General features: G+C 61.4%; 46 protein-coding genes and 1 tRNA gene (1 of these 47 running past the window's edge). 17 read left to right on the top strand and 30 right to left on the bottom strand.

Annotated features, from left to right (window positions below):
- Window positions 1-117: 117 nt before the first annotated feature.
- From M0H32_RS13890 to M0H32_RS13905, 4 genes are all read right to left on the bottom strand, one after another.
- Complete coding sequence (locus M0H32_RS13890) at window positions 118-1,641, bottom strand: serine/threonine-protein kinase (protein ID WP_248154955.1); 1,524 nt, start codon at window positions 1,639-1,641, stop codon at window positions 118-120.
- Between the two features lie 53 nt (window positions 1,642-1,694).
- On the bottom strand, window positions 1,695-3,320 hold the full coding sequence (locus M0H32_RS13895; RefSeq protein WP_248154957.1) for a sigma-54-dependent Fis family transcriptional regulator: 1,626 nt from the start codon (window positions 3,318-3,320) through the stop codon (window positions 1,695-1,697).
- A gap of 85 nt (window positions 3,321-3,405) precedes the next feature.
- Window positions 3,406-6,114 carry a type VI secretion system ATPase TssH gene (gene tssH / locus M0H32_RS13900; protein WP_248154959.1) on the bottom strand — a complete coding sequence of 903 codons (2,709 nt, stop codon included), beginning with the start codon at window positions 6,112-6,114 and terminating at the stop codon, window positions 3,406-3,408.
- 172 nt (window positions 6,115-6,286) lie between these two features.
- Window positions 6,287-6,799: an Hcp family type VI secretion system effector gene (locus M0H32_RS13905; RefSeq protein ID WP_248154961.1), complete on the bottom strand. Its 513-nt coding sequence runs from the start codon at window positions 6,797-6,799 to the stop codon at window positions 6,287-6,289.
- A gap of 489 nt (window positions 6,800-7,288) precedes the next feature.
- Between M0H32_RS13905 and M0H32_RS13910 the strand changes: the two genes are divergently transcribed.
- From M0H32_RS13910 to M0H32_RS13920, 3 genes are all read left to right on the top strand, one after another.
- Entirely contained in the window at window positions 7,289-8,818 is a 1,530-nt protein-coding gene (locus M0H32_RS13910) for a type VI secretion system Vgr family protein (protein WP_248154963.1), read from the top strand.
- Window positions 8,819-8,920: 102 nt separating this feature from the next.
- Window positions 8,921-9,271 carry a hypothetical protein gene (locus tag M0H32_RS13915; protein WP_248154965.1) on the top strand — a complete coding sequence of 117 codons (351 nt, stop codon included), beginning with the start codon at window positions 8,921-8,923 and terminating at the stop codon, window positions 9,269-9,271.
- A gap of 5 nt (window positions 9,272-9,276) precedes the next feature.
- Window positions 9,277-11,040 (top strand): hypothetical protein, encoded by a 1,764-nt coding sequence (locus tag M0H32_RS13920; protein WP_248154967.1) that lies wholly within the window; start codon window positions 9,277-9,279, stop codon window positions 11,038-11,040.
- Here M0H32_RS13920 and M0H32_RS13925 read toward each other — a convergent pair.
- The 14 genes from M0H32_RS13925 to tssA all read right to left on the bottom strand — a co-directional run bounded on the left by M0H32_RS13925 (window position 11,016) and on the right by tssA (window position 29,511).
- Window positions 11,016-12,089 (bottom strand): serine/threonine-protein kinase, encoded by a 1,074-nt coding sequence (locus M0H32_RS13925; RefSeq protein WP_248154969.1) that lies wholly within the window; start codon window positions 12,087-12,089, stop codon window positions 11,016-11,018. The genes M0H32_RS13920 and M0H32_RS13925 overlap by 25 nt on opposite strands.
- Window positions 12,073-12,780: a PP2C family protein-serine/threonine phosphatase gene (locus M0H32_RS13930; RefSeq protein WP_248154971.1), complete on the bottom strand. Its 708-nt coding sequence runs from the start codon at window positions 12,778-12,780 to the stop codon at window positions 12,073-12,075. Before M0H32_RS13930 ends, M0H32_RS13925 begins: the two co-directional genes overlap by 17 nt.
- A 108-nt stretch (window positions 12,781-12,888) precedes the next feature.
- Window positions 12,889-13,641 carry a type VI secretion system-associated protein TagF gene (tagF, locus tag M0H32_RS13935; RefSeq protein WP_248154973.1) on the bottom strand — a complete coding sequence of 251 codons (753 nt, stop codon included), beginning with the start codon at window positions 13,639-13,641 and terminating at the stop codon, window positions 12,889-12,891.
- 9 nt (window positions 13,642-13,650) lie between these two features.
- Complete coding sequence (tssM, locus tag M0H32_RS13940) at window positions 13,651-17,268, bottom strand: type VI secretion system membrane subunit TssM (RefSeq protein WP_248154975.1); 3,618 nt, start codon at window positions 17,266-17,268, stop codon at window positions 13,651-13,653.
- 9 nt (window positions 17,269-17,277) lie between these two features.
- On the bottom strand, window positions 17,278-18,120 hold the full coding sequence (gene icmH / locus M0H32_RS13945) for a type IVB secretion system protein IcmH/DotU (protein WP_248154978.1): 843 nt from the start codon (window positions 18,118-18,120) through the stop codon (window positions 17,278-17,280).
- A 74-nt stretch (window positions 18,121-18,194) separates the two neighbouring features.
- Window positions 18,195-19,529 (bottom strand): type VI secretion system baseplate subunit TssK, encoded by a 1,335-nt coding sequence (gene tssK, locus M0H32_RS13950; protein ID WP_248154980.1) that lies wholly within the window; start codon window positions 19,527-19,529, stop codon window positions 18,195-18,197.
- Window positions 19,530-19,647: 118 nt separating this feature from the next.
- The gene (tssJ, locus tag M0H32_RS13955; protein WP_248154982.1) at window positions 19,648-20,139 is read right to left on the bottom strand and encodes a type VI secretion system lipoprotein TssJ; all 492 of its coding nucleotides are present in this window, start codon (window positions 20,137-20,139) and stop codon (window positions 19,648-19,650) included.
- On the bottom strand, window positions 20,136-22,166 hold the full coding sequence (locus M0H32_RS13960) for a type VI secretion system-associated FHA domain protein (RefSeq protein WP_248154984.1): 2,031 nt from the start codon (window positions 22,164-22,166) through the stop codon (window positions 20,136-20,138). The genes tssJ and M0H32_RS13960 overlap by 4 nt, the downstream gene beginning before the upstream one ends.
- Entirely contained in the window at window positions 22,163-23,317 is a 1,155-nt protein-coding gene (tssG, locus tag M0H32_RS13965; protein WP_248154986.1) for a type VI secretion system baseplate subunit TssG, read from the bottom strand. Before tssG ends, M0H32_RS13960 begins: the two co-directional genes overlap by 4 nt.
- Window positions 23,314-25,062: a type VI secretion system baseplate subunit TssF gene (gene tssF, locus M0H32_RS13970; RefSeq protein ID WP_248154989.1), complete on the bottom strand. Its 1,749-nt coding sequence runs from the start codon at window positions 25,060-25,062 to the stop codon at window positions 23,314-23,316. Before tssF ends, tssG begins: the two co-directional genes overlap by 4 nt.
- Before the next feature lie 30 nt (window positions 25,063-25,092).
- On the bottom strand, window positions 25,093-25,506 hold the full coding sequence (gene tssE / locus M0H32_RS13975; protein ID WP_248154991.1) for a type VI secretion system baseplate subunit TssE: 414 nt from the start codon (window positions 25,504-25,506) through the stop codon (window positions 25,093-25,095).
- 97 nt (window positions 25,507-25,603) lie between these two features.
- A complete protein-coding gene (gene tssC, locus M0H32_RS13980) occupies window positions 25,604-27,082 on the bottom strand; it encodes a type VI secretion system contractile sheath large subunit (protein WP_248154993.1) in 1,479 nt (492 codons plus the stop codon).
- A gap of 55 nt (window positions 27,083-27,137) precedes the next feature.
- Entirely contained in the window at window positions 27,138-27,656 is a 519-nt protein-coding gene (tssB, locus tag M0H32_RS13985) for a type VI secretion system contractile sheath small subunit (protein ID WP_248154995.1), read from the bottom strand.
- 163 nt (window positions 27,657-27,819) lie between these two features.
- A complete protein-coding gene (gene tssA / locus M0H32_RS13990) occupies window positions 27,820-29,511 on the bottom strand; it encodes a type VI secretion system protein TssA (RefSeq protein WP_248154997.1) in 1,692 nt (563 codons plus the stop codon).
- Between the two features lie 475 nt (window positions 29,512-29,986).
- On the opposite strand from tssA, the gene M0H32_RS13995 reads away from it, so the two are divergent.
- Both M0H32_RS13995 and M0H32_RS14000 read left to right on the top strand, forming a co-directional pair.
- Window positions 29,987-30,352 carry an STAS domain-containing protein gene (locus tag M0H32_RS13995; protein ID WP_248154999.1) on the top strand — a complete coding sequence of 122 codons (366 nt, stop codon included), beginning with the start codon at window positions 29,987-29,989 and terminating at the stop codon, window positions 30,350-30,352.
- A 46-nt stretch (window positions 30,353-30,398) separates the two neighbouring features.
- Window positions 30,399-30,839 (top strand): ATP-binding protein, encoded by a 441-nt coding sequence (locus tag M0H32_RS14000; RefSeq protein ID WP_248155001.1) that lies wholly within the window; start codon window positions 30,399-30,401, stop codon window positions 30,837-30,839.
- 21 nt (window positions 30,840-30,860) lie between these two features.
- On the opposite strand, the gene M0H32_RS14005 is transcribed toward M0H32_RS14000, so the two are convergent.
- Window positions 30,861-31,787: a PP2C family protein-serine/threonine phosphatase gene (locus M0H32_RS14005; RefSeq protein ID WP_248155003.1), complete on the bottom strand. Its 927-nt coding sequence runs from the start codon at window positions 31,785-31,787 to the stop codon at window positions 30,861-30,863.
- Window positions 31,788-32,049: 262 nt separating this feature from the next.
- Between M0H32_RS14005 and M0H32_RS14010 the strand changes: the two genes are divergently transcribed.
- From M0H32_RS14010 to M0H32_RS14035, 6 genes are read left to right on the top strand one after another with little or no spacing between them, the layout of a single operon-like run.
- Window positions 32,050-32,571 (top strand): ubiquinone biosynthesis methyltransferase UbiE, encoded by a 522-nt coding sequence (locus M0H32_RS14010; protein ID WP_248155005.1) that lies wholly within the window; start codon window positions 32,050-32,052, stop codon window positions 32,569-32,571.
- The gene (locus tag M0H32_RS14015) at window positions 32,568-33,746 is read left to right on the top strand and encodes a class I SAM-dependent methyltransferase (RefSeq protein WP_248155007.1); all 1,179 of its coding nucleotides are present in this window, start codon (window positions 32,568-32,570) and stop codon (window positions 33,744-33,746) included. Before M0H32_RS14010 ends, M0H32_RS14015 begins: the two co-directional genes overlap by 4 nt.
- Entirely contained in the window at window positions 33,743-36,130 is a 2,388-nt protein-coding gene (locus tag M0H32_RS14020) for a SpoIIE family protein phosphatase (protein WP_248155009.1), read from the top strand. The genes M0H32_RS14015 and M0H32_RS14020 overlap by 4 nt, the downstream gene beginning before the upstream one ends.
- A 3-nt stretch (window positions 36,131-36,133) precedes the next feature.
- Window positions 36,134-36,679 carry a slr1658 superfamily regulator gene (locus tag M0H32_RS14025; protein ID WP_248155011.1) on the top strand — a complete coding sequence of 182 codons (546 nt, stop codon included), beginning with the start codon at window positions 36,134-36,136 and terminating at the stop codon, window positions 36,677-36,679.
- A gap of 32 nt (window positions 36,680-36,711) precedes the next feature.
- Complete coding sequence (locus M0H32_RS14030) at window positions 36,712-37,050, top strand: slr1659 superfamily regulator (RefSeq protein ID WP_248155013.1); 339 nt, start codon at window positions 36,712-36,714, stop codon at window positions 37,048-37,050.
- 32 nt (window positions 37,051-37,082) lie between these two features.
- Window positions 37,083-37,532: a hypothetical protein gene (locus M0H32_RS14035; RefSeq protein WP_248155015.1), complete on the top strand. Its 450-nt coding sequence runs from the start codon at window positions 37,083-37,085 to the stop codon at window positions 37,530-37,532.
- Between the two features lie 104 nt (window positions 37,533-37,636).
- On the opposite strand, the gene M0H32_RS14040 is transcribed toward M0H32_RS14035, so the two are convergent.
- A tRNA-Arg gene (locus M0H32_RS14040) sits at window positions 37,637-37,713 on the bottom strand.
- Between the two features lie 206 nt (window positions 37,714-37,919).
- Between M0H32_RS14040 and M0H32_RS14045 the strand changes: the two genes are divergently transcribed.
- Window positions 37,920-39,476: a cryptochrome/photolyase family protein gene (locus M0H32_RS14045; RefSeq protein WP_248155017.1), complete on the top strand. Its 1,557-nt coding sequence runs from the start codon at window positions 37,920-37,922 to the stop codon at window positions 39,474-39,476.
- Between the two features lie 362 nt (window positions 39,477-39,838).
- Here the strand turns inward: M0H32_RS14045 and M0H32_RS14050 are convergent, their stop codons facing one another.
- On the bottom strand, window positions 39,839-40,255 hold the full coding sequence (locus M0H32_RS14050; RefSeq protein ID WP_248155019.1) for a septal ring lytic transglycosylase RlpA family protein: 417 nt from the start codon (window positions 40,253-40,255) through the stop codon (window positions 39,839-39,841).
- 440 nt (window positions 40,256-40,695) lie between these two features.
- Between M0H32_RS14050 and M0H32_RS14055 the strand changes: the two genes are divergently transcribed.
- The gene (locus M0H32_RS14055; RefSeq protein WP_248155368.1) at window positions 40,696-42,693 is read left to right on the top strand and encodes an EAL domain-containing protein; all 1,998 of its coding nucleotides are present in this window, start codon (window positions 40,696-40,698) and stop codon (window positions 42,691-42,693) included.
- 349 nt (window positions 42,694-43,042) lie between these two features.
- Window positions 43,043-43,567 (top strand): flavodoxin domain-containing protein, encoded by a 525-nt coding sequence (locus tag M0H32_RS14060; protein ID WP_248155021.1) that lies wholly within the window; start codon window positions 43,043-43,045, stop codon window positions 43,565-43,567.
- 230 nt (window positions 43,568-43,797) lie between these two features.
- Here the strand turns inward: M0H32_RS14060 and gyrB are convergent, their stop codons facing one another.
- From gyrB to mutM, 8 genes are all read right to left on the bottom strand, one after another.
- Window positions 43,798-46,251 (bottom strand): DNA topoisomerase (ATP-hydrolyzing) subunit B, encoded by a 2,454-nt coding sequence (gene gyrB / locus M0H32_RS14065; RefSeq protein ID WP_248155023.1) that lies wholly within the window; start codon window positions 46,249-46,251, stop codon window positions 43,798-43,800.
- Between the two features lie 132 nt (window positions 46,252-46,383).
- A complete protein-coding gene (recF, locus tag M0H32_RS14070; protein ID WP_248155025.1) occupies window positions 46,384-47,532 on the bottom strand; it encodes a DNA replication/repair protein RecF in 1,149 nt (382 codons plus the stop codon).
- Between the two features lie 38 nt (window positions 47,533-47,570).
- Complete coding sequence (dnaN, locus tag M0H32_RS14075; protein WP_248155027.1) at window positions 47,571-48,689, bottom strand: DNA polymerase III subunit beta; 1,119 nt, start codon at window positions 48,687-48,689, stop codon at window positions 47,571-47,573.
- 170 nt (window positions 48,690-48,859) lie between these two features.
- Window positions 48,860-50,341 carry a chromosomal replication initiator protein DnaA gene (gene dnaA / locus M0H32_RS14080; protein WP_248155029.1) on the bottom strand — a complete coding sequence of 494 codons (1,482 nt, stop codon included), beginning with the start codon at window positions 50,339-50,341 and terminating at the stop codon, window positions 48,860-48,862.
- A 155-nt stretch (window positions 50,342-50,496) separates the two neighbouring features.
- Entirely contained in the window at window positions 50,497-50,907 is a 411-nt protein-coding gene (locus tag M0H32_RS14085) for a rhodanese-like domain-containing protein (RefSeq protein WP_248155031.1), read from the bottom strand.
- Window positions 50,908-51,583: 676 nt separating this feature from the next.
- Window positions 51,584-51,850, bottom strand: coding sequence for a 30S ribosomal protein S20 (gene rpsT / locus M0H32_RS14090; protein WP_248155033.1), 267 nt, complete (start codon window positions 51,848-51,850; stop codon window positions 51,584-51,586).
- Between the two features lie 162 nt (window positions 51,851-52,012).
- Window positions 52,013-52,786, bottom strand: a complete 774-nt coding sequence (locus M0H32_RS14095) for an enoyl-CoA hydratase (RefSeq protein ID WP_248155035.1) — start codon at window positions 52,784-52,786, stop codon at window positions 52,013-52,015.
- 143 nt (window positions 52,787-52,929) lie between these two features.
- On the bottom strand, window positions 52,930-53,823 hold the full coding sequence (mutM, locus tag M0H32_RS14100; protein ID WP_248155037.1) for a bifunctional DNA-formamidopyrimidine glycosylase/DNA-(apurinic or apyrimidinic site) lyase: 894 nt from the start codon (window positions 53,821-53,823) through the stop codon (window positions 52,930-52,932).
- Window positions 53,824-54,054: 231 nt separating this feature from the next.
- On the opposite strand from mutM, the gene ubiE reads away from it, so the two are divergent.
- From ubiE to M0H32_RS14115, 3 genes are all read left to right on the top strand, one after another.
- Window positions 54,055-54,804 (top strand): bifunctional demethylmenaquinone methyltransferase/2-methoxy-6-polyprenyl-1,4-benzoquinol methylase UbiE, encoded by a 750-nt coding sequence (ubiE, locus tag M0H32_RS14105; protein WP_248155370.1) that lies wholly within the window; start codon window positions 54,055-54,057, stop codon window positions 54,802-54,804.
- Between the two features lie 3 nt (window positions 54,805-54,807).
- Entirely contained in the window at window positions 54,808-56,388 is a 1,581-nt protein-coding gene (ubiB, locus tag M0H32_RS14110; protein ID WP_248155039.1) for a 2-polyprenylphenol 6-hydroxylase, read from the top strand.
- A 199-nt stretch (window positions 56,389-56,587) separates the two neighbouring features.
- Entirely contained in the window at window positions 56,588-57,550 is a 963-nt protein-coding gene (locus M0H32_RS14115; protein WP_248155041.1) for a substrate-binding domain-containing protein, read from the top strand.
- Window positions 57,551-57,569: 19 nt separating this feature from the next.
- Here the strand turns inward: M0H32_RS14115 and M0H32_RS14120 are convergent, their stop codons facing one another.
- Window positions 57,570-57,671: the end of a GntR family transcriptional regulator gene (locus M0H32_RS14120; RefSeq protein WP_248155043.1), read on the bottom strand. 531 nt of this gene lie beyond the right edge of the window; 102 of the gene's 633 nt are visible here — the last part of the coding sequence; its start codon lies off the right edge, out of view; it ends in the stop codon at window positions 57,570-57,572.

Here is a 57,671-nt window from a genome sequence, read left to right on the forward strand (position 1 = left end):
AACCGACCGCCGCAAAACGCGGCGGCGGCACCGCTCGGCCTGAAACCGGTAACCCGACACAATCAGAAAACTGCCCGACGGAAACCCATCAAGCGACAACACTGTGAGAAATGCGGGCTAGCCCTGTTCCTCGAACAAGCCGGCCAGGAAGGCATTGACGTCACCGAGGCGCTGGGCGCGGTCGAAGTCGAGTGCCTTTCTGATCGTGTCCCAGGCCTGCGGATCGAGCCCCTCGATCGGTTCCGGCTTGAGGCCGTCGCGGGCGGCCTGGTCGATCGGCTGCGACTGGAACGGATGCCGGCCGGTGAGGACCTGATAGGCGATTAGGCCGAGGGCGAAGACATCGTCACGCGGGTCGCGTTCGGCGCGCTGGAACTGCTCCGGGCTGGCATAAGCCGCCGTCAGGCTGTCCTGGATCGGGTGATTGGCGCTGGCGCTGGCCGCCGCGGCCAGGCCGAAATCCAGGAGCTTGATGGTGCCGTCGGACAGGAGATAGATGTTGCCCGGCTTCAGGTCCGAATGCACCACGCCGCGGCTATGGGCATAGGCCAGACCGGCGCAGGTGCCTTTCAAAACGCGCGCGCATTCTCCGGGCGACAGGGGCTGGCCCATGGACATACCCAGTTTCCGGTCGAGGCCGACGCCCCTGAGCAGTTCCATGACGATGAACACATCCGCCTTGTCCCGGTCGAAATCATAGACGGTGGTGATGTTCGGATGGGCGAGCGTCTGCGACTTGCGCGCCTCGGCCTCGAGCAGACGCAGGGCTTCCGAATCGTTCTGGAAGCTTTCGTTCAGCAGCTTGACCGCCACATAGGGCTGGTCGTGACCGGCTTCGAGGCGCCGCCGGTCGACGGCGGAGTAAACATAGCCCATGCCGCCCCGGCCGATCTCCGTATCCAGAATGAACCGGTCGCGCAGGATCGAGCCGACCCCGGCGCGTTTGTGCTGGGGCGTTGCCAGCTTGTTGAGATCGAACCCGTCCCGTTGACCGCCGCCGGCCACCTTGCGCGCATCGGAGCGGAAGCGGGCGCTTTTGAAATCGGTCAGGAACTTGTCCAGCTTGCCGCTGTCCGCGTCGCTCGGCGGGGCCTCCTCGGAGGCCGTCCGGCGGCTGCGGTAGTCAGTATAGCCGGAGACCAGCGACGACAGGATGGCATCGTCGACCTTGCCCTGGGTCTCGTCACTGGCGTCAATTGCAGGAGGGTCGAAAAAAGGCAAGGGTGGCAAATGAGGCGCTGCCGGCGGCGGCGTTGCGGCCGTAGCGGCAACCGCCTCGGCGCTGTCTCCTCCCCAGCTGGGTTCGAGGGCATGAGGTAGCGTTGGTTCGTCGAGGTCGTCCGCGTCCGTGTCGGCAGGACCGGAAGCCGACAACCGGCCAGGCTCGGTCGGGTCCGGGTCGGTCATGTCGTCTTCGCCAGCAGCGGCGGCCGGCAACTGACCCAGCAGGATCTGGCCCAGATCCGGCGGCAGGCGGCCTTCTTCGACGATGGCCCGAATGGTCCGCCGCGCCGCCCTGGCCGCCTCCGCGGACTGCTGGGCCGACGCGCGCAGTTCCTTGGACAGCTTGTCGTAGGACAGCCGTCCGGACACGAAGTCGGCGATCAGCGCATGCGCGGGAGAGGACGTGTCGATCGACAAATCTGCGGGGCCCCGTATTCCTCAGCCAACGGCCTTGTCAGCCCCGGACACGTTCAGGAGCGTTCCAGACCATCGGGCCGTGTAATGTTGTACCGGTTGAGTTTATCTATAATGGTCCGGCGACTAACATTCAGTATGCGCGCTGCGTTTGTTTTGTTCCAGTTCGTCTCGCGCATTTTTGCCTCGATGACCATCGCCTCATACTGACCGACAATGGTCTTCAGATCGCCTTCGGGGATCAGGGCGGGCATGCGGTTGCCCGCATCGTGCTGCGCGCCGGCCAGTTCGGGCGGCAGGTGCGACAGTTCGATCGGATAACCGTCCTCGGCCATCAGGCGGGCGCGGTCGAGAATGTTCTTCAGCTCCCGGACATTGCCCGGGTAGCCCCAGCACATCAGCGCATCAAGCGCGTCGGACGACAGCACCGGGACCTGCTGGCCGGACTTTTCCGCCGCCGCCCGCAGAAAGAAGTCGATCAGCAGGGGAATGTCCGACGGCCGTTCGCGCAGCGGCGGCAGATTGATCGGAAAAACATTCAGCCGGTAAAACAGGTCCTGGCGGAACTCGCCGGCGGCGATCTTTTCTTCCAGGTTGATATTGGTGGCACCGACGATGCGCACATCGACCTTCTCGGTCTTGGTCGAGCCGACCCGGCGGACCTCGCCTTCCTGCAGAAGGCGCAGCACCTTGGCCTGCAAGGCCAGCGGCATGTCGCCGATCTCGTCGAGAAACAGTGTGCCGCCATTGGCCTCATGGGCCAGGCCGAGCTTGGTGGTGCTGGCGCCGGTGAAGGCGCCTTTCACATGACCGAACAGCTCGCTCTCCAGAAGCGCTTCCGGCAGGGCGGCGCAGTTCTGGACGACAAAGGGTTTGTTGACCCGGTCGCTCGACATGTGGACGAACGCGGCCATCATTTCCTTGCCGGTTCCGGTCTCGCCCCGCACAAGGATGGGCACGGTCGACCAGGCGGCCTTGCCGACCAGCTTGATGGCATGTTCGATCGGCGGGCTTTCGCCGATCAGGCCCTTCGGCCTCTGCGGCTCAGCGACCTTTTTCGGTGGCGCCTTGTGGGTCTGCTTGGGCAATTCCGCCAGGTGCCGGTCGAACTGGCGCTTCAATCTGGTGTTGTCTTCCAGCAGGCGCGCGTTCCACATGTAAAGCGCGGCCAGTCCGGCCAGGCTCTGCAACTCCTTCAGCGACTGCTCGCTCAAGGCGGCGACCGCTTTCTGGGACGCGCCGGGATTGATCACCTGCAGGATGCCGATCGTGCGGTTGGACTGGATGGTCAACGGCAGGATGATCAGTGCCCTGGTGGTCAGGCCGCCGAGCTTGTCCTCCTCCCGGATCCGGTCGAAATCGTACCCGATGACCTTGTCGATATCGTCCAGGTTCAGCGTTGTGCCCGTGGATACGACAAAGGCCGCCGGCTCTTTCAGGTTCGGCATCATGTCGGCGCCGTAAAGCACCACCTGCTTGCCGGTCGGCATGGCCTTGATATAGCCGCGGTGGCGGGAGCAGGCGCGGTGCAGCGTTTGCCCGAACGTATCCAGCATGAATATGGAGGCTTCTTCGGCGCCGGTCAGGTTGAGGGCGGCCTCGACCACCTGGTCCATGACCGTTTCAACCTTGACCCCGGCCGTGATGGCACTCGTCAGTTCAATCAAGTCGCCCAAAATCATAGCGTTCGCCACCGTCTTTTGTGGGCATTACCCGGAAGACGGCCGGATCGCCGGCCTGTCCTCTTCCGATCGCGCCTGGGTCTGGTCAGGACAGAGCGTAGCTGAAAGCGCCGCCTTCTCCCATCCCGATTTCCACCTTTGTGAAGTCGGCTTCTTCCGCGCCCATCCGTGTCAAGAGTTCCGTCGAGAGCTCCGGCAGAACCGTGCGGTTGATGATGTGATCGATGTTGCGCGCGCCGGTCTCCACCTCGGTGCAGCGCGCGGCAATCGATGTGACCACGTCGTCGGTATAGACCAGCTCCAGTTTCTGGTTTTCGCGCAGGCGTTTGCCGATCTTGTTCAGCTTCAGCCGGACGATCTTCTCCAGCGGCGATCCGATCAGCGGATAGAACGGCACGATCTCCATGCGGGCCAGCAGCGCCGGTTTGAAATGCGCGCTCAGGATCGGCCGGCAGCCCGCGATCATCTCGTTCGTTCTGGGCTGTTCCGGCAGGCTGCCCATTTCGGTGAGGACGTCGGTGGCCAGGTTGCTGGTCAGGACAACGATGGTGTTCTTGAAATCGATCTGGCGGCCTTCGCCGTCAGACAATACGCCCTTGTCGAACACCTGGTAGAACAGGTTCATGACCTCCAGATCGGCCTTTTCCACCTCGTCCAGCAGCACGACCGAATAGGGGCGCTGGCGCACGGCTTCCGTCAGAACGCCGCCTTCGCCGTAGCCGACATAACCGGGAGGCGAGCCGACGAGCTTGGAGACCGTGTGCTTTTCCTGGAACTCGGACATGTTGATCGAGATCAGGAAACGTTCGCCGCCGAACAGCTGGTCGGCGATTGCCGTTGCCAGTTCGGTCTTGCCGACGCCGGATGGGCCGACAAACAGGAACACGCCCATCGGCGCGTCCGGGTTCTGGACACCGGCCTTGGCGGTGCGCAGCGCCTGGTCGACAGCATCGATGGCATGATCCTGGCCGATCACCCGGGCTTTCAGTTTGCTGCCGAGCGACAGAATGCTGTCCGCGTCGTCCTGCACCATCCGGCCAAGCGGCACGCCGGTCCAGTCGGAGATGACCTGACCGATGGCCTCTTCGGTAACCTCGAAGGAGATCAGCGGATCGCCGTTCTGAACCGCCTTCAGGTCGGCCGCGATCTTGGCATAGTCTTCCGGGCTGATCGGTGCGGCGTCTTCCGCCGCCTCGGCTTCACCGTTTTCCGCAGTGGCTTTGCCGTCTTCGGGTGGGGTGTCGCTTTCCAGGCTCAGGCCGAGTTCGTGGCGGATCTGCAGAAGCTGGTCGACCAGCGCCTTTTCCCGGGTCCAGCGGTCGGTGAGCTCGGCAATGGCGGCTTCCTCACTCGCGACTTCCTGCTCGATTTCGGAGACTTCAAGGTCCCTGGACGAGAAGTCCGCCTTGTGGTCCCGCTGGAGCGAGTCGAGCGCGCGCTGGAGTTCGCCAAGGCGCTTTTCCTTCAGCTCGATCACGAAAGGCTTGGAGGACAGGGACAGCTTGACCCGGGCACAGGCGGTGTCGAGCACGTCGACCGCCTTGTCCGGCAGCTGGCGGCCGGAAATATAGCGCGCCGACAGCTTGGCGGCCGCCACGACGGCGTTGTCGCGGATATAGACGCCGTGGTTCTTCTCATAGGCGCCGCGCAGGCCGCGCATGATGGTGATCGCCTGCTCCGGACTCGGTTCGTCAAGCTTGATCAGCTGGAAGCGGCGCTCCAGGGCAGGGTCCTTCTCGATGTATTTCTTGTATTCGCTCCAGGTGGTCGCCGCGATGGTGCGCAGTTCGCCCCGGGCGAGCGCGGGCTTCAGGAGGTTGGCCGCGTCTCCGCCGCCGGCGGAGCCTCCGGCGCCGATCAGCATGTGCGCTTCGTCGATGAACAGGATGATCGGCTTGGCCGAGCCCTTGACCTCGTCGATGATGCCTTTCAGCCGGTTTTCAAATTCGCCCTTTACCCCGGCGCCTGCCTGCAGCATGCCGAGATCGAGCCCGATCAGCTCGACATTCTTCAAGAGGTCCGGAACGTCGTTTTCGGCGATCTTGCGGGCGAGGCCCTCGACGACGGCGGTCTTGCCGACCCCCGCCTCGCCGACGCAGATCGGGTTGTTCTTGCGGCGGCGTCCGAGCACGTCGATCATCTGCTGGATCTCGCGGTCCCGGCAGAACACCTGGTCGATCTTGCCGTCGCGGGCAAGCTGGGTGAAGTTGGTGCAAAAGCGCGCCAGCGCGCTGTCCGGGTCCATGCCGGGGGCGACCGAGCGGCCTTCCGCCGGGGTCTCTCCGGCAGCGGTCGCGCGGGTGGTATGACCCGCCGTTGTTTCCTCGGACTGGGCGATGATGTCCTTGAAGTTCTTTTTCAATTCGACAAAGGACATGGCGTCGAGAAGGCTGAGCCAGCGGTCGTCGCCGAAGCGGTTGGGCTTGGCGAAAATGGTCGCCAGCAGGCTGCCGGAGCGAACCTGGTCGAGGTCCAGCTCGATGGAGCTCACCAGCCAGGCATCCGAAATCCATTCGATCAGCAGCGGCGAAAAGGCGGGCCGGCCCTGGTTGCCGCGCTTGAGGCTTTCCAGCGTTGAATCGAGCGCTTTCTTGAGGGGGGCCGGATCGATCTCGAATTGACGGCAGGCGCTCTGGAGGTCGTGCTGGCTGTCTTCGGCAAAGACATGCAGCAGATGTTCGATCGTGACCTCGAAATGTCCCCTTGTGACCGCCAGCCCCGCGGCGCCCTCCAATGACCTGCGCGAGTAAGTGTTCAGTCTGCCGATCAAACGGCGGAGATCGAGGTCAATCAAGAGGCCACCCCATGGCTTGAATTATGTGCCCGGCATGCCGGCCTTAAACCGGTTTCATGGCAGGTTTGCTGTTTTGTCCCGGACTTTCATTTGCCCGAAAAACATTGATAAAACAAAAACGAACCGCCCCGGGGAGCCCGGAACGGTTCGCGTTTCAACAGCCTTGCAACGATCAGGTGACCGGCTTGCGGTAGTCGTCGGAAGCGTTGGTGCCGGCGACTTCGTGGGTCCAGATGGCCTTACGGAAGGTGAAGGACCATCTGTCGGTGTCGCCGCGGGAGGCGTTGGCTTCGTCATTCACATCCGGCAGGATCGTCTTGCCTTCGACCAGGACGGCGTCTTCGAACTTGATCGTGAAATAATGTTCCTGAACGCCGGTGGTGGAGGTGCGCCAGAACTGGACTTCGATTTCCAGGGCTTCACCGGTGGCGAGCGCCTGCCACAGCAGCGGGGTGGCCTTGTCGACCGGTTTCATGAAGGTGGTCGGCATGTGGCGGCGGGTGGCGATGATGGAACCGGACTGCGGATCGCGCGGCACAACGGCGTTCTGTTCGAAGTGATAGACCAGGGACTCGCCCTCATGGCCTTCCTGCCACAGGTTGCCGATGCTGTCGGCGGTGGTGGCGTCGGACGTGATCTCGCCCTGGGTCGAACCTTTGATGGTGACATATGCAATGTTGGACATGAGAGCCTCACTCAAAACGTTTCTGATTTCTGTCCCGCCGGCGGGGTCGTTGCCGACTGCAGGTAAATCAGCAAACACCGTGCCAAACCAGGTGTTGTCTTGAATCGTCAATATGTGCAGGCAGTTGCTTGGTTAATTCATAATTTGTTTATTTATGACACTGTGCAGAAAGCTGCACGGTTTCTTGGAGACTGTGAGAAAACCTCCACGCGGAACGTGTGATATGCGTCACAAAATCTGCGGCTGTCCTGGGCGTGTTCGGTCGATTCGGGCCTATTTGGCTGGTTTTTGCGATAAATTCGCTTCGACAACGGCCGAAAAAAAGCGCGATGTGAAGAACTTGGAGAATTGACCGGGCGGCTCTCCTCACCCAGTTTTTTGATATCAGGAAGTCCGGAGGCTTCTTTTGCCATGACGTCACACAAGTCAGGCAAGACTTGTTAGACTGTCCGCAGCAGTCCGGTCCGTCCAGCCCAGGAGGAATTCTCAATGAGCGCTGAATCATCTTACGGCCACATGTCGATCAAGCTGCCGGGCGATCCCGGTGAAGAGATCTATGTGGAAAGCCTGGCCGGCCGGGAGGCCTTGGGCGAGACTTATCGCTTCGATGTGTCCTTGCTGTCCAAGAAGCCGATCGATCTTGAAAAACTGCTCGGCAAAACCGCGCGCCTGACTTTGGAACGGGCTGGCGAGAAGATGGCCATTGCCGGTGTGGTTGGTGCCGCGCGCACCAATGATCCGACGCCCAACAGGGAATTCAGCTATTCCGTGGTGCTCGAGCCGGAACTGGCCATGTTGCGCCACAGCGCGCAGAACCAGGTGTACGGGACCGACAAGGACGTCACGGTCGTCGACATCATTCAGAACGAGCTGTCGGACGCCAACAAGTCCGGATCCAGCACCGGGTCGAGCAGGGTCGCCCGCCAGATCCAGTCCGACCTGCTGGTCTCGGCCTCCGACTATCCGACACTCGACTTTGTGTTCCAGTACCGCGAAACCGATCTGAATTTCATCTGCCGCATGTGCGAGCGCTTCGGCATCTATTTCGCCTTCGATCATTCAGGCGATCGTGAAAAGGTCATTTTTGGCGACCGCAAGGAACATTTCACCAAGCTGAGCGGCAGCCAGATCACCGACGAACTGCCTTATCGCAGCAAGAACCAGGTGATGGGCACGGATTCCTTCGGTGTCTGGTCTTTCAATGCGGTCTACGAGACCCAGAGCGGCACCATCGACCTGCGCGAATACAATGAAGAGACACCCAAAGTGTCGCTGTCGGTTTCGGAAAACGCCTCGTTCACCGGTCAGGGCGTGACGACGCTCTACGGGGAAAACTATCCGACGGTGTCGGACGGGCAGTTCATTGCCAAGCGCCGGGTCGACCAGGTCGAAGGCCAGCGTGTGCAATTTGTCGGCGAATGCAACATCCCCAATCTGCGCCCGGGTCTGTTCTTCCGTCTCAAGGACCACCCGATCTCCGATCTGGACGGGCTTTACATCGTCATCTCTGTTGAACATGTCTGCACCGTCTCGACGCCGATCGGCTTCAGTTCCTCCAACATGGAACCGGTTCCCTACACCAACCGCTTTGTCTGCGTGCCTTTCGAGAAGGGCTACCGTCCTCCGGTGGTGACGCCAAAGCCGGTGATCGCCGGTTACATGACCGCCTTTATCGACGGGGAATCGGATGGCAGCCGCGCCGAACTTGACGATTACGGCCGTTACAAGGTCCGGTTCCTGGACGAGGAAAGCGGGCTCCTGAACGGCAAGGCCAGCCACGAAGTGCGCAAGATGGAGCCCTATGGCGGTGGCGACGGCTACGGGTCCCATTCCACGCTGCTCAAGGGTACGGAAGTTGTGATCGGTTTCCTTCAGGGCGATCCGGATCGTCCGGTGGTTCTCGGGGCCGTGTCCAACGGCGAACAGATGAACCCGGTGACCTCCAGCAACCAGAACATCGCCCACCGGACAAAAACCGCTTCCGGGATCGTGTTCCAGATCAGCGACGGGTCCGCGTAAGCCGCACAAATAACAAGCCGGACGGATGGGCGAGGCGCCTGTCCGTCCGTGAGGGGCAAAGACCGGCAATCCTGACGCCAGTCGTTTGAATGTGAGGAATGAATGGCAACCTGGAAACCCGCTCAACGGGAACCTGATGCTCTGCGCAGCTGCGTCTATGACTATCTCAGAACGCGGTCGCCGCAGGTCTATGCCGAAGGCAACACCTCCGCGACCCATTTGGGCCGGTCTCAGGAGACCATGTGCACGGGCGAGCCGCTGACCATCGACCTGACGCTTACGCCGGTCGGGATCGCGACGGTCAATACGCGCAGCGCCCTGGTCTTCGGTGTGGCGGGGCACGCAGCCGACCGGAAGACCGGCTATGAAGTGGATGGCAAGATCGTCATCGACAGGGCCACCTTGGCGTTCCTGTCGATCGAGGCAAACCTCACCGTAATCAACCGGGGGTAACCGACATGAGCGGGCAGGACGACCACAAGGGCGGAATCGCGAGTTTCTCCATTGGCCTTGGCAAGGACGGCCCGCAGGCCACGCCTGTCTCGCCGCCCCCACCCTTCAGGGTCCTGATCGCCGGCGACTTCGGCCTATCCGGTTCAAACGGTGCGCTCAACATCTCAGGGTTGGACACAGCCGAAATTCTTCAGCCGAATGCCCCCACCTTCAGTGTCACAGCCGACAATCTGCTCGGGTCTCATCCCGCGCAGCTTGAAGAACGGATCTCCTTTTCCAGCCTGAAGGATCTGCGGCCGGCAAACATCCTGAGCCGCTTCAAATTCGTCCAGGACCTGGAGGCTGCCGGAGACACTCCGGACAGCCTTGCAGCGCATGGCCAGCTTTATGACAAGGCGATTGAGGCCTTGCGCAAGGGGGCAGCGTCAGGTCCGGATCTGAGCGCCGAATTGGGCGGTTCACAGTCCTCGGAGCCGCTGCCGGACTATGACACCGATGGGCCGAAACCCGGTGCAGGCGGCGCCGACGGACTGGACTCGCTGTTTTCCATGATCGACATGTCCGGGGACAAATCCGAACCGTCGGACAGCAGCAGCAAGGCAAAGGCCGCCGTAAATGCGTTCATCCAGAACACGTTGCGCGAGGAAAAAGCCACCTACTCGAAGCCGGAACCGTCCACCGCTTCGTCTCCGCTGGCTGAACTGAAAGCGGCCCAGTCGGCCCTCTTCTTCGAAGAGGGCAAGCTGCACACGGTGCTGCAGAACTGGCACAGCCTGAAACTGCTGCTGAGCGAGCTGGAAAACGGCCTGCCGCTGGAGCTGCATCTGTTGCAACTCGATAGCGACCTGGACCCGGATGGCCTCTCCGCCGTGCTCGGCGGGCCGGCCGGCGCGCTGCAGGCCGAACTCTATGACATCGTCCTCTTCGCCAACCCGACCGGGGTCAGCTCGGCCGGAGCGGAGCGGGTCAAGAGGCTGGCTGGCGATTGCGAGGAGTCCGATACGGTCGGTTTGCTCAATCTCAAACCGGATTTTGCCAGCGTCTCCGGCGAACAGCTCGGAGGCATGGAAGCGGCGCACCAGCTGCTCGACCAGCCCGGTTTCGAGACCTTCCAGGGCCTGCGTGAAAGCGATCAGGCCTCTCATGTTGCCCTGTTCTGGAACGAAGCGCGGCTGACGGCGCCGGGGGAGGGTTATCCCGCCCTGTTCGCGCCCGGAGCCTGGATCGCGCTTGCCCAGATCCTTCATCAGCTTGGCGCCGAAGTGTTTCCGCGCCTGCCGGTGGGCACGCCGGTCGATTTCGACGCCCTGGAAGTGGCCGAGGCGAAATCCATGGGACGGGTCGTGGCAACCGCGACACGTTATTTGGCGGGCCACGGCCTGGCGCCGGCATTGGCGCAATGCGGTATCAACGTTCTGGAAGGCGTCGCCAATCGTACGGACCTGGTGTTCCGGCGCGGCGTCACCGTCAAGCCGGGCAAGGAAGGCCGCGGTTCGCTCGACCAGGCCTTGCTTGTGTCCCGCCTGTTTTCCCTGTTCCAGGAGGCCCTGGGCGGTGCGATCACGGGCGGCCAGAGCGCCGGGGACCGGGAAGCCGCTGTCGCGGGCAACCTGAATGCCCTGAGCACGGCGCTTGCGGGTCAGGTCGTCTTTGAGGTCAAGCGGATGAGCGTCGAGGATCAGGACCTGATCGGCGTCTCCGCCGTCGTGCGTGCCGGCTGGGCCACCGGTCAGCAGCATTCCTTCTATTTGCCGGCTTCGGACGGCTGATTGTCCTTGAGGCTGTCCGCCGGTGATTTGCTCTCGGACGGATCGTTGCTGGAGGGAGCAGGAGCCGCCGCTTGCGACGTCTCTGCAGGCTCTTCTTGAGCGTTGAAAAAATCGCTGACCATGTGTTTGGCCAGCGTCAACGGACCGGGCGAACAGAACCCTTCCGCAAAGCGTTTCGCCGAATCGGTCCTGCCGAAATCGTCCAGCGCGAGGCCGGCCCGGAGCGCCCGCCAGCGCAGCCAGGTGAGGCCTTCTGGCCGGACCGCCTTCTGACCTTCTTTCCTGGCTTCCAGCGCGTTCTTGGCCGTGTAGGGGCGCGTGCCGCTGTAAGCCAGGTAGGCAATCACGCTGAGTGAAAAGACGTCATCCGCCTCGCAGGGCTCGGCGCCTGTCATCCTTTGCGGCGAGGCATAGGCGGGGGTCACTGCGCCGAAGCGCGCGAGAATGACGATCGTGTCCTCCTCGCGCGTCTTGATTGGCCGCGCGATCGGATAGGCGATGTTGAAGTCGATCAGCTTGGCGCCGCCATTGTTCAGAACGAACACGTTGCCCGGTTTCAGGTCCGCGTGAATGATGCCGCGGCCATGGGCATGGGTCAGCGCGGTGGCCAGGTCCTGGATCAGGCGGTTGAGCTGGGCGGCCTGCAGGCGCTTGCCGGGTGCCTTGCGCAACAGCTGCGACAACGGTTGGCCCTCCAGCAGCTCCATCACCATGAAATGAATGTCGCCCTGGCGGTCCATGTCGTAGACGCGCACGATATTGGGATGAACCAGGTCCCTGAGGCGGCGGGCCTCCCGGTGCATCAGCGCGATGACATCCGGGTCGACATTGTGGGCGGCCCGGATGATCTTGATGGCCACATTCGGATCGGCAAGGCCTGCCTTGGCGGCCACCAGGTCGCGCGCCTTGTAGACAGTGGACAGTCCGCCCCTGCCGATTTCCTTGAGCAGCAGGAACCGGTCCTTCAGAACGGTCCCGGCCTTGATCTCAAGGGTGTTGTCCCTCTCGCCACCGGCGTCGATGTCCCGGGTTTCAGCGAGCTTGGTCATGCGGCTCCGCCCAGACTGTGATGACGGTGATGTCATCGTTGGATCCACCTGCGACAGATCGCGCGATCAGCCTGTCCGCCAGACCGTAAGTGCCCTCGGCGGCCATATTGGCCAGCATGGTCTCGTCCATTCCCTTCAACAATCCGTCCGTGCACAGGATGAACACGTCACCGGGCATGCGTTCCAGCGTTCGCCGGCCGAAATCGATGCTCTCGTCGATCCCGACCGCGCAGGTCAGCCGGCCAGCGGCATCCGCGTGGTCCTCCGAGATCAGGAACAGATGCTGCTGGCGCAGCAGATAGAGACGCGAGTCTCCCGCCCAGACACAGCTGGCATAAGGACCGCTGATGACGAGGCTGAGACTGGTGGTTCCGGAGACGTCCTGTTCGGGTGCGGCCAGATACTCGGCAAAAAGACCGCTGCTGACTTGGGCGACGGCCGATTCCAGCGCGATCAGCTGCATATCGTGGCCGCTTGCCGGCAAACCGGCCAGCCGCGACACCGCCTCGACGGTTGTCCGGCTGGCGAGATCGCCGTCCCGGTGTCCGCCCATGCCATCCGCCACTGTAAACAGGCCGCAGGCCGGATCGGCGAAATGGCTGTCCTGATTGACCGGGTGGTGAGGCCCCTGGCGCGTGACGGCCTCGGCCCGTAACAGCGGAACGGTTGAGGAAGGGGTGAGCGTGTCCAAGCGTGTTCTCTCTGAAAGGGCCTTGCCGACCGATCTTGTTATAACCGATCCAACGGCATCTTAGCGCTCCTTTGGCCGGAAGAAGAACGATCAGTTGGGGACAGCTCTCTAGGATCGTAAAATCAGGTCCGGATCGATCTGGCCGTGCTGCCAGCCGAAGCGTTCCCATTCCCCGGAAAAGAAACCGCCCGTTTCCCGGCCCTTTGGCAGACCTCTCCAGATACACAGCTCTGGCGGCCGCGTCGTGCCGCCGTCTTGCCACCAGTAGGAGAGCGGCAGGTCCGGCGCAGGGTGTTGCACCAGGGGGCAGACACGTGGGTCGTCGGCGATGATTGCCTCGCCGTCGGTACGTGCGAAGCTGATCCTCAAAGCCCGGTCGCTGTCCTCGAGCTGCATCGGCGGGCGCCCGCCAGAGCCGTTGGGCACCCTGGCGAGAGTCGCCGCCTGCCGCGCGATGATGTCCGTGAATTCGTCGCGCGGCATGTTGCCTTCGATAAAGGCCATGGTCTGGACCTCAAGCGTGTCCAGCGTGATTTCCACGGCGGCCCTGAACAACAGATGATGGACCGTGCCCTCCATGGGAATGAGGACCGAAAGCGGAAAGAACCGGCCGAGCGCATCCGCGGAGGCGGACAGGAGCCCGCACCAGCCGGTCGGCCCGAACAGGCCCGGTTCGATGGCAAACCGCCACGCGGGCGCTTCGAAATAAAGCTGCTGCCAGGTCTGCGGCAGGTCGGTTTGCACACTCACCAGCCAGTCGGACATCAGTCCGGCCCAGGCATCGGTCATGCCGGCGGCGAGGCCCTCGAAGACAAAGTCCCGCTCCAGGGGGCGCTTTCCGAAATAGCCGCCGGTCTGCATGGCCGGGACCTATAGGGACGGCGGGCAGCGGAAGGCCGTGTAGAGACCCAGGTTGAACGGATTGGTCACGCTGCCGGCATTCAAGGCAAAGTTCGCCTTGGTCTTGTCCTTGGCGATGCCGAACTCGAACTGGTCCCGCCCGCGCACCGCCGACAGGCCGGACTTGGTCAAAAGCCGGAAGATTGCCCAGGTGCCGGAGGTCTTTTCCGTGCTGGACGACTTGTCCAGCAGCGTGATCGAGAGTTCAGCGCTGCTGCCGTCGGCCTGGCTGGGCCAGGTGAAATCCGTGCCCCGCACCGGACCGTGGCGATAGGTGATGGTGGTGTCGTCGATCTTCAGGGTCGATTTCAGCGCGCCCGGATCAAGCAGTGTCGGCCGGATGGTGAATTTGGCCGCCGGGCTCGATGCGCCTTTCGGAAAGAAGGCGTCGCGGATGGTCTGCGCCGTCGCCAGCTGTGCCAGACCTTCCTGTGACAGGCCGAGATTGGAGCCCTGGTTGTCGATCTCGACCAGCTGCCGTCCGCGCACATTGACGAAGGGCGAGACATAGTCGCTGAAGAACTTGTCGACAACGCCGGCCGGGCCGAGCAGGTCGGTGAAATCCTGCAGGGCGATGTCGTCTTCCGACTCCTGGAAGAACGGATAGCGCTGCGCCATGATGCTGGTGCAGGCCGGAACGATCTCGTTCTGCCAGGTCCGGTTGATGAACACATAGGCCGACTTGTTCATCAGGCCGCGCGTATTGGTGACGATCGACAGCACCAGCGACCGCACGGGTTCCGGTTTGGTGGCGGCTTCGGCCTGCAGGGCGGAGAAACTGTCGCTTTGCGGGTTCTCCACCCGCTTCTTGACGGCATCGAACGCAGCCTTGTTGGGGTCGGGTGCAGAGTTGATCCCGGCAATGTTGCCGTAGAGATCGCCGAACAGCTGCTGCACCTTGTCGAGGGAATTCGGGCTGTTGGGATCGACGAGGGCGTTCATCGGCCGGAAGGCGTCCTCGATGGCGACACCCGGCCACGGGCTGTCGCCGAAGGCGGCTTCCACGGCCGCCTTTGCGGAGGCCTGCTGCGCGGAGGCCACCAGCCCGCTCACCGGTCCGGCCGCCTGGGCGCCGGCGGCGCCCGCCGCGCCGCTGGCCGCATTGGCGGCGGCCGCGCCGGCCTGGGCCGCCTGGCTTGGCTGGTCGCCCGGCAGCGGCAACTGGGTGTTGTCGCGCAAGATGTTCAGGATGTTGGTGAGCGGCGAATTCGGCGCGCTGAGCTGTTCCAGCACGGTTTGCGCGCGGCCGAGGGAACCGATTTCGACCACCTGGATATGGGCCGTGCCCTGCTGCCAGTTCTTGATGTAGTCGTCGGTATAGAGCTTGACGATCTTGTTGGCGACCTGGTTGTAGGTGGTCCGGTTTACGGAATTGCCCATCACCCAGTCACTGCCCATGGAATCGCGGATGTATTCGGGCAGGCGTTCCAGGAAGAAACTGTAGAAGCCGTTCTTGGTATAGAGCCCCGGAATGATCGATCGGCCGCCGGCCGTGGCGGTGTCGACGTAAAGCGTGGTCGAGCCGAGCGTGCGCACGATGTTGATCGGCGGCAGCTGATAACGCTGCGCGGCGTCCTGGACCATGCGGTTGTAGATGTCCTGGGCCTGAGGCGCGTTTTGGATCCGGTTGCGCGCCTGCTGCAGGATCGGCAACTCGGACGGCGCCAGAGCGCTCTTGATCGGCAGCAGGCCGATCAGGTTGTCCATGTGCGCCTGCATATGCGCCCGGTCTTCGGGATTGAGCACGAAGGCGGATTCGTTTTGTGCCCGCAGCGCGGCGCGCACCTTGCTGGCGCTGTAATTCTGCCCGGTGGTCAGCATCAGATAGGTCTCGAGCTGTTCGCGGAGCAGCGAATTGTCGCTGGTGGAGGCGGTCGAGATCAGCTGGATCTGGGCTTCGAGCTTGGATTGGATCGACGGCAAAAGATATTGCGTCAGGAGTTGGTCATAGGTTCGGTTCGCGGGCGGATAGAGCACTTCCTGCGCGTTGAGGCCGAACAGGAACGGTGTCGACAGCCAGTTGGTTTCCTTGGTGATGTCATCGCGCATTTTCTGCGCGGCATCAAGGGTCGGCAACAGGTTCACCAGTGACCGGTTGCGGTCGGCCTCGGTCTTGAGAAGCCGTACATTGTCGGCGTTTTTCGTCGTCTGCTCGGCGACATAGACCGCATGGCTGTAACCGGCCCACCAGAAGACCATCAATCCCAGAACCGCGGCGATCAGCGCGGCGAGGGCGCCGCCATAGAGCGCCGCCAGGCGGCGTTCCAGCCGCCGGTTCTTGCCAACAAGGTTCTGCTCCGGAAAGACGATATCCGTCAAAAGCTTCTTGATGAAATAGGCCTTCGACTGGCCGCTGAGCGCGGGCTGCTGGCTGGCCGCGAGCGAGAAACTGCGGCCCATAGCGCCAAGCAGACGGTCGAAAGGCGTGCCTTCCTGCGTTCCGGAGGTGAAATAGACACCGCGCAGCAGCGGCTGTGCCTCGTAACGGGTCGAGCGGAACACATCCGTCAGGAAATCGCGCAGCACATTGCCGAGGCTGCCGAATTCATGCGGGAAACCGAAGATGCGGCAGCGCCGGCCGTTGTTGCGTTCTTCGGCGAGTTTTTCCGGCAGATGCCGTTCCACGCGGGCGACCAGATCGACAAAGCCGGCCTCGAAGGTCGGGCCAACGGTGACCTGCTGCGCGTCAAAGGGGAAGGTGACGCCCCAGACCTGCTGGCGCTCGGCCTCGCGCAAAGTGTCGAAATATTCGTCGAAACCGGCGATCAGGTCGCATTTGGTGAACATCAGATAGACCGGCAGACGCAGGCCGAAGGCCCGGTGCAACTCGCGCAGCCGCTGACGCAGGATTTCCGCCTGGCGCTTGCGCTCCGCTTCGCTCGCCAGCGCGACCTCTTCGATGCTGACCGCTAACAGGACCCCGTTGATCGGCCGGCGCTGCCGGTGTTTCAACAACAGTTCAAGGAAACCGCTCCAGGCGGCGGAATCGATGCCCTGGTTGACATCCTGGGTGGTGTAGCGCCCGGCGGTGTCGATCAGAACGGCTTCGTTGGAAATCCACCAGTCGCAATTGCGCGTGCCGCCAACGCCCTGAATGGCCTCGTGGCCGCCTTCGGCCAGCGGAAAGTCCAGTCCGGAATTTCGCAGGATCGTGGTCTTGCCGGTGCCGGGCGGGCCGATGATGATGTACCAGGGCAGTTCGAACAGGTAATTCTTCGAGCCCTTGCCTTCGACCGGGTTGTCGCGCAGGGTCTTCAGCGCGCCTTCGAAGCGTTCGCGGATCAGCTCGACCTCGTCCGCCGACATGTCGCCGCCCATGGAGACCAGCTCGTCATTGGCCAGCATCGAATTGATCAGCTTGGCATTGGCCCGGCGGGTCAAGACATGTCGCAGGAAGGTGAAGACGAAGAACAGAACGATCGGTGTGAGACCGACCAGCAGGCGGATCGTCAGCTCCTCAAACGGCGTGACGCCGTTGATTGTGAGAAGGTCCGCAAACAGGACTACGCAGACCGCGAACAGGATTAGCAGCAGCAGGATGATGATCGGCGCGGGTCTGAAGAGAGACGCGAAATAAGTACGAAACATCGCGCCCTCCTAGGATCGGTTGAGTGAGTCGATGGCGATCAGCGCCGGTCCCAACTCGCCGCTGAGCCACAGATCCACAAACGCGCGGAAAACGAAGGCAAGCAGGAAAAGGACCAGCATGAACAGCCAGAACGGCGGCATCGTGCGCACGTTCTTGCCCTTTTCCGCGCCCTTGGCGTTCTTGGACAGCGGCTCATCCCGTTGCAGCCGGCTGCTCCGGCGGATCAGGCGCGACAATTCATTGCGCAGGTCTTCCAGCTGATTGCGCCCGCCCTCCAGAACCCGGTAACGGCCTTCGAACCCCAGCATCAGGCAGGTATGCACTAGAATAAGCAGCGGCAGCTTGGTCTTGGCGTCGCCGCGGATGCGGTCGAGAATGCTGAACACCTTTTCGCCGCCCCAGGTTTCGTTGTGAAACTGGTTGAGCAGGGAGTTGGAACTCCATTCGCTGCGGCTGCCCCAGGGCGTCATCAGAACGGTTTCGTCGATGGTGGCGCACAGGATGTAGCGCGCTGCGATGATGTCACCGGCCTGGACGCCATTGCGCTGCGCCAGCTGCTCGAAGCGGTCAATCTCGTCGACAACTTCCTGCCGCAGGGCATGCACATCGGCCTGCTCGATCGAATTGCGCAGCTGGGAGATAATCAGCAGCAGCGGGGTCGCCGCGCGCACGATGATCCGTTCCGGATCGGATTCCAGCTGCCGGACGATGCTTGAGGCAGATTGAAGATCGCCGGAGCCGCCATTTTGGCGCGGGCTTGCTGCCATCGCGGCAGGGCCGCCGGCCGGGGAGACAAAGGCAACCGTGGGTTCGTCTTCTTCATGACCAGCGGCACCCTGTGCCTCGGCCATTGAAGTCCGGGCTCGAGGGCTCAGTCTTTGAGCTACGGTTGGCTGGTCAAGGTCATCATCCGTCATGATTCGGATTATTGTCCTTTGTGAACGGCCCAGAGTTCAAGACCAAGACCCGGATAATCCCCGCTTAGGTGCAACGCAAAGGCCGCGGAACTCTGCATTTGTGGCCAGAGTTCGTTTTCGACGTCCAGTTCGAAGTAAACCGCATTCTGCACATAGGGAATTTGCCGGGGCGCGACCGACATCGGTGTGATTGCGACGCCGGGCAGCTGCAGGTTGACCAGTTCGCGGATTTTTTCGACCGGACCGACCTTGATCTGGATCGGCATCTGCGTGCGCAGCACCTCCAGGCTGACATTGGCATGGGCGATCAGCACAAAGGACCGGCCTTCCGAATAGACCCCCTTGTTGGTCGTTTCGCCGAGCCAGACACCATAATCCCGCTTGCTGAGCGGAATGCTGATCGCGTTCTGCTCGACCACGAAGCTGAGCAGGCCCTCCAGGATCGTGACCAGGCGCTGGAACGTCAGGCGCAGGTCGAGGTGATCATAGGCGGGCAGTTCCGGCGGGCGGCGATTGTCGGCGCCGAAGGCGGAAAAGGCGCCGATCAGACCGATGAAATCCCGATAGACCTGTTCCGGAGCGTGGCGTCCCGAGGCGGCGATGTGGCCGAAAAGAACTTCATAATGATTGGTGACGCTGAGCGCCATCAGGTCGATGATGCCGGAGCGCGTGCTCTCGCCCTGCCCGGACGTGTTGGAGGCGAGCATTTCACCGCGCTTGCGCAACAGGCTGCGGACCTGATCGATCTGTGAAATCAGATGGGCGTTCGCCTTGGCCTTGAGCAGCGGCGGAATGAAGTTTTCCGACAGCTTGACTTCACCTTGCGTGGACACGCTGTCGATTTCGGCAATCGGCAGATGCGTCGTCTCGTCCAGGCTGTCGCCCTCCAGCACAAGCCGGCCTGTCAGAGAGCCGACGGCAATGCTGGCCTCGGGCTTATCGGCTTCATTCGTGTTGCGCACATTGGTTGCGCGCTTGGAGTAGCGGCGCAGGTCCTGGTCGTCACCGAGTTCCAGCTGGCCGGAGGACCTGAGCGGCAAAGCCAGATAAACCTTCTTGCCCTGGTCATCGACCGTGACCTGGCGCGCGCTGGCGATCGCTCCGTTCTTGCCGGTCGAAAACACGGTGCCATCCGGCAGAACGGCTTCGATGGCCGACAGCTGGAATTGTCCGATCGCGAGCGAATCCGTATCGATTTCGATGCTGCGCAGGCCCCAGGAATAGGGCTCCAGATCCTGCACACGCTGCTCCAATGTGGCCTCGACCCACCGGTCGTGCTGCTGCAAATGCTGCGGCCGGAGAAACATTCCCTCAAGCCAGAGTGGTTTCAGGCTCTCATTCAAGGCCAATCTCCGCTGATGTTGCTCGAACCATGATTCGGCATCTAAGGCAGCTTACCGATTGCTTCGCAATTGGTAATACGAATTTCGTCCCGCTGGGCCGAAGTAGGCGTACTGTATTCTAGAATACACCGAGCCGCCGGCTGCGCAGTTTCTGTATTCGGACGGCTAGACTTGTCAGGTAAATGACAAACTCGTTTTTTTTCTCTTGCTTCAGTTCGATCGTATCGCGCCACTGTGCGGATTCAATGTCCCGGAAACTTGCGATAACCCCGATATGCGTGGCTTCCGAGGAAACGTCCCTGTTGTAATCCTGGCTCTTGCCCGGCGTCATTTCGTATTCCTGAACACCGATGAGGTCGCCGCCGAGCACCTTCTTGTCGTTGTCGGCCAGATCGAAATACTCGGCATTCTGAAAGGCGGTCACTTCCTTGAGCTGATAGACGCGCACGACAACGGGCGACGGGTCACCATTCTCGTTCGGATTGGTGTATTCGTCGGCCTGCAGCTGAACCTTGATCGGAGTCGGCGGAGGGGTTCTTGAGCAGGCGGTCAGGCCTGCAATCAGGCCGATGCCTGACACTTCAAGAAATTGCCGCCGGGATACTGTCATTTTTTTCTGTTCTCCCAGAATGTCTTGGATTGCTGGCGCGCCTGGTCTTCTTCGACCTGGACGAAGGCCTCGGCAATTGTCTGCCGGACAACAGCATCGAAATCCGCCCGCAACCGGTCATGGCGCTCCTTGGCGGCCTCGAACTTGCCGCGCCTAGAGCCAAGCCCGCGCAGGCGCAGCCCTCCGTCGTCTTCCTCACCCGCGAGGGTTTCCGGCGACAAACTCTCAAACAGCAGGCGCATGGCGCGCTGCGTCGCGGCAACCGTGAGCATGGTGTGGCTTTGCAGGTCCTTGAAGGCTTCCCTGGCAGCTTCGGACGGCGGCAGGAACCCGCCCTTGCGGGCAAACAGCATCTCGTCGATAGCCAGTTCACCGACATTGAAATGCTTGAAGGGGTTGTTTTCTTCCGGCTGGATCCGGGTCTCGTACATCCGGAACTCGGTTTTCAGCGACTTGCGCGCATTCAGCAGGCTGATCAGGCCGTTGGCCAGTTCGCGTACCATTTCGCCGGTGGCCCGGGCAATTTCCGCCTGCTCGTCCTCTGGCACATCGGCATTGGCAAAACCAAGCCCCGACAAAAGCGCCTGAAACACTTCCGATGCGGCCTCACCGCCGGCGGCAGTTCGGGCCGGCGCAGGCTTGGCCGGCAATGCGGACGCAGCAGGCGTCGGCGATGCAGCAGGCTGGGACGGCTTTGGAGAAGAAACGGGAGGTGCAGATACGGGAGGCGCAGAAACGGGGGGCGCAGAGATTGCGGGCGACATTGCAGGCATTGCCGCTGCTCCTGGCATCAAGGGCGGCGCAGGCTTTCCGGCAGGTGCAGGCGGCGGCGCCTTGGCGGCAGCCGGAGCGGCGGTGCGTGACTTGGCTTTCTGGGCCAGTTCCGCTTCGCGCTGCGCACGGCGTTTCTTCAGCGCATCAAGCGGATTGAGCGGGGCCTCCGGCGCGGGTGGCGCTGGCGGGACCGGCTGCGGCGTGCTGGAAGAGGTCGGCGGAGCGGCGGCGGGAACAGGGGCGCCGGGCAAAGGCGGCTCCACAGGCGCAGAAATCGGCGCCGGAGATCCGAGGCCGAAATCGATATTGTCGGGAATGGTCGCCGGCGCGGGGGTGCCCGCGCTCGCCGGAGCTGCCGGCATCAAGGTGGCATGGTCCGGCAGGGACGTCGTCTGTCCGCTGGGCGCGCCGGTGAAGGCAGCGCTTGGAGCGCCGCCGAGCCCCGCCAGAAAATCCTCAGGGATGACATTGCCGGAACCCGCAGCGGGCGAGAGGGGGGCTGCCGGGGCCGGCGTCAGGGGAACGGCCGCTGGCGCTGGCGGTTGCACGGGCGGGGCTGCCTGCGGTGTCGGCTGAAGCGGCATTCCGGGCAGGATCTGTGTCGGTTGTGCCGGCGTCATCATCGGGGCCTGACCAGTCGCAGGCTGCGCGGACGTCTGCACAGTCGGTGCCGTGCTGCCCTGAAACCGGGTCGTATCATGGGGAGACGGCGGAACCTGGGGCGCTGAGAAGGACACGGGCTCCGGGATCAGATCCTGCATCTGCACCGATGCCACAGGTGCCAGGGTTTCCGGTTCGCCGCCACCCAGATGGTCGAGCGGATCCAGGGAGGTGTTTTTCGGCAGGCTGGCTCCGGACGTGTCGATCCTGAGCGGGGTCGCCACCGCCGGCCTGCCCGAGCTGGGCCGCGCCGCCGCGAAGGGATTGGTCTGCGTGGCCTGACCGCTTTGAATGCTGTCCACGCGGATCTGGTAGGGACCGGCGCGGAATTTCATGCCCGGCGACAGGCTGACGGCCTTGCCGCGGCCGATCGCGGCGGACTGGCCTTCCAGGAAAGTGCCGTTGGTGCTTTCGTCGACCAGAATAAAGGCGTCGTTCTGGTAGAGGATGCAGGCATGGACGGAGGACAGATGGCGGTCCTGGTCCGGCAGCACCCAGTCGCATTTCCGGGAGCGCCCGAACGCGCCGCCATTCGGCCCGAACCGGTGCTGGGACCCGATCGTTTCACAAACAAGAATGAGAGTAGCCGTCATGCCGTAACTGATGTCTTGTCTGAGGACGACGCGTGTTCAACGGGGAAAACGCCGATCGGTCCGCCCATCCCCGCCGGCGCAACGAATCCCTGATTTTCATCGGGAACGGTACCGCTTGGCCGCGCTGGCGCCAAGTGGACATTGTTTTCTAGATTGGCGTTTTCACCATCTGAAAGCCAAAGATTGTTTCCCAATCTTGCTGAACCCAGCTGACCGGCCTGTATCGTCTCCTGCTGGTAGCTGAATTCCAGGTCCCAGTCGATCGGATCCCGGACGATCATGGCGAGCAGATCGACCAGAACGGCATGTTTTTCACCGTTCGGCAGAAAGGCCTGCAAAACGTCGTAGGGGGCCGGACCGATGCGCAGCCGGAATTTGCCGAGATCGTCCTCAACCTCTTCGCCGAGAACCATGTCCCCGCCCAGAATTGTGTTGTGAATGCCCAGTTCCATGCGAGCCTCGGGCGGGATTTCCACGGTACGGGTAATGAATTCGATAATCTCGAAGGGCAGATCGAAATAGCTGGACAACAGCGAGGCGATCGCGTCCGGCGAATTGGAGTAATGCGACATCAGGCCGACATGCGGCAGGATGGCGGTCCGGGGCACGTTGCCGAGCTGTGCGCGGTCGTCGACGGGAAAGCCGCACAGCGCCAGGAAACACTGCGATGTTGCGTCGAGACCGTGCTCCTCGAAGCGCACGAAATGCCGGGACTTCTGCCACATGCTGTGAAGCAGCGAGATGAACCGGTGATTGAACAGGTCGAGCAGATCTTCCAGCGAAGACGGCGTTTCGTCCCGTTCGATGATCCGCTCGGTCACGTAAGGCGGCAGGGGCGAGGCCGGTCCGTAGAGGCCAAAGAAATTCACCCTGACGTCATAGAGACCTTTTTCCGGATCATAGTCGATGCTGGAAACATCGCTCGGTCCGAAGCTCAGCGATCTGGTGGCGCGAAACCGCAGGACTTCCTTTTCCGGATCATGGCCAGGCCCCATATGGCGCACTTCGGGATGCAGCAGCCCGATCAGGTAAAGTGCCTGAAAGAACTGTGTGCGCGCCAATTTGCCGACAAGCATCGCGTCCGGCGGAGGCTGGTCCTCTGCCTGGTCCTGGGGAGGCTGATCCTGGGTCTGGGGCGGTTGCTCGCTCATACCAGATGCGCGTCCCCCGAAGACGGTTTCCAGCGGTGAATGACATTGGCATCCGTGCCGATCACAGTCAGCTGGTGCAGGCTGTTGATGCTGGCATAGGATTTCAGGAACCGGTCCAGAACCGTGCCGAAGAGATAGAGTTCGGCCTCGCCGCCAAGCGCCGTCTCCGACAGGGACAGGACGATTTCATAGGCGCGGGTCGGACGTCCCTGGCGGAAGATGTCGACCGCGCGCCGTTCGAATTTCTGGAAATTCTGCAGGAGAAGCTCGCGCTGCAGCGCGGCCTGCTTGTCGATATAGGCCCGGAAGTCATAGGCCCCGACCACGGTCTTCAGGGCTTCCACGTCGATTAGGGAGGCGTAGTTGCGCGACAGGTTCGCGATCAGCGTCCACAGAACCTGATTGTCGAGCGGTGGCGGCACCTCGGACAGGATCGGCGTGATGTTGCGGAATTGCAGTTTGGCGGGTGTGGAGGAGGTCGGCTGGTTGACGGTGCCGACGCCGAAACGCGCCGCGTGCTCGCCATTGGAACACAGCAGCTGAAGTGAAACCGTTTCCGTCGGCGGCAGGCCGTTTTCATTCAGCCGGGTGACAAAGGAAATATAGTGATCGACGCCGTTGCCGAGCACCGACGGCCTGATGCCCGTCCGGTAATAGAGCTTGTCCTCCTCCTGGGAGGCGCTGTCATGGGAGAAGGATTCGAACGACTGGTAATTGACCTTGCGGCTTGAGCCCTGCACCCAGCCGGTGACGCCGGTGACGTGATGCACGCTGAACATGGCCCGGTTGCCGGATGACCGCACCGGGTATTCGGTGCGGTCATGGGCGACATGCAGCGCCTGCCCTTCCGTTTCGAACAGATTGATCGCCGGGACGGTATTGACCGCAATGGCGTCCTTGGTGATGCGGTCCTGGTTGGCGAATTTCTGGCGGAAATTGAACACCAGCTCAAAATCGTCCACGGGCTGGTCGGCAAACGCCTCCAGGCCGTGCAGCCGGACATACATGAACTTGTCCGGGCAGGAGAAATACTCCTGCATGATGCGGAAGCCGTCAAAGGCGCCGTCCGGATAGGGCAGGGTCGCCTGGTCCCGTGCGAACCCGATCGGCTCGACCCGGATGGTGGAGCGCACCGGCTGGCCCTTGGCGGGCACGAAATCCACGGAGATCAGCCGGTCGCACAGCTGCAGGTAAAGCTGACGGGACAGGCTGACATCGTTGCTCGCTCCCAGGAACAGCTGCAACGGCCCTTCGGCCAGAGCGCGCAGGTTGTTGCCGGCGGTCTTGCGGAAGCCGAGCGTCAGCTTGGCGCTGTCGCGGCGGTTCTCAAGCTCCGAGCTGGTCAGCTCGATGGGCAGCACCCTCAGGGCGCAGCGCGTCTGAAACCGGACCGCCGTTCCCTCCAGCGGACTGGTCTGGATATAGGTGCCGCGCGGCACGTTGGTCGACAGGTCCGCCGATTCGGCGACCGGCTTGAACGCAACATGGGTGATCGGCGGAACCGGGCGCAGATAATGCGGCCAGACGAGTTTCAGCAGATTGAGCGCGACCTCGGGCATCTCCGCGTCGAGCCGCTGTCGCAGGCGCCCGACCAGAAAGGCAAAGCCTTCCATGAGCCGTTCGACGTCGGGATCAATCGGGTCTTCGGACAGGAATTTAGACAGGCGCGGATTGGCCTTGGCAAACACCCGGCCCATTTCCTTCAGGTAGTTCAGTTCGTCGCGATAGTAGGAATTGATCGCCATGCCCGGTAGGTGCCCTTGTGCCGGTTGGTATTAAGCGCTGACCCGGATCTGTCCGCTGTTGTCGAGAATGGAATCGAACCGGACCCGCTTGCGGCTGCCGCCCAGATCCAGTTCCGCTTCCACGTTGAATATGAAATCGAGCGGCCGTTCGGGATCTTCGACGGCGCGCACGATCGGATTGCGCAGCCGCGGCTCGTAGTCCCGGATCTGACGCTCGATGTTCCGGCAGATTTCGGAGGCCGTGTCCTTGTGGGAGCGCGAAATCGAATTGAAGTCGGTCAGGCCGTAATCGGGGCAGGTCTCGCAGCAGCCCGCGGTGCTGTTGAGCAGGATGCGCAGATCCTCCAGCACGCTTTCCAGAACCGCGGCCTCGAATTCATCCGCGTTCCGGTAATGCGAGCCGGTCTCGTCGTTTTCGAGCCGCTGAAACAAACTCACCGCCATCCGGCAAGCCTCCCCATCCAAGCAGAACAAGTGCCGGTCCCGAGAAAGTTCCCGGGCCGGCACCTGTTAGAGTTCCGTTTCCGTGATCCGCAAGGGATCAGGACTTGTCCAGCTTGCCCTTCAGGGACAGCGTGAAGTCCGCGCCCATATATTTGAAGTGCGGCTGAACGGCCATGGAAACGCTGTACCAGCCCGGTTCGCCCTCGACATCCGACACGTTGATCTCGGCCTTGCGCAGCGGACGGCGGGAGCGGACATCGGCGGACGGGTTGTCCTGGTCGGACACATACTGCCGGATCCACTTGTTGAGCTCGGCCTCGAGCTCGCCGCGGTCCTTCCAGCTGCCGATGTTCTCGCGCTGCAGCACCTTGATGTAGTGCGCCAGGCGGTTGATGATCATCATGTAGGGCAGCTGCGTGCCGAGCTTGTAGTTCAGCTCCGCGTCCTTGCCTTCCGGCGAGTTGCCGAAGAATTTCGGCTTCTGTACCGAGTTGGCGGAGAAGAAGGCCGCGTTGTCGCTGCCCTTGCGCATGGTCAGCGAGATGAAGCCCTGTTCGGCCAGCTCGTATTCCTTGCGGTCGGACACCAGCACTTCAGTCGGGATCTTCGACTGCAACTGGCCCATGGACTCGAACGTGTGCACCGGCAGGTCCTCGACAGCGCCGCCGGACTGCGGGCCGATGATGTTCGGGCACCAGCGGTACTTGGCGAAACTGTCGGTGAGCTTGGTCGCCAGAGCGAAGGAGGCGTTGCCCCACAGGTAGTTGTCGCTCTTGCCCTCGGCCTCTTCCTCATAGTTGAAGGCCTTGACCGGTGCGGTTTCCGGACCGTAGGGCGTGCGCAGCATGAAGCGCGGCATGGCGAGCGCGAAATAGCGGCTGTCTTCCGATTCGCGGAAGGAATTCCACTTCGCGTATTTCGGACCTTCGAAGATCGATTCCATGTCCTTGAGGTTCGGAATTTCCTCAAAGCTGTCCACGCCGAACATGGACGGCGCCGCGGCCGCGATGAATGGAGCGTGCGACATGGAGCCGACGCTGGCGCAATACTGGGCCAGCTTGATGTCCGGTGCGTTCGGGCCAAAGTCGTAGTTGGTGACAACAGCGCCGACCGGCTGACCGCCGAACTGGCCGTATTCGGCCGTATAGATGTGCTTGTAGAGGCCCGACTTGACCACTTCCGGGCTGTCCTCGAAATCCTCCAGAAGCTCATCCTTCGAGACGCTCATCATCTCGACCTTGATGTTCTGGCGGAAATCGGTCCGGTCGATGACGAATTTCAGGCTGCGCCACGCGGATTCCAGTTTCTTGAAATCGTCGTGATGCAGGATCTGGTCGACCTGCTTGGACAGCTTCTGATCGATCTCGGCGATCATCATGTCGACCGCCGCGCCGTTGACCTGGCCACCGGCCGAAGGTTTCAGCAGCTCGGAGATGAATGCGGCCACGCCTTTTTTGGCAACGTCATAACCTTCGTCGGCGGGGGTGAGTTTGGTCTCCTGAAGGATCTGATCCAGAAGAGACGCGTCGAGCTCCTCGGTCTGGGCCGCGCCTTGCTGTGCGTCAGTGTCTGTCATGTTTCAATCTCGTCAGCTAGAAATTCGGAAAGGCTGCAAGGGTCCTTGGGACCGGTCACTCGGACGTTTCGTCACCGCCGGTCGCATTGGTCAGCTCCGCCAGAAGCCTGTCGCGTGCGGCTTCGTCACCCAGAACGCCCTGAATGGCCTTGCGGAACGCCGGAACGTTGCCCAGCGGCCCCTTGAGCGCGACCAGGGCTTCGCGAAGCTCCAGCAGCTTGTTCAGTTCGGGCGTCTGACGGACGATCGATTCCGGCGTGAAATCGTTCAGGTTCTGGAAATTCAGCGAGACCGACAGATTTTCCGGCTCTTCGCCTTCTTCCTGGTCGACCAGCTTGTTTTCCGTGGCCAGATCCAGCTTGAGTTCATGACTCTTCATGACCTCATTGAAATTGTCTTTGTTGATGTTGATGAGGTTGCGGTCCTCGACCGGCGTATCGTCTGGACGCAGCGTGTAGTCACCCAGCACCACCATTTTCAGCGGCAGCTCGATTTCCTCTTTGGCATCACCTGTTGCCGGTTTGTATTTGATGTTCACCCGTTCCTTGGGTGCGACCGAAGATTCTTTTGACATGATGTCCCCCGTGGTCAGACCGGCTATCAAGCGCAGGAAAAATCCTGATGCGCCCTTTGGTCTCGAACTCAGTTATTTCCCGTTCAGTTCCTACTTTGACTGTGTGTCAGTTCTGTTTAGATGGCTGAGAATTTTGGTATTTCTACTTAAGGACACGTTAAGACTACTTCCGTCCCGTCAACTCCGCCGCCGCCCCTACGTCCAGCAAGGACAGCGTTTCCATGACGCTGACCCGCACCTGTAGGGCTTCAGTGTCAGGCAGGAACTGTTTCGCATTTTTGTGGCCGAGGCTCTGCCAGGAGAGTCGCGCGAGCGCGACCGCAAGTTCCGGCTCCCAGTGTGCCAGATCACGTTCCGTAGCGATAGCCCGCAGCGAACTGAGCAGGGCAAAAAGCGGTTGAATCAGTTCAAAACGCAGGCAGAACTCGCCGATTTTCAGCTGTGTCTTGAACCACTCGCGGCCGGAACCGCGCGCCGACAGATAATCCTTGAGCAACGTCAGGCCCGCCATGGTCTTGCCGGCGAGCGCCAGCCCGACGGCCTCGGAGAAGGCGCGATCCAGCTCCGAACTGCCGCCGCCACCGCCGCCTTCACCGCCCGCCTGGACCTCCTGTGCGATCCAGTCCTTGGTCTCCACACTGGCAAAAGCGGTGCCGTCGCTGAAGGTGAGGTCAGAAATATTCGGAAACCGTTTAATGAAGCTCGACAGCTCTCCGACCACCAGCCTGTGGGCGGCGGCATAGGCATCGCCCGCCTCCTGCATGGCGGCGGCAAGATGAAATTGCGCATCGAGCCAGAAGGGCGAGGCGATGAAGGCGGATTCGGCCGACTTGATCAGGCCCTCGAAATTGCCGGCTCCCTTGAGCGCCGCAAGCTCTGAAATCTTGGCCTTTTGAGGCGGTGGCAGCGCGGTCTTGCAGTCGTTGCTCGGCGGCAGCGCCTCGACCCGGCCCCATAGGGCGAACCGCGCGGCATAATAGCCCCGGGCGTCGGTGGGCGCCTGCTGGCGGATGGCGGTCGCCGCCTTGGTCGCGGCATTGAAGACGGCCTGGATGGCGGCGGTCGTGTTGGAGGTATCGACCGCGATTTCGGCTGCCGGAGCCGCTGCGGGCTGTGGCGCCTGCGCCGCGGCGGCGGCGGGCGCTGGTGCGGGAGGAGGAGGAGCGGCGGCGGGGGCCGCTTCGGCGGGGGCTGCCTCGTCCGGCGCCGGGTCGGCCGCAGGTTGTGCCGGTTCCTCCGGTGCGGCGGCGGCGTCCGCGGCTTTTTTGGCTTCCTCCAGCGCCGCCTTGGCGTCTTTGGCGTAAGGCCGCAGGGCGCGGACCAGCGGTCCCAGCGCGACCTGCGTCTTGGTCATCTTTTGCTCGAGCGCATTGTCCAGTTCCAAAAGCGCATCGTGGGCGATGTAGATTTCGCTGTTGAACTCGCCGTTCGGGTTCCTGGCCTCGACCATCGGAGCCAGTTTTTCGGCCAGCCAGTCATAGGCGCCGGCCCTGCCCCGTTCGCGCCGGACCGGCGGGATCATCGTGTCCCAATGGGTTTCGGACATGTCGCGCAGGATAATCAATCCCGTGGCGAGGCCCGGGTAACCCTCTTCGACAAACAGACCGAAGGCAAGGCGGGTTGCCAGGACGAGGTCCTTGGACGTCGTCTGCAACACTTTGACGGTGTCTTCGTTGAGTTGCTTCCACTTGACCGCGTTCGGTCCACCGGTCTCCATCTTGCGGAATTCGGCTTCCAGCTCCTCGAATTCCGGAGAATCGCGGAATTCCTCCTGCGCGTCGGGGTTTTCAAGCGCCGCGCGGCCCACCTCGGCTCTTGGGTCGTCGAGTGTTGCCAAAGCGTCGTCATCGGCCATAGGGGCACTCCGGATGAAGGGAACACGCAGTACAGCTCTAGGCCGTGTGGACGAATTGGTTTCGGGCGTGGCGCGTGTCACATTTGGGTTGTGAGTAGGAGGAAAGCGAAGCCCGTATCGATATACGGGCGAGCTTTCCGACACCCTCATTACCCAAATGTGCCGCGTCCTTCCATGATTTGAGAAGAGTTTGTCCATTTCTGCGTCGCAAAACCTTGAAAGGGGAAGACCCTTTCTGTGGTTTCGCTCCTTGAACTGGACAATCTCTTCTCAAACCACGCTCCAAAGCAATTCGTCCACACGGCCTAAATAACTATACTGATTCGCTCTCCCGTAGCGTTTCAGGTGTGACACCTTTATAAAATGTACAGCATTCCGGCCCAATTTGGTCGCAATACCGCGAATCGGGCCAACAGCACAGGCTGAGGGCATCGGGCCCCTTTTACATCGCCTCGTGCGCATCCGGGAACAGGCAATGACCGCTGAAGTGGCAGAAATCACCATCAATCATGTAACGGAAGGTGGGCTCGCAATTGTGCGCCCCTCAGGCAAGCTGGACACCTTGAGCGCGAAGACGTTCGAAACCTACCTGAAGGAACTTGTGGATCAGAAGGCTGGAACCCTGTTGGTCGACATGGCCGAGGTCGATTACGTCACCAGTTTCGGTCTGCGGTCCCTGCTGATCATCGCCAAGCAACTGGCGCCGTCCGGAGACAAGCTGATCCTGTTTCAGGTGAACCCGTCCGTGGTCGATGTGCTGAAGATATCCGGGTTTTTGAAAATCCTCACGGTGGTCGACACGCTGGATGCCGCCAAGCAGCTGGCGGGTCCGGCGGGCTGAGTGCCTTTTTGCCGTGACCGACAGCCGACCGACGAGGCACCGAACCGTGGAACATGCCGAAACAGTAATCGTTCGAAACGACCTCGCCGACCTGCCTGCGGTCTACGCGGCCCTCGAGGGTTTTGCCGCGGACACCGGCTTGGCAGACGGCGTGCGCCGGACGCTATTGCTGGTCGTCGAGGAACTGTTCAGCAACACGGTGTCCTACGGCTACCCGGAGGGGACGGCCGACGAGATCACAGTCTCGGCAGCCCTTGGTCCCGATCATGTCGAACTGACCCTGACCGACAGAGCCATGCCTTTCGACAGCGCTGCGGCCCCCGCCGTGCCGGATGCCTCAGAGTCGGTCGATCTCAAGGTGGTCGGAGGCCTCGGCCTGTTTCTCGTGCATCAGCTTGCAGAGGAGGTCAGGCATGAACGGACGGGTGACACCAACCGGACGATCGTGCGGGTCGCGCGGACGGCCGACGCAGAGGCCGACACCTGAAGGCCCAAACGCCCAAACGCTTTAGAACGTGAATTCCATCATCGAAAAATCGTCCGGAAGCGGCGATTCGTGGTGGAAATCGGCCAGCCAGTCGTAGATCGCCTTGGGCACCGGGCCGGTGACGGACCGGGTCTTGTCGGCGAGCTGGGCCCAGGTCAGCGTGGCGCCGGTCTCGTCTTCGATTTCATAGGTGCCGTCGCTGATCACCAGCAACTTGTCGCCCGGCTGAAGCTGGAACGACCCGCCGTCGAAGGGCATGTCCGCCATGGCACCGATCACCATGCCGTCCGGCGTACCCAGACTGGTGACCTCGATGCCTCCCGGTGCGGCACGCAGGTGAATGGCGGCCGGATGACCGCCGGACGCATAGGACAGAGTGCCGGTCGAGCGCTCATAGACACCGTACCAGATGGTGAAGAACATGTTGTTCTGCCGTTCCATCGGGAAGGCATTGTTGAGTTTTGCCAGAACGTCCGACGGATTTTTGAAATCCGTGCTGGCCAATGCGTTGGCGCGTAAAACGTTGATGATGGCGACCGACAACAGGGCCGCGCCGACACCATGGCCGCAGACATCGATCAGGTAGATCGCGAAATGATCCGCGTCCAGGTCGTGATAGCCGAACGAATCGCCGCCCAGCTCCGTGGAGGGCACCAGCAGCCAGTCCGCCTGCGGGGCTGCGGCACGTTTTTCCGGCAGGATCGAATGGACGTAGTTGCCGGCGTCGCGCAACTCTGATTCGAGCCGTTCCTGGGTGCGGGTCAGGAGTATATTGTATTCGGCCAGCTGGTCCTCGACGGCTTCGCCATGGTCGATGGTGGCCTCGTAAAGCAGCTTGAGATCCTCGTGTTCGGCGCGCAAATCCTCAAGTTCCTTGCGCAGCAGAGCGAGTTCCGTTTCTGGATTTTCCGGAGAGGAAGCGGTGCCGAATGTGTTGCTGCTGGTCATTTTCTACTCATGGTGCCCGTTCGGACGCAGGGGAAGTCCCGGGAGGGCTTACCCCAAGTGCAGGTGGCATTGCCATATTAATCAAGCAGAAATCATCGGAGCAATCACTGTTGTAATCTCCTTGTTAATGAGCGACACCGTATTGTTAAATACATGAATTATCGATGACACGAGTGATTTCGGCCGTAATTTCCGTATTCTTAGTATAACTGTGGGACGCCGCGACCAAGGTGCGATGGATTACGCCAACGGGGGAATAAAAATGCAGGCAGCTTCTGAAGGCATGTCACCAAATTCCGATTTGCCGCAGATGATTCACCTGGACCTGGACATCAAGGAATTCTGCTCCGACTGGACGCATTGTGACCTGATGTCAGGCTACCTGGCCCGCATGGTCTGCCACAACCGGCTGGACTCGCTGTTGTTTTCCAATCTCTATTCGTCGGCGCTGAATGAGCTCCTGGAAGCCGTTTACAGGACACACGGTGTCAGCGGAAAATTGGAATGTGTCGTTCAGCGCCGAGGCAATCTGGACCGGATCATCCTGACCTTCCCGGCGGATGACGAGACCTACCGTGTCTATGAGGAGGCCATCGGCAAGGTCAATGCCGACAATGCGGAAGCGCTTTATCTGGAGGCTCTCTTTGCCGATCAGGAGCCGGGCGCCAGCCTCGGCCTCCTGGAGCTTGGTGTCGACTACGACGCAAAGCTAGCCATCGGCAGATGTGAAGACGGCCGGATGCGGCTGACGGCGGACCTTGCGCTTGAGGACGAAACAGAATGATCGCGGAGAAAATGACTCAAGCGTTCCAGTGGACCTATAACGAGAACGATCAGGAATTCTCGTTGCACGGCAGCCTGCGCCCGCAACGGGCGGACGAGCTGAGCAACTGCATCTCGGCGCTGGAACAGTCCGTTTCGAATGTCAGCGGGATGTTTTACGTCAATGTCCGGCGTCTGGTGCGCATGAACAATGTCGCCTTCCATGCCCTTGGCTGCAAGATCCTGGATCTGGTCCGCACCCGCACCGATCTGAAGGTGCATGTCACGACCTCCAGCGTGGTCGGCTGGGCAACCAGGAAGTTCGCCGTCCTGGAAACCATGTCCGACAAGATCACGGTCAGCGAGTACGACAACGAGTTTTATCCGGGCCAGTCCTTTGTCGAGGACAGCGCGTTCATTCATGTCCTGCGCACCCAGACCAAGCTGACCTGGCGCCACGAAAAAGACCTTCTGGCCAAGCACGGGCTGAAGCCGGGCATGCAGGTGGCCGATATCTGCTGCGGCATCGGCGATTTTGCCGTGCTGCTGCAAAAGGAATTCGCGCCGGACAGGCTGGTCGCGCTCGATCACTCCCGGGCAAGCCTCGATTACGCGCGGCGCGTGGCCTCCGACTTCGGCGTTCGCGGGATCGACTATGTCTTCGGCGATGCCGCCGACATGCTGCTGGAAGACAACCAGTTCGACTTTGTCACTTGCCGGCATTCCCTGCAGGTCTTCGACCGGCCCGAGCGGATCCTCAAGGAGCTGTTCCGCATCTGCAAGCCGGGCGGCCGGGTCTATGTCACCAACGAGAAGAATTCTCATTGCCTGGGCGAACCGCGCGGCGAATCGATCCAGTGGACCTACACGGAGGTCGCCAAGCTCTGGCACCATTTCGACATGGATATCGAAATCGGCCCGAAGAGCCGACGCCTGCTGATTGAGGGCGGCTTCGAGGATGTCTCCATTGGCTCGTTCATGGTCACCAACACGGATGGCAACCCGCAGGACTTCGCGGATGTCATCGAGTCCTGGAAGAAGCTCTTCGCGGACACGATGGCGACCCAAAGAGGCGACGATGAAGCCTTCAAGGAGAAGTTCGCCAAAGGGTTCGACGATCATATCTTCGCGGCGCTGCATCCCAAGGGTTATGCCGGCTGGCCGATCTGGGTGGCATCGGGGCGCAAGCCGCTATGAGTACGCCTCCGTCCACCCTTCCGCAGAACGACACCAAGATCGGGCGCTTTTCCCTGCGCAGCTTCCGGGCGAAATTCATGCTCGTTGTCGGCGCGGCGGTCCTGTTCGACCTGGCCCTGGCCGGCGGCATCGGCATCTGGAACGTGCAGCGCCTGTCCAAGGATGCGACAGAACAGGTCGGTGAGGGCCTGACCACCGCCACCGAGGACTATCTGCAGACCTATATCGACACGACCGCGTTCCGCGCCGATCTCCTGATTGAACGGGTGCATTCGGAACTGGCGACGCTGGCCTCGACCATGCAGACCCTGATCGACCATCCCGAGATAGAGACGGCGGTTGGCAACACCATCAGCGCCAGTCCCGATTTCTCCTCACCGCTCGAATATGACGCGGCCGGCGGCTGGGCGCAGAACGAAGAGGGCGTGCCCTCCGCTGTCAGCGTCTGGGGTTATCTGCTCGACGAAAACAAGCAGCCCATTCCAAAGGCGGAGGAAGAGGTCAAGAAAAGCTCCTTCCTGAGCCTGGTCGGCCCGTCCATGATGGAGACCGGGGCGCCGAAGCTGCAGATCTATTATGTCGGGCCCAAAGACGCCTCGATCATGCGCGCCACACCCTATTCGGAACAGGCGCAGACCTTCGATCTGCTCTATCCCGGCCACAATGAAGGCCCGAATTTCTGGGACTTCTTCTTCCCCGGCGTTTACGAGGGCTGGCAGGAATGGATCAAGGATCCGGCTTCCAAGCCGGTGGAATCCAACATCGTCACCACCGCGCCCTATATCGATGCCATCACCGGCGAGCTGATCGTCAGCTTCTTCCACCCGCTATGGACCCAGGACCGCAAGGACCTGGCCGGCATGGTCGCGGTCGACATCACGCTGGAACAGCTGACCTCGCTGGTGGAAAGCCTGGAGATCTCAGAAACCGGCTTCGGTTTCCTGGTGATGTCGGACGGCAATGTCGTGGCCACCAACGAGGCCGGCGAGAAGACGCTCGGTCTTGTCTCCAGCGACGTCGCGGGCCAGGGCGTGACCGGCGTGAACCGGAACCTGAAACAGAGCAGCCAGCCGGCCATTGCCTCGCTGGATCTCACCGACACCAGCGCGACCAATATCAAGCATATCTTCCTTGCCCATGACGGCGAGGAGACGCCGCATCTGGTGGTGTTGAAGCAGCTCAACCCGACCAATCTCTGGGATGGCGAAGGCATCACCAAGGAAACCATGACGCTCGGCTTCGTGGTCTCCGAACGGGTGATCTACCAGTCGCTGATCGATGCCACCAACAACATATCCGATGCAACGGCGCGCATCCTGAACTACCAGGTGATCGCCTTCATCGTCAGTATTTTCGTGGTGTTTATCGCCGTCTACGCCATTTCCGGCCGAATCACCAAGGGCCTGTCCCAGCTGGCCGACGCCGCACGTGCGCTGCAGAACAAGGACTATTCGGTGCGTGTCGCCATCCCGACGAGGGACGAGGTCGCCGCGGTGGGGCTGGCCTTCAACAACATGGCCGAGGAAATCAGCTATCACACGGAGAATCTCGAAAACCTCGTCGAGGAACGGACCAAGAAGCTGGAGACCGCCAACCGCGAGATCGTGGCGCTCAACACCCGTCTGAAATCGGAGAACCTCCGGCTTGGCGCGGAACTCGATGTCGCCAAGCGCATCCAGGAAATGGTCCTGCCACGGCGCAGTGAGCTGGAAGTCATCCCGGAGATCGAGATCGCGGCCTTCATGGAACCGGCCGACGAAGTCGGCGGCGACTATTACGACGTCCTCTTTGACGGTGCCCATATCAAGGTCGGCATCGGCGACGTCACCGGCCACGGCCTGGAGAGCGGCGTTCTGATGCTGATGGTGCAGTCGGTCGCCCGGGCGTTGCAGGAGCAGGGCGATCCGGACCCGATTGCCTTCCTCGACGTGCTCAACCGGGCCGTCTACAAGAACATCGCCCGGACCAAGTCGGACAAGCATCTGACGCTCGCCTTTGTCGATTACGAAAACGACAAGGTGACCCTGTCCGGGCAGCACGAAGAGGTGCTGATCATCCGGGCCAATGGCGACATCGAACGCATCGACACGATGGATCTCGGCTTCCCCGTCGGCCTGGAGGCCGATATCTCGCCCTTTGTCGCGACCCTGGAACTGGATTTCGGCCCCGACGACATCCTGGTCCTGCACACGGACGGCATCACCGAGGCGGAAAACGAGAACGGCGACATGTACGGGCTCGACCGGCTGAGCGATTGCGCCCAGGAAAACCGCGAAAATTCGGCCAAGGGGATTGCCGAAGCGGTCATAAATGATGTCAAGTCGCATATTGGCAATTACAAAGTATTTGATGACATCACGCTTGTTGTCTTGAAGCATAGGTAGGGCATGGTCGAGGATTTTGGAGAGACGGCCGCCTCGAACGGTGGCGATGCAACGCGGTTTTGCCTAACGTTAATGGCCGAGCCGTTGGAGCTGAGCTGGCATCATTGCGGTGTGACGTCCGATTTTTTGGGTGAATATTTCAGCCGCTCCTGCGGGCGGTCGATCGATGCCGTGGATGCCCGCCACAGCATCAGCTACATGATCAACGAGATCCTGGAAAACGCGATCAAGTTCCGTCATGGCGGCGACATCGAGATCCGCAGCTCCCTTGAGGGCGAGACTTTCGAAATCCAGATCGTCAACAGAGTCGACCCGGACACGGCGGACAAGTTCCAGGCGCATCTGAAGGGTTTGCTGGAACGTGAGCCAGGCGACCTGTTGCTGGAACGCATTGAGGAGAACGCACTTAACCCGGATTCTTCAGGTTCCGGGCTAGGGTTGCTGACACTTATGAGTGACTACGGGGCCAAATTGGGCTGGTCTTTCGCGTCTGAGCGTGTAAGTGAAGGCCTTGAGTTAACGACCTATGCGTCTTTGCGACTTTCCTGATCGCTGACATAATTCCGAAGGAAGAGACCAAAATGGAAATCAGCACGAACGACTACCGCGTTTGGACTGAAAGCTCCACAATCCACTACGAAGGAACAATGCGGCTGTCAGGTACGGACGCCTATGCGCCGATTCTGGAAATCATGCATGCCGTTCTCGAAGCCAAGCCGGAACTCATCACGCTGGATCTGACCAGTCTGGAATTCCTGAACAGTTCCGGGATCAACCTCCTGGCGAAATTCACCATCGAAATCCGCAAGCAGCCGGAAGTCGGCGTGCGCGTTCTGGGCTCCAAGTCCATTCCCTGGCAGTCCAAGTCCCTGCGCAACCTGCAGCGTCTCCATCCCGCGCTGGAACTGACCATTTCCTGACTTTCCCGGGAGGACGGGCAAGGCCTGCCGCCATGCATCAGCAACGGACCTTCACGCGAGCACGCGGCCCTGGTTTTTGCCGCGCCGGGAGCGGTGCTCTTCTGGCCCCGCTGGCCGCCGCGTTCCTTGTTGCCGCCTGCCAGTCCTCCGGTTCAAACCCCAAGCTGAAAAGCACGTATGTCGGCCAGAGTTCCGCCGCTTTTTTCGAGGCCTACGGTCCGCCGGACCAGGTGATCGGCCTGGAACAGAAAATGAAGAAGGACTCGACCGGCAAGATCGTCAAGCAGACCGATCCCAAGGAGCTGGTCTATTACTGGTCTTCCGCCCGCACCGCCCCGTCCAAGGTGTCCAAGCCGACCGGGGACGTCTGCAACCTGGCCATCCTGACCAGCGCGGAGGGGAAGATCCTGCGCATCGAAGTCCAGGATGAAAACGGCGACATCGCCACCGTGAAGGCCAAATGCGAGGCCTTGATCAAGTAGGGGCCTAGCCGGCCGCATTGGATGTCGCAGGCCCCCACACGCACGCCAGCTCCTGCCCCAAGGATCCGGTGCTGGCGGGCTGTGATCTGAAAATTTCCGGAAAATGGCGCACCCGACAGGATTCGAACCTGTGACCTCTGCCTTCGGAGGGCAGCGCTCTATCCAGCTGAGCTACGGGTGCTCGTCGCGCGCGCAGGAGCTGCGCGGCGGATAGAGGGGTCTGATACTAGATCCCGCTGAAAGGGGCAATGGCTTTCTGAGATTTTGGACAAGATATGAGAGCTGCCCGGCCGGGCGCGTGGCACGCTTCGGAAAATTTGGATCTCAAGTGATAGGAACGCGGCCGGCCTGCGTAGGAAGGAGAGCATTGCAACATCCTCAGGACCCATGACCGACCGATCCTCTTGCCGAAACCTTGTCCTTGTGCTGGGCGATCAATTGACGCCGGACCTTTCAAGCCTCAAGCGCGCCGATCCGGCGCGCGACCGCGTTCTGATGGTCGAGGTGATGGAAGAGGCCACCTATGTGCGCCACCACAAGAAAAAGATCGCCTTTCTGTTTTCGGCCATGCGCCATTTCGCTGAAGGCCTGCGCGCGGCCGGATGGACCGTCGACTATGTGACGCTCGACGCCGAGGACAACAGCGGTAGTTTCCGGGGCGAGGTGGCGCGCGCCGTCAGGCGCTGCGCGCCGGAGCGCCTAATCGTCACCGAGCCCGGCGAGTGGCGGGTGCTGGAGGACATGAAAGGCTGGTCGGAAGCGCTGGCGCTGCCGGTCGACATCGTCACGGACACACGGTTTTTCTGCGACCTCGCCGCCTTCAGGGCCTGGGCTTCGGAGCGCAAGCAACTGCGGATGGAGTTCTTTTACCGCGACATGCGCCGCAAGACGGGGCTCCTGATGCAGGGCGACGAGCCCGCGGGTGGCAAATGGAATTTCGACGCCGACAACCGCAAGCCGGCCAAACCGGACCTGTTCCTGCCGAAGCCCAAAAGATTCGAGCCGGATCGCATCACCCGTGAGGTGCTGAAGCTGGTGGCGGACAGGTTTTCCGGCCACATTGGCGATCTGGAGCCCTTCTGGTTCGCGGTCACGCAGGCTCAGGCCGAAGAGGCCTTCGAGCACTTCCTGGAGGAAGCCCTGGCCGGTTTCGGCACCTATCAGGACGCGATGCTCTCTGGCCAGAAGTTCCTGTTCCATTCGGTGGTGTCGACCTATCTGAACGCGGGCCTGCTCGATCCCATGACCTTGTGCCGAAAGGTGGTGGCGGCCTACGAGACCGGCAAGGCGCCCCTCAACGCGGCGGAAGGTTTCATCCGCCAGATCCTCGGCTGGCGAGAATATGTGCGCGGCATCTACTGGCTGAAGATGCCGGACTATGTGACGGCAAATGCGTTGAACGCGACGGCCAGGCTGCCCGGCTTCTACTGGACTGGCCAGACCCGCATGCGCTGCCTGTCCGAGGCCATCACCCAGACGATCGAGGAAGCTTATGCCCATCACATTCAGCGGCTGATGGTCACCGGTAATTTCGCCCTCCTGGCAGGTGTTGACCCGGCCGAGGTGCATGACTGGTATCTGGCGGTCTATGCCGACGCCTATGAATGGGTCGAGCTGCCGAACACGCTCGGCATGAGCCAGTTCGCCGACGGTGGCCTGCTCGGCTCCAAGCCCTATATGTCCGGTGGCAACTACATCAACAGGATGTCGGATTATTGCGGCGCCTGTGACTATGACGTGCGCCGGCGCACGGGTGTGGGCGCCTGCCCGTTCAACGCACTCTATTGGGACTTTCTTGACCGCAACGCGGATGTGCTGCGTGGCAATCCGCGTCTCGGACAGGCATATGCGACCTGGGATCGCATGAGCGCGGACAATCGGGAGGCCTGCAGAGACGACGCAACGGCGTTTCGAAACCGCCTTGCAGCGGGTGAGCCGGTCTGAACTGGAGCCGGGTCGCGCACAGAAATGCATCCTGCCTGTCATTCAGGCAAAGAGCACGTTTGAGGAAGGATTATCAGGGACTTAAAAAAAACGCGCAGCCGGTAAGACTGCGCGAATAAAGTTACTGTGCACGTGGCCCCATCGACCACGGCGGCAACTCTAGCGGCATCTTACGTGAATGTCATTACCGTAAAATATTTTATTTTTTGATTCACTGTAATGCGACTGATCGTTATTCATACTGAGTCATATTCGAAAGAATGTGACATAACAATTAGCTCATTAATTTCAGCATCTTAAATTTGTAATACATTTCATGAACATAGCATCATGTTCGCTATGCTGTAACACTTTCCGATTTTTTATTGGCATATATACTTATGTTTTTGACCTGGTTTTGCATTCGGGCCGGTCACCTTCACGCGTGTGAGGCCCTTGCGCACAAACCCGAGTTCCTTGGCGGCTGCCCAGGTGACATCGATCACCCGGCCCTTGGCGAACGGGCCGCGGTCGTTGATCCTGACGGTCACGGTCTTTCCGTTGGCGAGATTGGTGACCTTCACCAGGGTGCCAAAGGGCAATGTGCGATGTGCGGCCGTGAGGCCTTTGGGGTTGGCCGTCTCGCCGCTGGCGGTCTGCCCGCCGAGCTTGTACCAGGACGCCTTGCCGCATTGCTGAAAGGCGCCCGCCTGTGCCGGCGATGCCAGGCCCGCCCAAACGGGCAGCAAGACACAAAAAGCAGCAACCGGAAGCTGCTTTGCGGATTTCACTCTCTTCATAGGTGTTCTCCCGGAACCCGTTTTGCGTATTTGACTGAAAAGACGGCTGGACCGCCTCGGGTTGGCTAACATTCCGTAGCGGCGCCTTTACGTCGGCAGCGTGATCAAAATGTGGCGTGATTTCAGGGGGTCTTTGGCATTAGTATAAAATAAACATAAAATTTGAAGTAATTTTGTACATAGAGAATAAATCTTTTGTTTACTATAAAAATTCTAAGAATTGTGGGTAGTTTTTCTGTTTCAGTTTTGAGAACCGAACTGTGCTAGTAATTTTTACACAGGGGCGGCGCAGTGTGTGTTTGAGTTTGCGCCAGATAAACGGCAATTTTTGAAAGGGCGGTCTGGTGCAAGTCAGCCATCGGTTCAGTGATGACCGGCTGGAACACTCCGGTCGTGCAGATAAGAATACGCTCACGGGATTTCACACCTCCTTGCTGGAAGTGCTTCCCCATGCCGCTGCCTATGTCGCTCAGGACGGCAGCATTCTCGTTCATAACAAGCATATGAAAACCAATTGCGCCGCCAAGGGCGTGTTTCCCGTTCCCGGCAGCTTGCAGGATCTTCTGACCGAGGGCAGCTGGAAACGCTGTGAGGCGGTCCTGTCGGCAGCCTTCAGCGGCGTGCCTGCCCAGGCGAGCGGAACCATCCTGATGCGTTCCGGCAATGCGTTCTGTCATCACATGATCTGCACATCATTTGTCTCCCTGACCTGCGAGCGCCAGGCCGTCCTGGTGCAGTTCGACATGGAAGACACAGCCCAGGACGCGCTTGCCAAGATCCCAGCGCCCGTGCCGGCTGAAAAAAAGCCGGCCAAGCCTGAAACGGCTGCCGGCTTTCTGGAGCATTTTCCCGACGATCTGGTGGTGTTCGAGGGGCTTGAAAGCCCCCACCAAAAGGCGCGCAAGCTGCTGGACACCATCAACAGCGATTACGATATCGACCTGCTCATAGAGGCGCTTGAGGACCTGGATCCGGCGATCGCGCAAAGTCTCTACATTCCGGAGCGCCGTGCCTTCGAGGGAAGTGACTGTGCGGCCGACCGCCGGATGTGCGAAATCCGCATCGTGCCCATGCCTCAGCCGGACACCAATGCGGGAGCGCAGATTGCGTCGCTGGCGATCATTCGCCGCAATGTCGATTGTCCGAAGGAAATCGCCGAGAACCGGCGGCTCGCCTATCTCGACCCGCTGACGGGACTGGAAAACCGGCGGGCCTTTACCAGGGCGCTGAAGCGGGAGCTGGTCCGGCTGGCGTCCGACAAGGACACGGGCCTCGCCGTCTATTATATCGACCTTGACGAGTTCAAGAAGGTCAATGACCTGGGCGGCCACGACGCCGGCGACGACATGCTGCTGCGCGTCGCCGCCTGCCTGCGTCTCATTCTCGGTGAATTCGGCACGGCGGCCCGCATCGGTGGCGACGAATTTGCCGGCATGGTTCCGGCGGCCAATGAAGAAGCCGCGCTCGATGTTGCCGAAGAGATCCTGGACGGGTTCGACCGCATCCGGCTGGAAGTCGGCGACAAGGTCTTCACCATCGGCGGATCCATCGGGGTTGCCTTTGTCGACAGCGGCCTGTCGCTACGCGATGCAGACGCCGCGGTTCTTCTGGGCCTTGCCGACCGGGCTTGCCTGAGCGGCAAGCGCTTCGGCGGCCGCTCGGTGCAGCTTCATGCCGTCGAGGCGGCCGAATGCCAGTCCTCTGGTTTTGATATTGTGGACCTGCCGGAACCCGGCAGTTTCAGGGCCAATGAGCTGACCCTCTATTCCATGCCCATCATGTGTTTGAAGAAAACGCGGATCTGCGGTTCTGAAATCCTGTTGCGCCTTCAAGGCGATCGCGCCAGAGGCCTGTCTTCGCGTGCCTGGATCTCTGCAGCAGAACGGTCCGGTTTCATTGCCCAGGTGGACGCCTGGACGCTCGACAAGGTGCTGGATGCCGCCGAGCGCAATCCGGAGCGCTCCATCCTGACCATGAATGTGTCGGCGGAATCGGCGCGGGATCCGAACTTCCGCGACGGTCTTTATCACCGCTTGTCGGTCAATCCGCTGCTGGCGGCGAAACTTTGCCTGGAAATCGCGGAAAAGGACTTCCTGCGCGAGCCGGCCACCGTGGAATCCTTCTTCAAATTCGTTACCGAACTTGGCTGCCAGACGGCCATCGACGACTTTGCCGGCCACTGGCCGGTGCTGTCGCGGCTGACCAGCCTCAGGGTGGAATGGCTCAAGCTGGAATCGAGCCTGACCCAGCAGGTCGTGGAGGAGCCGGCCAAGGCGGCGATCCTCAACGGCCTGGTCCGGGCCGCCCATGAGCTCGGCATCAAGGTCATCGCCAAACATGTCGAAACGGCGGAAGAGGCCATGCTGCTGCGCGAATTGGACATCGAGGCGGCGCAGGGTTTTTATTTCGGCAAGCCCGAACCCTGGCCAGGCGGCTGAAATCTGTCCCAATGCAAAAAAGAGCGGCCGATGAGCCGCTCTTTTGTCTTTGATATTTGACGTTTCAGGCTCATGTGGGCGGCCCGACGGCTCTTCAAGAAAGGGGCGGGCGGTTCCTGAGGTCGGATGGCTTCGGAAATCTGGCTCGCGGGAGCCCTTACATGGTCTCCGGTGATGAGGTTCAGGCCGGTTGAAGGGCCCTGCGGCCAAAAGGTCTTGTGCCCCAGATGGCCAGCCAGTCCAGGCTTACGCCGCATTCCAGCAAGGAAAACACGTGGAATTGCGGACGGACGGTAGGACGCCCCTGTGCTAGCGTGATTTCATCGTGTGAAAGCAGGTGGGGTTCCGTATGAACGTTCTGATTGCCTATGCAACCACTGAAGGACAAACGCAAAAGATCGCCAAATTCATCGGCGGTATTTTATCCTCTGGCGGCCATCACGTTCGACTTCACAACGTAAGCGATCCTTCCGGCGGGCTCTCGCTCAGCGACTATGACAAGGTGATTGTGGCGGGATCCGTGCATTCGGGAGCGCATCAGTCCGACCTGCAGCTGTTCGTTTTCGCGCACCGTGACCAGCTTGGCAGGTTGCCCGCTATGCTGGTGTCCGTCAGTCTTGCGGCGGCATTTCCCGATACCGAGGCGGAGGCCAGGAAATACGTCGGCACGTTTCTTGATGCCGCGCAGTGGAAGCCGGCGCAAACCGTCCTGGTCGCCGGTGCGGTGAAACCGGGCATCTATGACTGGTTTCAGCAATCGGCTTTGCGCGATGGCGATCTGGCGTCGCACCTGACAGAAGACCTTCAAAACACGAAGGAATTCACGGACTGGGACGACCTGAGGCGGAAGATCACTGCGTTTGCCGACGCCTGATTACAGCGTTTGCCGGTCACTTTGAAACACTCGGCCGGAAAACGCCTCTGCCATCTTGCAAACCGAAACACGCCGAGGCGCGGGCCCGCCATCCCATCGAAATGGCCGGTCAAGACGGTCACACCCCAGAGCCCGGCCTGGTTTTTCAGGCAGGTTGATCCGGGAGCCGGGAGCCCTCTAAGGACGCTCGTTCGCGCAAGGCCCGGAACGGCCAAACTGTTGTAAGCGCCCTAGATGTCCAGGTTGGCGACCGCCAGTGCGTTGTCCTGAATGAACTCGCGGCGCGGGTCGACCTCGTCGCCCATCAGCTTGGTGAAAATGTCGTCGGCGTCGTCCGCCTCCTTCACCTTCACTTGCAGGAGCGAGCGGACATTCGGGTCCAGCGTGGTTTCCCAGAGCTGTTCGGGGTTCATCTCGCCGAGGCCCTTGTAGCGCTGCAGGGAAATGCCTTTTTGCCCAAGAGCATAGACATTGGCCAAAAGCGCGCGGGGACCGCGGATTTCGGTCGGCACGTCCTTCCTGCGCAGCAGGGCCGCTTTGCCATAGACTTCGCTCAGATGGGCCGCGTGAGCGGCCAACCGGCGGGCATCGGTGGAGCCGAGCAGCGCCGGATCGATGGTGGCCGCTTCTTCAACGCCGCGCACGGTGCGCTTGAACACCAGGCTGCCGTCGTCACGGGCCTCGCCGGTCCAGCCGCGCTCGAATTCGTCCGCCAGGATGTCCATGCGCCGGGCGATATAAGCTGCGGCTTCTTCAGCCTTCGCCCGGTCTTCCAGAATCTCGGTGTTGAGCGCGCCGGCAATCGCGGCTTGCTCGACCACGTCGCGATTGTAGCGCGAATGCAGCCCGTCAAAAATATCGGAGATGGTTCGGGCGGTCTCCACGACAGTGAGCAGGTCCTGGCCGGAGCGAACTTCGCCGTTTGCCAACTCAAGCGTGGTATCACCGAGACCTTGCGCGATCAGATAGTTTTCCAGCGCCAGCTGGTCCTTCAGATACTGCTCGGACTGGCCGCGCTTGACTTTATAGAGCGGCGGCTGAGCGATATAGATGTAGCCGTTTTCGATCAGATCCGGCATCTGCCGGAAGAAGAAGGTCAAAAGCAGGGTCCGGATATGGGCGCCGTCCACGTCAGCATCGGTCATGATGATGATCTTGTGGTAGCGCAGCTTCTCGATGTTGAACTCTTCCTTGCCGATCCCGGTGCCGAGCGCGGTGATCAAGGTGCCGATTTCGTTGGAGGACAGCATCTTGTCGAAGCGGGCCCGTTCCACATTGAGGATTTTGCCGCGCAGCGGCAGAACGGCCTGGTTTTCCCTGTGCCGGCCCTGTTTGGCCGAGCCGCCTGCGGAATCACCCTCCACCAGGAAGAGTTCGGCCTTGGAGGCGTCGCGTTCCTGGCAATCCGCCAGCTTGCCCGGCAGCGAGGCGATGTCCAGCGCGCCCTTGCGCCGGGTCAGCTCGCGGGCCTTGCGGGCGGCCTCACGGGCGGAAGCCGCCTCCACCACCTTGGAGACGATCGCCTTGGCCGGGGCCGGGTTCTCCTCCAGCCACTCGCTAAGGGTCTGGGAGATCAGGTTTTCGACAACCGGGCGCACCTCGGAGGAAACCAGCTTGTCCTTGGTCTGCGAGGAGAATTTCGGATCCGGAACCTTGACGGACAGGACGCAGGTCAGTCCTTCGCGACAGTCATCGCCGGAAAGCGACACCTTTTCCTTTTTCATCAGGCCGGTGGCCTCGGCATAGCCGGTGACCTGACGGGTCAGCGCCGCCCGGAAACCGGCCAGGTGCGTGCCGCCGTCGCGCTGCGGGATGTTGTTGGTGAAACACAGCACATGCTCGTGATAGCTGTCGTTCCACCACATGGACGCCTCGACGGTGATGCCGTCCTTTTCCGCGCTCATGGTGACCGGATTTTCGATAAGCGGATGTTTGGCGCGGTCCAGATAACGGACAAAGGCCTCCAGGCCGCCCTCGTAGAAGAGCTCCTCGACCACTGCTTCCACACCGCGCTTGTCGGTCAGGATGATGCGGACGCCGGAATTGAGGAAGGCAAGTTCGCGCAGCCGGTGTTCCAGGGTCGAAAAATCGAACTCGGTCTTGCTGAAGGTCTCGGGCGAGGGCAGGAAGGTGACTTCCGTGCCCTTCCGGCCGTTGGCCGGACCGACGACCTCGAGCGGCCCCTGGGCATCGCCATGGGCAAAGGTCATGCGGTGTTCCTGGTTGTTGCGCCAGATGCGCAGCTCCAGTTTGGTCGACAGCGCGTTCACCACCGAGACGCCGACGCCGTGCAGGCCGCCGGAGACCTTGTAGGAGTTCTGGTCGAACTTCCCGCCGGCGTGCAGCTGGGTCATGATCACTTCGGCGGCGGAAACGCCTTCTTCCGAGTGCAGGTCCGTCGGGATGCCGCGGCCATTGTCGGAGACGGTTACGGACCCGTCCGGGTTCAGCGTCACGGTGACATGGTCGGCATGGCCGGCCAAGGCCTCGTCGATCGCGTTGTCGACCACTTCATAGACCATGTGGTGCAGGCCGGAGCCGTCATCGGTGTCGCCGATATACATGCCGGGGCGCTTGCGGACGGCGTCGAGGCCTTTCAGGACCTTGATGCTGTCGGCGCCATATTCGGCGCCCCCTTCGTTTTCCTGGGTCGGAATCGGCTCGGACGTGGACGTGTCGCTCATGCGAATCAATCACCAATCGTTTTGTCTTTTCTACCCCCGTTATACGGGGTTCCGGCGGGGGTTCAACCGCGCCGGGGCCGCTGACAAGCCAGCGAAGGGATAATGGTGGAAAACCACAAGATTCCGGCGGTTTTAAGGGGCGTCAGGCCCCTTCAGGATGTGGCTCTTGTGATCCTGGATTTCAAACACTTCCGCCTCTGCCGGCAGGGCCTCGAAAAGCGCCTCGTCGGTGCCGGTCATGAAAACTTGCCCACCTAAGGAATTCAGCTTCGAAAACAGAGCCGAACGGCGGCGCGGGTCGAGATGCGCAGCGATCTCGTCGAGCAGCAGGATGGGTGTCATTCCAGAGACCTTCGCCGTCAGTTCGGCATGGGCGAGCACCAGTCCGATCAGCAGCGCCTTCTGCTCGCCGGTCGAGGACTGGCCGGCCGGCATCGCCTTGGCCGCGTGCAACACTTTCAGGTCGCTCAGATGCGGTCCGCTCAAGGTGCGGCCGGCGGCCCGGTCGCGCGGACGGCCGTCGCGCAGCATTCTGCGGTAGTGATCTTCCCGGTCGGAGGCACTGAGGCCGAGGGTCTCCGCCTCGAAGGCGCCTTCCAGGGCAACACCGGCATGGGGGAACGGCAGATCCTCCGAAACCTGGTCCGCGATCATGCGCGCGAGCAGGCCGACCGTTTCGCCGCGCGCGATGGAGACCGCGGTGCCCAGTTCCGCGACCTGCTGCTCCAGGGCTGTCAGATAACTGTCCGAGCCGCCCTGGTCGAGCAGGCGGTTGCGCTGGCGCAGCGCGGTCTCGAAATCGCTGACCCGGCGGCCATGGGCCGGGTCGATGGCCAGGGTCAACCGGTCGAGGAAACGGCGCCGGTCCGAGGCGGGGCCGGTGAACAATCCGTCCATGGCCGGCACCAGCCAGAGCACGCGCACATAGTCGAGCAGGCTTTCCGAGCCGCGCATGTCCTCGCCGTCGATACGCACCTTGCGGCCCGATGTCCCGGCGGCGAGGCCGGTGCCGATCCTGGTCTCAAAACCATCGAGCTGAACGGTTGCGGCAACGCTCCAGCTGCCGTCGCCGTCTTTTCTGGCTATGTCGGAAAGGGTTGCCCGGCGCAGGCCGCGACCGGCGGTCAGGAAGGAAATCGCTTCCAGGATATTGGTCTTGCCGGCACCGTTCGCGCCGACAAAGGCAACCAGCTTGGCCGCAAGGTCAATCGACAGGGAGGTGTAATTGCGGAAGCCGGTCAGGGACAGACGGGTCAGCTGCGCCGTCCGGAAATCTGTCATGACCCTGCTTCCGCTTTAGCTCAAGGTGTCGCCCGGGCTCAGACCCGCATCGGCATCAGCACGAACAGGCAGTCGTCGACCGTGTTGTCCTGGATGAGGGTCGGCGAGCCGCTGTCGGCCAGCCGGAACAGGGCGGTGTCGCTCGACAGCTGGTTGGCGATGTCGAGCAGGTAGCGGGAGTTGAAGCCGATTTCCAGATCTTCCGCTTCATATTCGACGGCCAGTTCTTCCGTCGCGCTGCCTGAATCCGGGTTGTTCACGGTCAGCACCATGCGGCCTTCGGTGAGCGACAGCTTGACCGCGCGGCCGCGTTCGGAGGAGATCGTCGACACACGGTCGACGGCTTCCTTGAACTCGTCCCGGTCAACGCGCATTTCCTTGTCGTTGCCCTGCGGGATCACCCGTCCGTAATCCGGGAACGTGCCGTCGATCAGCTTCGAGGTCAGGATCACGGAGGCCGTGGTCAGACGGATCTTGGTGTCGGACAGTTCGACCTGGACATTGGCTTCCGGGTCTTCCAGCAGTTTCTGGATCTCGCCGACGGTCTTGCGCGGCACGATGATGCCCGGCATGCCCGCCGAGCCGGACGGCGCGGGCACTTCGGCCTGGGCCAGCCGGTGGCCGTCGGTCGCCACTGCACGGAACTGCTGGCCATTGGCCGTGTCGACCGTGTGCAGGTAGATCCCGTTCAGATAATAGCGGGTCTCCTCGGTGGAGATCGCGAACTGGGTGGTATCGATCAGCTTGCGGATGTCGGCCGCCGTCAGGGAGAAACCGTGGCTGAAATCGCCTGCGGTCAGGTCCGGGAAGTCGGTCTCCGGCAGCATCTGCAAGGTGAATCTCGACCGGCCGGCGCGGATTTCCAGCGTGGCATTGTCACCGGTGGTTTCCAGAACCACCTGGGAACCCTCCGGCAGCTTGCGCACGATGTCGTAGAACATGTGCGCCGGCACCGTGGTCGCGCCCGGCATTTCGATCATCGCCGGCACGCTCTCGACGATTTCAAGGTCGAGGTCGGTGGCCTTCAGGTTGATCGCGCCGCCATCGGCCCGAAGCAGAACGTTGGACAGGATGGGAATGGTGTTCCGGCGTTCGACCACCCGGTGAACATGGGTCAAGGACTTGAGGAGGTCGGTCCGCTCGAGGGTCGCTTTCATTCACTCGTTCCGTACTCATGAAAGGCCGGACGGAAGGCCCGGCAAACTGGATTTTTTTAAAGCTCCGGAGTGGAGCGGGGGGACGACACTGCCCTTAACTCGGCGCAAAAGCAAGGGGGCGTTCCGCCGGAACGCCCCCAATTTTGGTCGAATATCGTGGAATTTAACCCTTAGGCGTCGAGCATGCGTTTCAGCAGCTCAAGCTCCTGCGCGAGAGAGTAATCCGCGCGCGCCATTTCCTCGATCTTACGTACCGCGTGCAGCACCGTTGTGTGATCCCGGTTGCCGAAGCGGCGGCCGATTTCCGGCAGTGAGCGCGGTGTCATCACCTTGGCCAGATACATGGCGATCTGGCGCGGGCGCACGATCGTCCGGGTGCGGCGGGCCGACAGGAGATCCGCCTTGGTGACATTATAATGCTTCGAGACCACCCGCTGAATGTCCTCGATCTTGACCCGGCGCGGTTCGCTGGAGCGCACCAGATCGCGCAGGGTCATTTCCGCCATTTCCTGGGTGATCGGCTGGTTGGTCAGCTGGTTATGCGCGATCAACCTGTTGAGAGCACCTTCCAGGTCGCGGCCCGAAGAAGCCACGTGACGGGCAACATAGTCCAGAACACCGTCCGGCACGTCGAATTGAGGATAGGATCTGCGGGCCGCCTCGACGCGCGACACAAGGATGTTGCGGCGCAGGGAGAAATCCGGTTCCTGGATGCCGACCACGAGACCGCCGGACAGGCGCGAGCGCACCCGGTCGTCGAGCGTGTCGAGTTCGGAGGGGGCGCGGTCGGCCGCCACGATCACCTGGCGCGCGCCGTCGATCAGCGCGTTCAGCGTGTGGCAGAATTCCTGCTGCACCTGTTTGCCGTGCAGGAACTGCATGTCGTCGATGAGCAGCAGGTCGATCGTGCGCAGGTTCTCCTTGAACGCCAGCGCCGACTGGGACTTCAGGGCCGCCACGAACTTGTACATGAAGTGCTCGGCCGTGAGGTAGAGCACCTTGCGGCCGCCGGCACGCGCTTTGGCGGCCACGGCCTGCATCAGATGGGTCTTGCCGAGACCGACGGACGCATGCAGGTAAAGCGGGTTGAAGGTGACAGCGCCGCCTGCGGCGACCTGACGGGCCGCGGCCAGAGCCAGGTTGTTGGACTCGCCTTCGACAAAGGTCTCGAACGTGTATTTCGGGTCCAGAGCCGCGCCCTGAAGCACATCACGGGCGCTGTCGGATCCGGTATCGCCGCGGCCAAGCGCAACGGCTGCGGTCGCGGCCTGGGCCCGGGTCACCTGGGCAGCGTCGGACAGGGAGTCCGCACGGCTGTCGGCAGCAATCGGCTGAGCGCCCTGCGGGCCGGTCAGGCTGGGTTTGGCGACCGGCGTCTGGCGCGGCCGGATAGCGCCGCGAACCGTCAGCTCAATCCGGTGAACGTTGTCGCATTCACGCTGCCACAGGCCCATCAGCTGGTCGTTGTAATTGTTCTGGATCCACTGCTTCAAAAACCGGGTGGGAACGGACAGACGTACAGTGCCGTCCTGGTGTTCCTCGAGGTCTACTCGCGCAAACCAGCTGGTAAAAACATCGTCGCCCAATTCCGCGCGAAGCTGCTTTTTCACCCGTTTCCAATGTTCGGAGCCGCCTGCCTCCTGAACCTGCATATCATCTGCCTCCTGTACATGTGAAGAACAGTCCGCCACAGCTTGTTCTTCGACGCCTTGCTGCTTTTGCAGCATTATGATGTCCCTTTTGGGACGGTTATTGGATTGGCGAAGGGGTGTATACCCGTCGCCGGTCCCTGCTCGAGGCAGGGTTTCTAACTCTGAATCCAGGGCAGCCCGGCGGCCTTCCAGCCGGACTGGTGTCCACGGTGCCCCGCCTCATCGAGGGGGCCTTCGAAACCGTCAGAAATATTGAAGCACTGCGTGTAGCCAATCTGTGTCATGGCGATCGCCGCCGCCTGGCTCCGTGCTCCGGAGCGGCACAAGAAATAGATTGGCGCGCTTTGGTCAAGTCCTTTTTTGACCAAGAGGTCCGAAACGGATTTTGCGAAGTCCGGATTGGCGCCGGTCGAAGGAAAGCTTTGCCATTCCGCCAGGACGGGTTCCTTGCCGATCGGCCGCAGATCGGGGAGACCGACAAAGGCCCATTCCGCCTGCGTGCGCACATCGACCAGGACAGCTTTTTCCTGTCCGGAAAGCTCGTTGAAAGCCTCCTGCGCAGTCACATTGCCAGCATATCCGTTGTGAAATTGCAAAACCGCCCCCTTCAATAGCGAAAAGCTATTGATGCAAAGTACATATGAAGTTTTAGAGAAGAAGGATTTAGTCTAGATCGCCGCTAAGCGCCGCTAGGGTTGAATACATTATTGTATTCATTCAGCGGGTTAGAGGCCGAGTGCTCAGTGGTGTATCGATTAGACTTATTCATTTTTGATCCAAGCACCGTTTTTAGGTTGTTCGCTGGTCTTCGCCGCCAGCCGTATTGTTAATATACAGACCGCGACCGGTGGAGCAACCACGTGTTTTCCCGGATCGCGGAAACAGCCGGTTTCGACCCCTGTTTCGGGGATTATTGCCGTCCTTCTGACGAGCGAACTAATGCTTTTTGAAGCAATGACTTTTTGCCTTGCGGGCCTGTGTCATAATTCAAAAAGCCAGATTTTAAAAAAAAAATCAGAACCGACAGCTTGACTCGTTCCGAATCCGTATCGATTGGCCTGGCTCAAGCCTACATGTGCGCAAATCATTGGAAAATATCAGCTTTTTATGACAGCATAATACTCGGTAGAAATTGCAATATTGCCCGTTCTGGTTGCTGATTTCGGTCATCCACAAAATTGCATGGCTAAAAAAAACCCGGCACGAAGGCCGGGTCTTTTTAACGGTGATGTGACGGAGGTTTTAAGCGCCAAGTGCCTTGATACGGGCATTGAGACGGGAAACCTTCCGCGAGGCCGTGTTGGCGTGCATCACGCCCTTGGACGCGGCGCGCATGATTTCCGGCTGTGCGGCCTTGAAGGCTTCGCTGGCAACAGCCTGGTCGCCGGAGGCGATTGCCTCTTCAACCTGGCGCAGATAGGTGCGCACGCGGCTGCGGCGAGCTTTGTTCGTGGCCGTCCGGCGGGCAATCTTGCGGGCCGCCTTCTTGGCCGATGGTGTGTTGGCCATGGGCTCAATCCTGATCGGTAATTGGGACTAGTGTCCGGTGGCGATCGGGACCAAAGCGCAAAAGCAGCAAGACCCGATCAAAAAACAACGGCGGCGGAAAACCGCCACCGATTGGGCGCTGCTTATAATCGCGTGTGCGCCTGCCGTCAACGGCTTTGTCGTCTATTTGTTACGGAAATCCGGAGAACGCTTTTCGGTGAAGGCGGTCATGCCCTCATTCTGGTCCTCCAGAGCGAACAGAGCCTGGAAGACGCGCCGCTCGAAGCGGACCCCTTCGGAGAGGGTCGTTTCATAGGCCCGGTCGACACTCTCCTTGGCCATCATCACCACCGGCAGCGAGAAATCGGCGATCTTGTCGGCCGCCTTCAGCGCTTCTTCCAGAAGGTCGTCCGCCGGGACGATCCGGCTGACCAGACCGCTGCGTTCGGCTTCCTCGGCATCCATCATCCGTCCGGTCAGCACCATTTCCATGGCTTTCGACTTGCCGACAAACCGGGTCAGCCGCTGGGTGCCGCCGGCGCCGGGAATAACCCCGAGCGTGATTTCCGGCTGGCCGAACTTGGCCGTGTCCGCCGCGATGATGAAGTCGCACAGCATGGCGAGCTCGCAGCCGCCGCCGAGCGCGTAGCCCGCGACCGCCGCAATAATCGGTTTGCGGTTGCGCGAGACCCGGTCAAACGGCGTGATCAGATCGGTCTGGTAGGCGCTGGCAAAATTATGCGGCTGCATCTCCTTGATATCGGCACCGGCCGCGAAGGCCTTCTCCGAGCCGGTGATGACGACGCAGCCGATCCGTTCATCGGCGTCGAAGCCGTCCAGGGCCGTGCCGAGTTCGGCGATCAGCGCCGAATTCAGCGCGTTCAGCGCCTTCGGCCGGTCCAGCGTGATCAGTCCGACCTTACCGCGTTTTTCGACCCGGATGTTCTCATATCCCATTTGCCCGCTCCCAAGAGTGGTTTCTGCCGCAAGACGGGTCCCACGAGTGGTGCGCGGGGCCGGGTCGCCGCAGAGCCTAACAATTGAATTCTATGCGCCATGCCTAGCCGACCCGCGGCGGCACTGCAAGCTTGGCCAATGGGTCAGGTCTGACAGGCGGGGCAATAGAATGTCGACCGGTTCGACTGGACCAGGCGGGCGACCTTGCCGATGCAGCCTGGCGTGCGGCAGGCCTCTCCCTCGCGGTCATAGACGGCAAACGAATGCTGGAAATAACCGAGGGTGCCGTCCGCTTGCGTGTGGTCGCGCAGGGAAGAACCGCCGGCGCGAATGGCCTCTTCCAGGGTTTCCCGGATATTGTCCGCCAGCACCACCGCTTTTCTGGTCGGGCGCCCGGATTTGCTTACCAGGGTGCCGGCGGCCCGTTCCGGGCTCAGGCCCGTTCGCCAAAGGGCTTCGCAGACATAGATATTGCCGAGGCCGGCAATCAGTTTCTGATTGAGCAGGGCCGCCTTGAGGTTGGTTTTGCGGCCGGCAAACAGCCGCGCCAGGGTGTCACCGCTCAGATCGTTGCCGAGCGGCTCCAGGCCGAGATCGCGGAAATAGGGATGCTCGGCAAGGGCGGGACGGGCAACGAGATCCATGAAACCGAACCGGCGCGGATCGTTATATAGAACACGCGCGCTGCCGCCGTCGGCCGTTTCCAGATGAAAGACAACGTGGTCGTGTTTCGGATCCTTGCCGCGGGCATGGGCGAACCGGCCCGGCGTGTCCGCCGCAAGATCGTTTTCAATCCGAAACGATCCCGACATGCCCAGATGCATGATCAGGACCTCGCCGCTGTCGATATCGCCGAGCAGGTATTTCGACCGGCGCGACAGCGCGGTCAGGCGCCGTCCGGCAAGGCGATTTGAAAAGCCGTCCGGGAACGGGAAGCGCAGGTCGGCGCGGTTCTGGTCGACCTTTGTGATCAGCGCGCCTTCGAATGTCGGCGCCAGGCCGCGTTTGACGGTTTCCACTTCCGGCAATTCCGGCATGGCAGGTCTGGTCTCCATTCACAATGCGCGCTATAGGCCTGCGGCATATGGTTTTGCATGGCCGGCAACGATAGCGCTTGGCCGGGGCTTGTACTATGGTCCGGCCACTTTGCAGACAGATATTATTGACGATCCGCTTCGCTCGCGCGTGAGCAAGCAGATCCTGGAGGCGTATTCATGACCCAGCAGACGCAGGGCCAAACAGGCAAGGGCAGCCGGGCACCGGAAGACATGCCGACGAGCTTCGGCTTCACCAAGGTCGCCGAAGGTCGCAAGCAGGCTCTGGTGGATGATGTCTTCCACAAGGTCGCCGAACGCTATGACCTGATGAACGACATGATGTCCGGCGGTTTCCACCGGGTCTGGAAAGACGCCATGGTGTCCTTTCTGGCGCCACCCAAGTCGGCCGTCTCCGGCTGGCGGCTGCTGGATGTCGCAGGTGGCACCGGCGACATTGCCACGCGGGTGGTCGAGCGCTCCGGAAAGGCCGTGAAGGCGACAGTCTGCGACATCAACGAATCCATGCTCCAGGTTGGCCGCGACCGCGCCGAGAAGGCGGGTCTTTCCGACCTGATCACCTTTTCTCAAGGCAATGCCGAAGAACTGCCCTTCGCGGACAAAAGCTTCGACGCCTACACGATCGCCTTCGGCATCCGCAACGTGCCGGATATCCCGAAGGCGCTGCGCGAGGCGCGCCGGGTGCTGAAACGCGGCGGCCGCTTCCTGTGCCTGGAATTTTCCGACGTGGATGTTCCGGTGCTGGACAAGGTCTATGACGCGTTCTCCTTCAACGCGATCCCGAAAATGGGCCAATGGGTGACCGGCGACGGCGATCCTTACCAGTATCTGGTGGAATCGATCCGCAAGTTTCCGAACCAGGAGCGTTTCGCCGACATGATCCGCGAAGCCGGCTTCGAGCGGGTGGGTTTCCGCAATTATTCCGGAGGCATCGCCGCCCTTCATCACGGCTGGAAATTCTGATCGATGGCGCTTCCGGTAATGCCTTTCCTCCGCCTGATGCGGGCGGGCTTCGTGATGGCGCGCGAAGGCGTGTTCGGCCTGGTGCATCTGCCGGATCTTCCGGCCGCGCCGCGCCTGGGCATCGCCATGGCACGCCTTTTGGAGCGGCGAGCCGTGCGTAACAAGAGTGCGGACCTGCGCCTGTCGGACGCGCTCAACAAGCTCGGTCCGTCATACGTCAAGCTCGGCCAGTTCCTGGCGACACGCGCGGATGTGGTCGGCAAGGACGCCGCGCGCGAACTCTCCGCCCTTCAGGATCGTCTGCCCGCCTTCGACCATGAAGCTGCCCGGGCAACGATTGCCGATCAGCTGGGCAAGCCCGTCGACGAGGTGTTTGTAGACTTCGGCGAAGCCGTGGCGGCGGCCTCGATTGCCCAGGTGCATCCTGCGATCATCCGCGACAAGGACGGCTTTGAACAGAAAGTGGCCGTGAAGGTACTGCGCCCCGGCGTCTCGCGCAGGTTCCAGCGCGACCTTCAAAGCTATTACCTGGTCGCCCGCCTGGCCGAACGGTTTCATCCGCCGTCGCGGCGCCTGCGCCCGGTGGCCGTCGTCGACACGCTGGCCCAGTCCGTTGCCATGGAAATGGATTTCCGGCTTGAGGCGGCAGCGCTGTCCGAGATGGCTGAAAATACTGCCGAGGACCCGGGCTTCCGGGTGCCGGAGGTCGACTGGCTGCGCACCGCCAAGGGTGTGCTGACCATGGAATGGATCGACGGCCGCAAGATGTCCGATGTCGATGGCCTCAAGGAAGACGGGCACGATCTGGAGGCCCTTGGCGCGGCCGTGATCCAGAGTTTCCTTCGCCACACGCTGCGCGACGGCTTCTTTCATGCCGACATGCATCAGGGCAACCTTTTCGTCGAGCCGGACGGCACCCTGGTCGCTGTCGATTTCGGCATCATCGGCCGTCTCAACACCCGTGAACGCCGGTTCCTGGCCGAGATCCTGTTTGGCTTCATCACCCGCAACTACCGGCGGGTGGCCGAAGTCCATTTCGAGGCCGGCTACGTGCCGGCCAACCAGGACGTCGACATGTTCGCCCAGGCCATTCGGGCGATCGGCGAGCCGATCCACGGGCATGACGCCAGCGAAATCTCGATGGCGCGCCTGCTGACGCAGCTCTTCGAGGTCACCGAGCTGTTCGAAATGCGCACCCAGACCCAGCTGATCATGCTGCAAAAGACCATGGTCGTGGTCGAAGGGGTCGCCCGCTCGCTCAATCCGAACCTGGACATGTGGCGCACTGCCGAGCCGGTCGTCGGCAGCTGGATCAAGGACAATCTCGGACCCGCCGGCAAGCTGCGCGACGCCGGCGATGCCCTGAGCGCCCTGGCCAGGATCGCCAACGACCTGCCGTTTTTCGCTGACCGCATCGGCCGCATGTCGGAAGAGCTGGAACAGATGACCATGTCCGGTCTTCGTTTCGACGAGGCGACAGCCGAAGCAATCGGCAAGGCGGAGGCGCGCCACAGCCGGTCGGGCCGGGCGGCGCTCTGGGTGATCGCTCTCTGTGCAGTCGCCTCGGTCTATCTGCTCGCCTGATGGCTGCGACGGTGTCCGGCTTCGCGGCCGGGCGCATTGTATCAATTCAAATTATGGGTGTGTGGTTTTGGGGCGGTGACCTTAGGTTTCTGTGCCGCCCGACTTGATTTCTGTAAACTGACCCAACGTCATTCGCGCTGGGCAGTGGCAATCGCTTGAATTTTCTCAAGGTGTTTTTGTTCTTATGTTTTGCGATTCGATGAAGGGCCTCTGTCTGGCGCTGGTGCTTTTGCTTGTGGCGATGCCGGCGCATGCCAAGGGCAAACGGTTCGCCATCATTCCCCACAGTGTCACGGACGGCAATTTCATTGCCGCGTTCGAAGGGGTTAAGCAGGCGGCAGAAATCGGCGGGGACGAGGTTTTTTTTCTTGGCGCCCCGGACATTGCACATGCGCTTGGGCAGATCCAGGCCTTGCAGCAGGCGCTCGACCTCAACGTCGATGGCATCGGCTTTGCACCCCTGAATGCCGCCCCTGTGCTACAGAGCCCGGTATTCGAGGAACTGCGCCGGCGCGGCATTCCGCTTGTGCTGTTTGAATCGGACTTTCCCCAGGAACACCGGATCATGCGCGAGGGTTTTGTCGGCACCGACGGAGTTGAAATGGGCCGTGCGCTCGGCCGGCTTGCCAAACGCCTCCATCCCGGTGGCGGCGAAGTTCTCATCATTGCCGGTGAGGAAGGCCACGAAAGCATCAATCGCCGAATCCAGGGGGTCCGTCAGGCGCTGGGACTGCGTGCCGATACGAAAGGGGCGTCCCTGTGGCGGGAAAATGCGCGCTCGCCGCTTTATTCCGGCGGGGATTATGACCTGGCCCTGCAGCAGGTGAAGTTCGGCCTGGAAAACCCCGACGTCGACATCGTGATTGCCGCGGGCTGGTGGCCGCAAATGGCCAAGAACTACAAGCAGGTCATCAACCCGTTTCAGAAGCAGCTGGCCAGCGGCAAGAAGATCATCATCAGCGGCGATGCATCGAAGCTGCAGCTTGATTATCTCGCACTCGGCCTCTCGCAGGGCAACGTTGCCCAGAACTTTTTCGCCATGGGGCAGCAGGTCTACTGGTCGCTTGTGCGGTTGAGCCGGGGCGAACGCCTGGTTCAGGACACGTTCTTCACGCCGGTCAGGGTGCACATGGCCAGCTGCGGGGCAGTTGAGGCCTGCTGAACACCTGGCTGATAGAAGCCTAGTCTTCAGGACCGGCGGGCAGCGCGGCCAGCAGGGTCTGGCGGGCGTTCTCGATATGCCGTTGCAGCAACGCGGCGGCGGCATTCACGTCGCCGTTACG

The organism is Roseibium sediminicola, assembly GCF_023156505.1.
GTDB lineage: Bacteria > Pseudomonadota > Alphaproteobacteria > Rhizobiales > Stappiaceae > Roseibium > Roseibium sediminicola.

What these genes read in the sequence shown, in the direction of transcription:
- M0H32_RS13895 (WP_248154957.1), bottom strand. Translation starts at nt 3,320, where the DNA reads ATGATTTTGGGCGACTTGATTGAACTGACGAGTGCCATCACGGCCGGG.
- M0H32_RS13905 (WP_248154961.1), bottom strand. Translation starts at nt 6,799, where the DNA reads ATGTCCAACATTGCATATGTCACCATCAAAGGTTCGACCCAGGGCGAG.
- M0H32_RS13910 (WP_248154963.1), top strand. Translation starts at nt 7,289, where the DNA reads ATGAGCGCTGAATCATCTTACGGCCACATGTCGATCAAGCTGCCGGGC.
- M0H32_RS13915 (WP_248154965.1), top strand. Translation starts at nt 8,921, where the DNA reads ATGGCAACCTGGAAACCCGCTCAACGGGAACCTGATGCTCTGCGCAGC.
- M0H32_RS13920 (WP_248154967.1), top strand. Translation starts at nt 9,277, where the DNA reads ATGAGCGGGCAGGACGACCACAAGGGCGGAATCGCGAGTTTCTCCATT.
- M0H32_RS13925 (WP_248154969.1), bottom strand. Translation starts at nt 12,089, where the DNA reads ATGACCAAGCTCGCTGAAACCCGGGACATCGACGCCGGTGGCGAGAGG.
- tagF (WP_248154973.1), bottom strand. Translation starts at nt 13,641, where the DNA reads ATGCAGACCGGCGGCTATTTCGGAAAGCGCCCCCTGGAGCGGGACTTT.
- tssM (WP_248154975.1), bottom strand. Translation starts at nt 17,268, where the DNA reads ATGTTTCGTACTTATTTCGCGTCTCTCTTCAGACCCGCGCCGATCATC.
- icmH (WP_248154978.1), bottom strand. Translation starts at nt 18,120, where the DNA reads ATGGCCGAGGCACAGGGTGCCGCTGGTCATGAAGAAGACGAACCCACG.
- tssJ (WP_248154982.1), bottom strand. Translation starts at nt 20,139, where the DNA reads ATGACAGTATCCCGGCGGCAATTTCTTGAAGTGTCAGGCATCGGCCTG.
- M0H32_RS13960 (WP_248154984.1), bottom strand. Translation starts at nt 22,166, where the DNA reads ATGACGGCTACTCTCATTCTTGTTTGTGAAACGATCGGGTCCCAGCAC.
- tssG (WP_248154986.1), bottom strand. Translation starts at nt 23,317, where the DNA reads ATGAGCGAGCAACCGCCCCAGACCCAGGATCAGCCTCCCCAGGACCAG.
- tssF (WP_248154989.1), bottom strand. Translation starts at nt 25,062, where the DNA reads ATGGCGATCAATTCCTACTATCGCGACGAACTGAACTACCTGAAGGAA.
- tssE (WP_248154991.1), bottom strand. Translation starts at nt 25,506, where the DNA reads ATGGCGGTGAGTTTGTTTCAGCGGCTCGAAAACGACGAGACCGGCTCG.
- tssC (WP_248154993.1), bottom strand. Translation starts at nt 27,082, where the DNA reads ATGACAGACACTGACGCACAGCAAGGCGCGGCCCAGACCGAGGAGCTC.
- tssB (WP_248154995.1), bottom strand. Translation starts at nt 27,656, where the DNA reads ATGTCAAAAGAATCTTCGGTCGCACCCAAGGAACGGGTGAACATCAAA.
- tssA (WP_248154997.1), bottom strand. Translation starts at nt 29,511, where the DNA reads ATGGCCGATGACGACGCTTTGGCAACACTCGACGACCCAAGAGCCGAG.
- M0H32_RS13995 (WP_248154999.1), top strand. Translation starts at nt 29,987, where the DNA reads ATGACCGCTGAAGTGGCAGAAATCACCATCAATCATGTAACGGAAGGT.
- M0H32_RS14005 (WP_248155003.1), bottom strand. Translation starts at nt 31,787, where the DNA reads ATGACCAGCAGCAACACATTCGGCACCGCTTCCTCTCCGGAAAATCCA.
- M0H32_RS14010 (WP_248155005.1), top strand. Translation starts at nt 32,050, where the DNA reads ATGCAGGCAGCTTCTGAAGGCATGTCACCAAATTCCGATTTGCCGCAG.
- M0H32_RS14015 (WP_248155007.1), top strand. Translation starts at nt 32,568, where the DNA reads ATGATCGCGGAGAAAATGACTCAAGCGTTCCAGTGGACCTATAACGAG.
- M0H32_RS14020 (WP_248155009.1), top strand. Translation starts at nt 33,743, where the DNA reads ATGAGTACGCCTCCGTCCACCCTTCCGCAGAACGACACCAAGATCGGG.
- M0H32_RS14025 (WP_248155011.1), top strand. Translation starts at nt 36,134, where the DNA reads ATGGTCGAGGATTTTGGAGAGACGGCCGCCTCGAACGGTGGCGATGCA.
- M0H32_RS14030 (WP_248155013.1), top strand. Translation starts at nt 36,712, where the DNA reads ATGGAAATCAGCACGAACGACTACCGCGTTTGGACTGAAAGCTCCACA.
- M0H32_RS14035 (WP_248155015.1), top strand. Translation starts at nt 37,083, where the DNA reads ATGCATCAGCAACGGACCTTCACGCGAGCACGCGGCCCTGGTTTTTGC.
- M0H32_RS14045 (WP_248155017.1), top strand. Translation starts at nt 37,920, where the DNA reads ATGACCGACCGATCCTCTTGCCGAAACCTTGTCCTTGTGCTGGGCGAT.
- M0H32_RS14050 (WP_248155019.1), bottom strand. Translation starts at nt 40,255, where the DNA reads ATGAAGAGAGTGAAATCCGCAAAGCAGCTTCCGGTTGCTGCTTTTTGT.
- M0H32_RS14060 (WP_248155021.1), top strand. Translation starts at nt 43,043, where the DNA reads ATGAACGTTCTGATTGCCTATGCAACCACTGAAGGACAAACGCAAAAG.
- gyrB (WP_248155023.1), bottom strand. Translation starts at nt 46,251, where the DNA reads ATGAGCGACACGTCCACGTCCGAGCCGATTCCGACCCAGGAAAACGAA.
- recF (WP_248155025.1), bottom strand. Translation starts at nt 47,532, where the DNA reads ATGACAGATTTCCGGACGGCGCAGCTGACCCGTCTGTCCCTGACCGGC.
- dnaN (WP_248155027.1), bottom strand. Translation starts at nt 48,689, where the DNA reads ATGAAAGCGACCCTCGAGCGGACCGACCTCCTCAAGTCCTTGACCCAT.
- dnaA (WP_248155029.1), bottom strand. Translation starts at nt 50,341, where the DNA reads ATGCAGGTTCAGGAGGCAGGCGGCTCCGAACATTGGAAACGGGTGAAA.
- rpsT (WP_248155033.1), bottom strand. Translation starts at nt 51,850, where the DNA reads ATGGCCAACACACCATCGGCCAAGAAGGCGGCCCGCAAGATTGCCCGC.
- M0H32_RS14095 (WP_248155035.1), bottom strand. Translation starts at nt 52,786, where the DNA reads ATGGGATATGAGAACATCCGGGTCGAAAAACGCGGTAAGGTCGGACTG.
- mutM (WP_248155037.1), bottom strand. Translation starts at nt 53,823, where the DNA reads ATGCCGGAATTGCCGGAAGTGGAAACCGTCAAACGCGGCCTGGCGCCG.
- ubiE (WP_248155370.1), top strand. Translation starts at nt 54,055, where the DNA reads ATGCCGACGAGCTTCGGCTTCACCAAGGTCGCCGAAGGTCGCAAGCAG.
- ubiB (WP_248155039.1), top strand. Translation starts at nt 54,808, where the DNA reads ATGGCGCTTCCGGTAATGCCTTTCCTCCGCCTGATGCGGGCGGGCTTC.
- M0H32_RS14115 (WP_248155041.1), top strand. Translation starts at nt 56,588, where the DNA reads ATGAAGGGCCTCTGTCTGGCGCTGGTGCTTTTGCTTGTGGCGATGCCG.